Genomic DNA, 54,246 nt, shown 5'->3' on the forward strand with positions numbered 1-54,246 from the left:
GGGGACATCACCGCGACCGCCGCACCATCCGTCGTGGGATGGTGTCCGAGCGTGACGTCGTACGCAGGTTGCATGACAGCGGAGACGGGCTGCTGGAGCGGCCGGTCGCCGACATCATGAGCCGGAAGGTCACCAGCTGCGCGCCTGGCGACGCGGTGGACGACATCATGCGGGTCATGACGGACCGGCGGATCCGGCACGTGCCGGTGGTCGAGGACGGCCACCTGATCGGCATCGTCAGCATCGGCGACATCGTGAAGAGCCGGATCGGTGAGCTGGAGGAGCACCGCTCGCATCTGGAGGCCTACATCGCGAGCGGCGGCTGACCTGCCTCCTGCCTTGCCCTCGACGAATCGGGGCAAGGCAAGGATGGGGAAGTTGTTACTGAAGTGGTCAATGATTGTTTGCGTGACAATTGTTCTCATGCGCTGCGCGATTTTTCGTGCGTACAACTCACATTCGGTGCGGATAATTTGCTTCGACGCCAGGGGTGGATGATTGACTAGGCTCAATGTGTGACGCGTTGCTTCCTTCGTTTTCACGTGCCGAACGGGTGTGCTGCACCGCGATGGCCGGTGAACCGTGGTTGAATGGGACTTCGAATCACAACGGTGTGATTTACCGATGCCCCTTCCGTCCATGCCCTTGAGCTGGGGATACGACGGACCGCTGGAGAACACGTCGACGAAGACGAGGAGCGAGATGGACGCCGCGGTCAACAGGCTGCCTGCCGAGCTCAGCGCCCCCGAACAAGCCGCCGAGCCCGCTCCCGCTGCGAAGCCGGCGGCCGGGCCTGACCCGGAAGCCAACGACGACTGTGGGTTGACCCGCCGCGAGCGCGAGGTCCTCGCCTTCGAACGCAAGTGGTGGCAGTACGCCGGCGCCAAGGAGCAGGCGATCCGTGACCTGTTCACGATGTCCGGAACCCGCTACTACCAGGTGCTGAACGCGCTCATCGACCGTCCCGAGGCGCTCGCGTACGACCCGATGCTGGTCAAACACTGCGCCGGCTCCGGGCCGCCCGCCAACGGGCTCGCTCCGCTCGCCGCCTCGGCATCGAGCTGTAGCCCCTCGTCCGCAATGCCCCGTTGCTTGCGCCAGCCGCAAGGAACGGGGCCGTTGCGTTGCGGACGTCTCCCGGGATCCGGTGGCCAGGTTCGGACGTCGTCGCCGGAGGTCTTTTCGAAACGGCAAATTCCGGCCCCGCACCGGGCAGGGCCGACTGTAGGCTCCGGCTTGCCCTTCGGGGCACCACCGTTTCGTGAGCTTCCGGAAGGGGCGGCCGTGCGGCGCCACTGGAGATTCCTCGTGCCGCTCGCGGCAGTCCTCGCGAGCCTGCTGGCGCTGACCCTCTCGCCGGTCGCGACCTTCGCCGCGCCCGGCGTGTTGCCGTACGTGCACGGCACGTCGACCGAACCGGTGTATTCGTACCAGAACGCCATCCGGGAGAGCGTCTGGGTTCAGACGCCGAACGACAGCGACAAGGACGGCAAGCCCGACCGGGTACGGGTGGACATCGTCCGGCCCCGCGAGGCGGCTAGCACCGGCGTCAAGGTGCCGGTCATCCTGGAGGCCTCGCCGTATTACAGCTGCTGTGGCCGGGGCAACGAAAGCCAGCTCAAGGGCTATGCGGCGGACGGCACGGTCAACGCCATGCCGCTTTACTACGACAACTACTTCGTGCCGCGTGGGTACGCCTTCGCCGCGGTCGACCTGAGCGGCACCAACAAGTCGCAGGGCTGCCCGGACGTGGGCGGACCGGCCGAGGTCGGCAGCGCCAAGGCGGTGGTCGACTGGCTGAATGGCCGCGCGCTTGGCTTCAACGCCGACGGCAGCCCGGCCAAAGCGACCTGGACCACCGGCAAGACCGGCATGATCGGCAAGTCGTGGGACGGCAGCATCGCCAACGGGGTCGCCGCCACCGGTGTGCCGGGCCTGGAGACGATCGTGCCGATCTCGTCGATCTCCAGCTGGTACGACTACCAGCGGTTCGGCGGGGGGTGCTGCGCGCTCCCGGCTATGTCACGTACCTGGGCGGCCTGGTCAACGGCCGTGCGCAGGGCGTCTGTGAGCCGCAGATCGACGCCGCGCAGGCGGCCAGCGACGACAGTACGGGCAACTACAACGCGTATTGGGCGGCCCGGGACTACCGGTCGACCGTCAACAAGGTGCACGCGAGCGTCTTCGTCGTCCACGGCATCAACGACCTGAACGTGACCACCTCGCAGTTCGGTCGCTGGTGGCAGGACCTCGCCGCGCGGGGCGTGCCGCGCAAGATCTGGATCTCCCAGCAGGGCCACGTCGACCCGTTCGACATCCGTCGTACGCAGTGGGTGGACACCCTGCACCAGTGGTTCGACTACTGGCTGCAGGGCCTGCACAACGGTGTCATGTCACAGCCGATGGCCTCCATCGAGCGGCCGTCCGGCGAGTGGACCACCGCGTCCACCTGGCCAGCGATTGGCGCGGTCGACAAGCCGGTCTTCCTCGGCGACGGCGATGGCACCACCGGCACCCTCGGTGGGTTCCCGTCAGGAGCCGTACGCACCTTCACCGATGACCCGAACCTGCTGGAAGGCGCCGCGGTCGCCAACCCGAACCAGCCGCTGGCGTCCCGGGCGGTGTTCCTGTCCGGCAAGCTCACCCAGCCGCTGCGGATCTCCGGCATCCCGAGCGTCACGCTGCGGGTCAAGGTCAACAAGCCGACCACCGAGCTGACCGCGCGGCTGGTCGACTACGGCGCCCAGCACCGGGTCGACTACCTGTCGGACGGGTCCGGCATCCACACGCTGGCCACCAAGTCCTGTTACGGCGAGTCCACCGCGACCGACAGCGCCTGCTATCTGGACACCGCGGTCGACTACACGGACAGCAACGTGGATGTGCTGACCCGTGGCTGGAAGGACGCGGCGCACTCCGTCAGCCTGAAGACCGTCACGCCGCTGCAGCCGAACCGCTGGTACACCGTCACAGTGCCGATGGACGCGTACGACACGGTCGTCCAGCCGGGTCACTCGCTCGGTTTGGTGGTGGTCGGGAGTGACACCGACAGCACCTCGCCGACGACCACTGGGGCCACCGTGCAGGTCTCGCTGGCCGGCAGTTACCTGCTGCTTCCGAGCATCGGCAACCTGCCGTTCGTACGGACCGCCCCGCAGATCGGTACGACGACGCTCAAGGCGCAGGCGTTGCGGCGGCCGGAACGCAACGGCGACTTCCGCTAAAGAGGGCGCGTAATGGGCCGCCGAGTGCGCTCGGCGGCCCATTTGCGCGTCAGTACGCTGACGGGATGGACAGGATCGTACGGCCGGCCACGCGCGCGGATGTGGCGGAGTTGTCCGAGGTGCTGGGACGCGCTTTCTATGACGATCCGCCGTTCGTGTGGGTGCTGCCAGACGACGACGTACGGCGGCGCAAGCTTGCCGGCCTGTTCCGGTTGTTGCTGACCAGCGTGCACCTGGCCAGGGGCGGCTGCGAGGTGTGCGTACGGGACGGCCGGATCACCGCCGGCACGATGTGGGACCCGCCGGATGACTGGCAGACGTCGACCGTCACCGAGTTGATGCAGCTCCCCAGCCTGATGGTGCTGCTCGGCCGGCATTTCTTCGCCGGCATCCGGGGCCTGAGCGCCCTCAACCTGCTCGCCGACGTACACCCACACGAGCCGCACTGGTATCTGGGTGTGATCGGCACCGACCCGGCCGCTCAGGGTGGCGGCTTCGGGCGCGCACTCATGGAGTCGCGGCTGTCCCGGTGCGACGAGACCGGTATCCCGGCTTATCTGGAGTCATCCAAGGAAAGCAACATCCCGTACTACGAACGTTTTGGCTTCGAGGTACGGGACAAGGTCACGCTGCCGCGCGGCGGCCCCAGCATCTATCCGATGTGGCGCGATCCGGCCGGGTGAATTCTGGCTGGGGATAATGACAAAAGGGTTTTCCAACGTGGAACATTCGGGCCGGGTAATGCCAGGTCGGGAAATAACGCGTTTTGTTTTGGCGAACCGCTTCCGCGCCGGTGAATCTCAGGGTATGACATTCATTGACCGGCTAGCGGGTCGGACGGCAACAAATCTCCACGTCGTGCGGATCCACGACACGAGATGACTGGGCGAGCAGGAGTGACCCGCGGATCTCACGGTGTCTGAAATCCACGTCTTCTTGAGGGAGAAGCATGTCCACAATCCTGCGCCGCAGCCTGCACCTCGCCATCCTCACCGCCTCCGCCGCAGCCGTTATCGCAGCTGGAAGCCCCGCTTCGGCGTCGGCGCTGGCGGCCGGCGCGCACGTACCAGCCACCATCGCCGCCCCGGCGGCCTGCTCGATTCCCGCCAACGCCAACGACGGCGTACTTAAGACCCTGAAGACCGTCGGCGACAGCCGGCACGTCACCGCCAAGGTCCGGCTCGCGATGTTCGAAACCGCGTGGGTCGAGTCGCACGCGAACAACCTGGGCTGCGGCACCGGCGACTCGGTCGGCGTCTTCCAGCAGTCGCCCAGCAACGGCTGGGGCACCAAAGCCCAGTGCATGAACGTCACGCACGCGGCCGGCAAGTTCCTCGACCAGGCCATCCCGAACTCCGCCAACCACCCCAGCTGGACCGCCGGCCACGTCGCCCAGAGCGTCCAGCGCTCGGCCTACCCGGACCGCTATGACGCCGCCCAGACCAAGGCCAACGCCCTGATCGCCCGCTCCAGGACTCTCTAGCCCGCTCGCGAGGGTGACGTTCTGGGGTCGAAATGCTGCGTTTTGGCACCCCAGAACGTCACCCTCGCGAGGGTTCACCTCAGCGGTTCCTCAGCAAGACGTCCGTACCTTTGTCGAGTGTCGACTCGACTGCGCCAGCTGCTGACCAGACGCCGGCTGGTGCCGGTCATCGTGGTCCTGGTCCTGGTGGCCGCGGCCATCACCTGGCTGGCGTGGCCGGCCGGTGGGGCATTCCACCGGGTGCCGGCGATGGTGGCGGTGCAGACCGGGCCGGGCGGGCGGCAGACCCGTCGAGCTGGACACCACGACGTACGTGCCGGACAAGGCCTCGGCTGGTACGCCGGTGCCAGCGGTGTTGCTGGCGCATGGCTTTGGCGGCTCAAAGCTGAGCGTGGCCGCCGATGCCGAAAAAAACTGGCTGGTCAGGGCTATCTGGTGGTGACGTGGAGTGCCGAGGGATTCGGGGCTTCCGGCGGGCGGATTCACCTGGACAGCCCGGATTACGAGGTGTCGGACGCGAGCCGGCTGATCGACCGGCTGGCCGCTCGTACGGACGTGATCCACGACCGGGGCGGCGACCCGCGGGTCGCGGTGGTCGGCGGTTCGTACGGCGGCGCCCTCGCGTTGCTGCTCGCCGCTGACGACCACCGGGTCGACGCGGTGGTCGCGCAGATCACCTGGAACGACCTCGGGAAGTCCTTCTTTCCCAACGCGGCCGGCGGTCCGGCCGCCAGCGGAGTCTTCAAGAAACTGTGGGCCGGGCTGTTTTTCAGCACCGGCATGACTCGCAGGGACAGCCGGCCGGCGCCGACCCGAGCGCGCCGCCGGTCACGCCGACGGTTGCCGATCCGCGCTGCGGCCGGTTCGCCGTGGATCTTTGTGACGCCTATCTGCAGGCGTCCACGACTGGGCAGCTCAGCCCGGCTTTGACGCAGTTGTTGGCAAAGTCGAGTCCGGCTTCGGTGCTGTCCAAGATCAGCGCGCCAACGCTGCTCGTACAGGGGCAGACCGACTCGCTTTTCCCGCTGTCGGAGGCAAACGCGAACGCGGCCGGCATCGCCGCCACTGGTACGCCGGTCAAGGTGACCTGGTTTCCGGGCGGCCATGACGGTGGCTCGCCGTCCGACGATGTCACCGTGCAACAGCAGACGCTGGGCTGGCTGAATCAGTACGCGGCCCGTGACGGCGTCACCAACGACGCCAGTTTTTTTCCTTCAGCAACAGCGGAGACCTGAACCTGCAGACCGGCCGGACCGCGACCACCGAGCTCGCCGCGGCCAGCTATCGGGGATTTTCGGCTCTGGAGCACCGGAACGGCTCACTCTCAGTGGCCGACCGCAGAATATTGCCGCGCCACCGAACGGAAATCCGGCGGCGATCTCCAGCCTGCCCGGCCTCGGCTCGGCCGGCGCGCTGGCGAGTCGTGCGCTTGGGGCCGGTGGCGACCTGCCCGGCCAGGTCGCCTTCTTCTCCACTCCGGTGCTGGCACAGGCTGTTTCACTGACAGGTTCGGCGCAGCTGCAACTGAAGGTCGCCGCTCCGAGCGGCTCGGCGGTTTTGTTCGTACGACTGGAAGACCTGTCGACCAGCGGCCGCCCGAGCCTGCCACAGGGACTGGTCGCGCCGGTCCGGCTGACCGGTCTCGCGGCCACCCTGGATCAGGCCAAACCGGTGACCATCACGTTGCCGGCGCTCGCGTACCGTTTCCAGGCGGGGCACCAGATCCGGGTCGCGGTGTCGACCACGGACCAGGCTTATGCGATGCCGGTGCAGCCGGCCAGCTACCAGATCGGATCGGCCTTGGCTCCGGGCAGCTGACCATCCCGCAGGTGACCACTGTCGGGACCGGCTCCGGGTGGTTCTGGCCGGGTGTGCTGGGCGTGCTGGTTTTGGTGCTGGTCCTCGCGGTCACCGCGATCGCGATGGTGGCCCGCTGGCGGCGCGGCCGCGCGGTGTCCACTGTGGACGAAGAGGTGGCCGACCGGCCGCTGGTGGTCCGCCAGCTCCGCAAGGCGTACGACGACGGGTTCGTCGCGGTCCGGGACGTGTCGTTTTCGGTACGCCGTCACCAGGTCGTCGGTTTGCTCGGCCCGAACGGCGCCGGCAAGACCACTGTCCTGCGTACGATGATGGGCCTGATTCAGCCCACCGCTGGGGAAATCCTGCTTTACGGGCATCGGGTGAAGCCGGGCGCGCCGGTGCTGTCCCGGATCGGCTCGCTGGTGGAGGGCACCGGATTCCTGCCGCATCTTTCCGGGCTGGACAACCTGAAACTCTACTGGCGGGCCACCGGCGGCCGCCGCGCACGACGCGAAAATGGACGAGGCGCTGGAGTTGGCGGACCTCGGCACGGCGGTCCACCGGGCGGTGCGGACGTACAGTCAGGGCATGCGGCAGCGGCTGGCGATCGCGCAGGCCATGCTCGGAATGCCGGATCTTTTGGTTCTCGATGAGCCAACGAATGGGCTGGATCCACCGCAGATAGCCCACATGCGGCGGATGATGCGCTCGTACGCGACCGATGGCCGCAGCGTGCTGGTGTCCAGTCATCTGCTGGCCGAAGTCGAGCAGACCTGTACGCATGTGGTGGTGATGAACCACGGCGAGGTGGTCGCGGACGGCACCGTCGACGAGGTGACCGGCGAGTCCACGTCGGTGCTGATCGGCGTCGACGATCCGGAGGCCGCGATGGCGTTGCTGCGACACGCGGACGAGGTGCTGACAGCCGAGCTGGCCAGTGGTGGCCTGGTCGTCGAGCTCAATCCGGCGCTGAATGGGCTGTCCCGCGGCGCGCGGTGGTGTCGCGGCTGGTGACGGGCGGCATCCGAGTGGACCGGGTGAGCCCGCGCCGGCACTTGGAGGACGTTTTCCTGCAGTTGGTGGGAGAGGACCGGAAATGACCGCCACGACAGGAAACGTGGCCGTTTCCGGGGCCGCGGCCGGCTATCGGCGCGGGGCGACGCTGTCGTTGATGACCGAGATCCGCCGGCAGTTGAGCCGCCGGCGCACCCAGTATGCACTGGGTTTTATGGTGCTGTTGCCGGTCATTCTGCTGATCGCGTTCCAGTTCGGCGGGCCGAGCTCGGCCAGCGCCACCCGCGGGGTGTCGCTGGTGGACCTAGCCACCTCCGGTGGGCCGAACTTCGCCGCCTTCGTTTTCTACGCGTCGGCCACTTTTCTGCTCGTCGTGGTGGTCGCGCTGTTCTGCGGGGACACCGTCGCCGGCGAGGCGTCATGGGGGAGTTTGCGCTACCTGCTGGCCGCGCCCGTGCCGCGAGCCCGCCTGTTGCTGCAAAAACTGGTGGTCGGATTTCTTTCCACCGCGGTCGCCGTCGTACTTCTGCTGGTATCCGCGGTCATCGGCGGGACCCTGGTCTATGGCTGGCATCCCTTGGAGACCCCGACCGGCGCGCAGATCGGCGCCGGGCAGTCGATGCTGTTGTTGCTGGCAGCAGCCGCATTCATCCTCGTACACCTGTTGATGGTGGGATCGCTGGGATTTCTGCTCTCCGTACGTACGGACCAGCCGCTGCTCGCCGTCGGTGGCGCGGTGATGCTCTACATCATCTCGAACATCCTGGATCTGGTGCCGGCGCTGGAAAACATCCGGCCAGTGCTGCCGACCGCCTACAACCTGGCCTGGCTCGGACTTTTCGCCTCGCCCGTACAACTGGACGACATGGCCAAAGGCGCGATCTCCGCGCTGCTCTATTCGACCGTTTTCCTCGCGCTGGCCTGGCGATCATTCCAGCGCAAGGACATCGTCAGCTGACCCTGCTCCTACTCATAGGCCCAGTTGCTTGATCGTACGCATCACCGGGGCCGACTCGATGTGCCGGATGTCCTCCAGAGCACCCAGGGTTTCGCTGAGATAGCGGTAAAAGTCCGCGCCATCCCGGCAGATCGCCACCGCCAGCAGGTTGGACGTGCCGGTGGTGGCGGCGGCGAAGGCGATCTCCCGGTGGGCTCCGACGGCCTTGCCGACGGCTGCGAGCGCGGACGGCGCGACGGTCAGCCAGAGCATCGCGGAAATCTGGAATCCGAGTGACTTGGGGTCGAACTCGGTGTCGAAAAAAAACAGCACCCCGGTGCCGCGGAGCAATTCTACCCGGCGTTTCGCGCTCGACTCGGACACTCCCACCGCGATCGCCAGCTCGCGGTAGCTGAGCCGGCCGTCCCGCCGCAGCTCGGTCAGCAGCAGCTTGTCGGTCGAGTCCAGCTCGGTGCGCTCGTCGGTCACCGCCGACGCCGGCTGCAGCGCAATGGACTGCTCCGCGCTCAGCGCGTCGGGAGCGCGCCCCCCCCAAGCGAGGCGGCCGCCGTAGAAAATGTGCAGCAAGTTGTGTGCGCTGACCGAGACGATCCGGGGTGTACGCGGAACCTTGTGCAGGAGCAACGCATCGAGCTCGTCGGCGTTGGGGGCGTGCACGATGAAGGCGATCTCGGTGCCGCCGGAGGTGAGCTTCACGTACGACGTGTCCGACCGGCGGGCGATCGAGGCCGCGATCGCCATCGAGGCGTCCGGAGTGCAGCGCAGCCGGATGAACCACACGGTCTGGCCGACCAGCTCCGGCTGCACCCGCCCGAGCACCCGGACACCGGACTCGCGCAGCCGCCGGTAGCGCCGGGCGACGGTCTGGTCGGAGACGCCGAGCACCTCGGCGATCGCGCTGAAGCCGGCCCGCCCGTCGATCAGCAGGGCGTGAAGGACTTGTTCGTCCAGCTCGTCGTACGCGTCGGATTTCATCTGTCCCCGTGATCTGCTGTCGAGAACCGCTGTAGCCGGCCCAGTGGATGGCGGCGAATCCAGTGTGACTGACCGAGAGTGGGTCCGGTCAAGGCGAAATCGAAAAGGACACATAATGCGTAAATGGGGACCGCTGCTCGCGGTCTGTCTCGGCACCACGATGTTGTTGCTGGACGTGACGATCGTGACCGTCGCGCTGCCGGCGATGGCGGCCGGGTTGGGCGTACGGCTGTCCGGGCTGCAGTGGGTCATCGACGTGTACGCGCTGGCGCTGGCCGCTTTCCTGTTGTCCGCCGGATCGTTGGCGGACCTGCTCGGTCGGCGCCGGCTTTTCCTTGCCGGCATGGTGATTTTCGCGGTCGGCTCGCTGGCCTGCGGGCTGGCGCCGACCGCGGGCCTGCTGATCACCGCGCGCGCGGTCCAGGGCGTCGGCGGGGCGGCGATGTTCGCGACCGCGCTTTCCTTGCTGGGCAGCACATATCAGGGCCGGGACCGGGGGACCGCGCTGGGCGTCTGGGGCGCGGTCTCCGGCGCGGCCGCGGCGGCCGGCCCGATCGTGGGCGGTGTGCTCACCGAGTCGCTGGGCTGGCGCTGGATCTTCCTGGTCAACCTGCCGATCTCGGTGGTCGCGGCGGCGCTGACCTGGTTCGTCGTACGGGAAAGCCGTGGCCCGCGCGATCGCCGGATCGACTTCGCCGGCATGGTGACGCTCACCGTGGCGGCTTCGGCGACCACGTACGGCATCATCACCGGCGACGCGAACGGCTGGCTTTCGGCTCGTACCCTCGGAGTCTTCGCGCTGGCGGTGGTCGGCCTGGTTGCTTTCGTGGTGGTGGAACGGAAAATCCAACACCCGATGCTGGATCTGCGGCTGTTTGGCCGGCCCGCGTTCGTCGGGGTGATGCTGGCCGGGTTCGCTTTCCAGGTGGCGTCGTTCAGCGTGCAGCGTGCTCGCGTACGCGTCGATCTGGATGCAGTCGCTGCTGGGATATTCGGCCTTGCGGACCGGGCTGATCCAGGCTCCGCTCAGCGCCGCGTCTTTCGTGGCCTCCCTCCCTACTGGTCGGGCGCCGGCTGCACACCACCTCCCCGCGATACGTCATTGCCGGCGCATTGCTGGTTATCGCGGTCGGGGACTGGGCACAGGTGGTGTTGTCGGGATCGTCCTCCGGATGGGTGTTGATTCCCGGAATGGTGGTCGTCGGCATCGGCGTCGGGGTGATGGCGCCGGCGATTTCCGGAGCCGCGTTGGGCGCGGTCGGGCCCGAACGCGCCGGCATGGCCGGTGGCGCGTTGAACACCGCCCGGCAGCTCGGACTAGCGCTCGGGGTCGCGATTTTTGGCGCGGTCGCGGTGAACGCGGCGCAACACGTACTGGCCGGCCGGGTCGGCGACGCGCACGCGACCGCGCAGGGATTGCTCGGCGGTGCTGGCCAGACGCTGCTTCAGGCAGCACCGGCCTCCTCGCGTGCTGGCCTGGAGGTGGTGCTGCGCGGCGCTTTCGCGAATGGCCTGAATTCCGCGATGCTCGGAGCCGGCCTGGTCGCCTTCCTCGCGGCGGTGGCGGCTTTCGTGTTGATGCGAGCGAAAAAACCTAGTCCGGAAACTTCATCCGGTAGCGATATTCCGGAACTTCGGTCATCGGTGGCCGTTCCTGGGCGCTGACCACCGAATCGACGGCCCGTAGTTCGCCGTCCTCGCGCTGGAACTGGGTGAGCGCCGGCCACAGTGGATGGTCCGGCATCACCCGGGCGGCCACCGTGGACAGGATGGTGGCCGCCATCCGGCCCAGCGCCGCGGTGTCCTGGTGGCCGTGCGTACGCTCACCGAGGTCCACTTGGGCGATCGCGCCGAGTCCGTTTTTTTCCCAGCGTGTCAATCAAAAGCCCGGTCTCCACGCCGTAGCCGGGGGCGAACGGCAGCGACTCCAGCAGGGACCGGCGGGCCGCGTACTCGCCGGCCAGCGGCTGGACCACCCCGGCCAGCTCCGGAAAGAAAGCGCACAGCAGCGGCCGGGCCATCAACTCGGTGACCCGGCCGCCACCGGTCAGTGACACGTCCAGCAGCGGCCGGTCGTAAAAAGCCTTGACCAGCAACGTTTCCGGGTCGGTCAACAGCGGTCCGAGCAGGCCAGTGATGTAATGCTCGCCGAAATCCAGCAAATCCGCGTCGACGTAAACAATTACGTCGCCATGCGTGACATACAAGGCTTTCCAGAGCGCCTCGCCCTTACCGGGCCGCGAGCCGTGGTCGGCGAGCACGTCGTCGCGGTGGAAAACGCTCGCACCGGCCTGCCGGGCCACTTCGGCCGTACGATCGGTGGAACCGGAGTCGAGCACCACGATCTCGTCCACCAGGCTGGTCCGCTCGGCGAGCTTCCCAATGCCCTCGACGATCGTGCCAATGGTGCGTTCCTCGTTCAGCGCCGGCAGCACCACACTGACCACCGTCAGGTCTTTCGCGGCGCGCAACCTCTCGACCGGCCAGTCGCCGGCCGCCGTGGTCTGCTGGGCGAACCAGCGCCGGGCGCGGGGATGCATGGCAACAGTGTGCCGGGTCTGGCCGGCCCCGATAGCGCCCGGTCCCGGCCGTACGCACGGTAACCCGCTGATCGTGCTGGGTGTCCGGCCGGCTGTGACCGGAGTCGCAGCGGATCCGCCGGTTGGCACCGATCGTTGCCCAAGAAGGCAGCGATGAGGGAATAGTGCCCTTCCCGGGCTGGATTTCCGGGTGGCTCGCAGGGTATTCGCCTGTTATGTTCCGGCCGGGTTCTTGGTGCCCGCGTGCCAGCATGGCCGCAGGCCTTCCGCCGGCGATTCCCGCCCACCCTGTTCATCCGAGGAGTTCACGTGTCCGCGATATCCGCGGACCGCGGGCACCGTCCACATCGGTCTACGCACCGCCAGCCATTCACGTCTTACCTTGAGGGAGAGAGATCAATGAACATCCGTCGTGTCGCCCTGGCCGCTGGAGCATTCGCGCTCGGCGTGGGAATGCTGACCGGGTGCGGTCTGACGCCCAAGACCGCCGCGACGCCGTCCCCGTCGGCGCCAGCCGCGGCGGACAGCTCGCCGACCGCGTCGGCGGCCGGATTCCCGTCCGTGTGTGACATGTTCACCGACGCCGACATGTCAGCGCTCACCCAAGGAACCATCGCGAGCCACAAGCCGGACGGCAAGTCGACGCCGGCCGCACCTGCCTGCGACTGGCTCAGCGCCGATGGCGGCATCACGGTGACGGCTTCTCTCCGCACCACCACGAAATCCGATTTCGACAGCTCCGCGGACGGCTATACCCCGGTCAGCGGTGTCGGTGACAAAGCGACCGAGTTGCACGGGATTCTGACCGTGTTTCACGCACCCACGACCGAGATCGGCATCATCTTCGGCGGCGGTGGCGACCCGGACGTCGCTATCCAGAAGGCCATCGCGCTCAAAATCATCGAAAAGCTCGACGGTGGCGCGTCCCCCTCGCCGAGTGCCTCCGCTTCGGCCTCCGCGTCGGAGTAGTTCTCCTTTCTGGAAGGAAAAGCCGAAATGAAGAGCCATCGTCTCCTGGTTGCGGCCACGATCGCGGCCGTGGTGCTCGCCGGCACCGGCGGCTGCGGTTTGTTGCAGAAGAAGGACAACCCGCCGGCCAGTCAGGCGGCAGGTCCGGCCGGCACCGCCGCACCGGTCCCGACCGTGTCGAGCAACCTGCCCGATGTCTGTACGTTGATCACCGACGACCAGATGTCCCAGTTCACCGGCAACAAGATCGTCAGCCACGGGCCGGACAAGTCGACTACCGGCAAGGACGCGATCGGCTGCACCTGGTCGGACGCCAACAACCAGGTGATGTCCGTCGACATCGGCAATGCGACGAAGGCGCAGTTCGACAACGACGCCAACGGCAATCCCTCGGTCACCGGCGTCGGCGACGAGGCGTACTCGGTCGCCGGCCAGCTCCTGTACGTCCTCGACGGCAACTACCAGTTCTCCGCGAGCGGGGTGGCCGGCTCGTCCGGGGAGCCGGCTCGGGTCGCCGCCATCAAGCAGGCGATCCAGTCGCTGAGCGGCGCGTCGGCCTCGCCGAGCCCGTCCGCCTCTTCCTGAGCGCAAGCCGCTCGTACGAGCAACGCCACACCCGTCAACAACCCGGCGGTGTGGCGTTGCTCGCATGCGTACGAGCTGATTTCGGTTTCGAATACCGCCAGCCGACCGCGTATGCTCCTAGTCATAACTGAATATGTGCCCTCATCCAGAGGGGCAGAGGGAACCGGCCCGTTGAAGCCCCGGCAACCACCTCGCGCGTGAGTCTCAAGACCATCTACCCGCGGGACAGGTGCCAACTCCGGCCCGTCAGAGCAGAGCGCTCGGACGGGGAAGATGAGCGAGGAGGCTCTTGTCTTGACTGTTGAATCGCCTGCCAGCTGTCTGCGCTGTCGGAACTGCGGTGCGCAATTCCCGCTGATCGCCGTGCACGCCTGCGCCGAGTGTTTCGGCCCGCTGGAAGTGGGCTATGACCAGGAAAAACTCAACGCGGTGACCCGTGCGCAAATCGAGGCGGGGCCGCAGAACATCTGGCGGTACGCGCCGCTGCTGCCGGTCGGTCAGGACCCGGAAACCCGCGCGACGCTGAACCCGGGCATGACCAAGCTCGTTCGCGCCGACCGGCTCGGCGCCGAACTGGGCTTCACCGCGCCGCTGTGGGTCAAGGACGACAGCGGCAACCCCACCCACGCCTTCAAGGACCGGGTCGTGTCGCTGGCGCTGACGGCCGCGAAGGGCCTCGGCTTCACCTCGGTGGCCTGCGCGTCCACCGGCAACCTGGCCAACTCGGTGGCCGCGCACGCGGCCCGGATCGGCTGGCCGGCGACCGTGTTCATCCCGGCGGACCTGGAACCGAGCAAGATCATCGCGAGCGCCGTGTACGCGCCGCGGCTGGTCGCGGTGGACGGCTCGTACGACGACGTCAACCGGCTGACCAGCGAGCTCGGCGAGACCGATGAGTTCGAAAGCACCGCGTTCGTCAACCAGAACGTCCGGCCGTACTACGCGGAAAGGTTCCAAGACCCTCGGCTACGAGGTCGCCGAGCAACTCGGCTGGAAGATCCCCGCGCAGGTGGTCATCCCGATCGCGTCCGGCTCGCTGCTGACCAAGATCGACAAGGCGTTCGCCGAGCTGGCCAAGATCGGCCTGGTGCCGAACACTCCGTGGAAGGTCTTCGGGGCACAGTCGCTGGGCTGCTCGCCGGTCGCCGAGGCGTTCCACGCCGGCCACGACGTGGTGCAGCCGGTCCGCCCGACCGGCATCGCGAAGAGCCTGAACATCGGCAACCCAGCGGACGGCCCGTACGTGCTGGACGCGGTTCGGCGGACCGGCGGCTCGATCGCGGTCGCCGATGACGACGACATCCGCGAGGGCATCTCGCTGCTGGCCCGTACGACCGGCATCTTCGCCGAGACCGCCGGCGGAGTGACCGTCTCGTGCCTCGCGAAACTGGTCAAGGACGGCCTGATCGACACCTCCCAGGAGACCGTCATCTACAACACCGGCGAAGGTCTCAAAACCGCCGACGTGTTGGACGTACATCCCACCCACCGCATCAAGCCCACCCTCAAATCCGCCACCGAAGCCGGTTTGTTGAGCTGAGTGGTCATGGCAGGCACCGCGGCTAGCGGGTGTTGGCGGGGGTGGCGGCGGGCGCGGGGGTACGGGCGAGCGGCGTGGGGCGGGCGGTGAAGAGGTTGGCGGCGGCGACGGCCAGCGCGATCGCGCCGAAGGTGAGGACGACGGCGGCCGGGCCGGCGCCGGCCAGCAGCAGGCCGCCGGCGGCGGTGCCGAGCGAGTTGCCGAGGTAGAGCGCGGACGAGTTCAGCGACATGGCGACCGGGCCGTCGTCCGTACGCAGCGCCAGGATCCGGTGCTGCTGCGGGGTGGTCTGTGACCACCCGACCGCGCCCCAGATCACCAGCAGCACGGCGATCCCGGCCGGGCCGCGGGCCACCGCCGGCAGCGATACCAGCAGGACGCCGAGAACGCCGACGATGACGGTCACCAGCAGCCGGGTGTTCGGCCAGCGGTCCACCAGGGTGCCGATCGCGAAGCTGCCGGCCAGCCCGCCGAGGCCCCACAGCCACAGATAGCCGGACAGGTCGGTGACGCCGGCGGTGCTGGCGAGCAACGGCCCGAGATAGGTGTACGAGCCGATGCTGGCGCCGGCGGCCAGCGCGGTGACGGCCAAAATCGGCAGCACCCGCCGGTCGGTGAGCACCCGCAGCCGGTCCCGTACGGGCACCCGCCGGGCCGGTTGTACGGTCCCGCCGCGCAACGCCAGCAGAACGCCGGCCATCGCGACCACGCCGAGGCCGGTGACCATCCACAGCGTCGCCCGCCAGCCGACGTGGTGCGCCAGCAACAGACCGAGCGGGACACCGAGCACCACGCCGGTGGTCATCCCGCCGATGATCAGCGACAGGGCCCGGCCGCGCCGTCGCGCCGGCACCAGGGCGGCCGCGCTGACCGCGGACATCGGCGCGTAGATTCCGGCGCCCAGGCCCGCGATCACCCGTGCCAGCAACAACAACGGCAGGCTGGTGGCGACGGCGGTCAGCACGTTTCCGAGGCTGAACACCACCAACGCGATGAGCAGCACGGTTCGCATCGGGCGGCCGGCGAAAAAAAACGCCGCCGCGAACGGGGACAGCAATGCGTACGACAGGGTGAACGCGGTGACCAGTTGTCCCAGCGCGGCCACCGAATAGTGCAGGTTCATCGCCATCACCGGGAGCAGGCCGGCGACCACGTACGCATCCAGCCCCAGCGCCAGGGACCCGATCGCCAACAGCAACACCCGTCGCATCAAACCTCCATTTAGTGCGGGCAGTCCGGAAAGAATGCGGATAGATTACCGCAATCCGTACATCGTCATCTCCACGACTTCGAGCAGTGGCCGCTCGTCGGCGGTCGTACGACCCAATTCCCAGAGTCCTTCGACGACGGTGAACAAGTAGCGGGCGACGACAGTGTTGTTCTGTGGGACCGAAAGCAGGCCCTGAATTCTGGCCCGGTCCAGTGCGCCGGCCAGTTCGCGCTGGATCTCGCGCTGGGTGTGATCCACGATCTGAGCCACTTCTTCGTTGCCAGGCAACAACTCCAGCGCGGTGTTCGCCAGCAGGCAGCCGCGCTGGCCGGCGGCATTTCGGGATATTCGCTGCAAGTAATGTCCGATGCCGAGAATCGGCGGCTTCGGCGCCCGCAGGTCGGTGGCCGCCGCGGTCGTCCGTTGCTGCGCGTAACGTTGGAGAATGGTCAAGAAAAGTTGGTGTTTGTCGCCGAACGCCCCATAGAGGCTGCCCTTGTGTAATTTCGTAACACGTAACAGATCGGACATAGCGGTCGCGTGGTATCCGTGTGTGTAAAACTCGGCCATTACCGCATCTAGCACTGCATTCTCGTCGAATTGCCGGGGTCTGCCGAGCTTTCCGGCGGCTGTCGCCATGGCCTCTACTTTATGACCGTACGGTCAAGAAAAACAAGGCTCGATAGGCGCCGAAAATGTGGGGTCCGACGACAGTGCGGTGGCGGTCGGCGAGTGGACCCCGGGCACTGCCTTCACGCGCTGTAATCGGCGGCCCGAGACAGTGCCGATCACCTGCGGTAATCGCCGGTTTGTCGGCCGGAACAACGGAGAATATTTCCGGCACAGAGGGCATCCCCAGGGGGCCAGATCTCGTGTAGCGTTTCGGTCGGTCGTAGTTCTAACCAGATCGTGCGCAACCTGCCGGGCGGGTCTCCCACGGCTATACGGACGAAGACCCGGGTCTCGCAGTAGGGCGCGACCTGTCGCACCAGCAGTAGAGGATGGCTCCAGTGGCACAGGGAACCGTTAAGTGGTTCAACGCTGAAAAGGGCTACGGCTTTATCGCCGTCGATGGCGGCCAGGACGTTTTCGTCCACTTCTCCGCCATTCAGATGGACGGTTACAAGTCGCTCGAGGACGGCCAGCGGGTCGAATTCGAGGTCACCCAGGGCCAGAAGGGTCCGCAGGCCGAAGGCGTCCTCGTCGTCGGCTGAGTTCTCGGTTGAGAAGGCGAATCCAGCGAACAGGGCTCGTTCCACCTTGGTGGGACGGGCCTTGTTTGCTCTGGTAGTGGCCATCTTGGCGTTTTACCGAGCGCTGGAGTGTGGGTTGCCACTAGGTTCTCTCATGTTCTTGCCCGTACCAGAACAGGATTGGTGCGGGCGCCTGAAAACATGGGGGGAACCATCGTGACCGAACAGCCACCGTCGGGTGCGCAGCCGGAATATCCCGGTGAGCCATCGCAACCAACTCCGGACGCGTACGCCGGCTATCCAGGCGCTCGCAACCTGGATCCGAATGACCCGCTGGTAGCCGCGGATTACGGCGGCTGGTGGGCCCGCGGCACGGCTTTGGCTCGTAAAACGTGGAAACATGTGCTGATCCTGCAGATCGCTTTCGTTGTCCTGGAGCTGATTCTGATCACTCCGGTGCACATCTGGCAGGCCTCCCTGGCGGTGGTTCCGGGCTCGATTGCACCGGGACAGAACCCCAATGATGTGCTGCTGGCCCAGTCGCTGGGGCGCCAGGTCGGGCCCATCCTGCTTTCGCTGGTGGCCGGGGTTCTCACCCAGGTGATCGCCGCGATTATCGGACTCGTCGTGGTGCACCTGATGGTGATGGCCGCGACCAACGAGCAACTCGACATCGGGGTAGCGTTCCAGCGGGCCAGTCGGCGGCTCGGGATCATCGTCCTCTGGAGCGTGATCTTTGGCTTGCTGGCTACGATCGGTTTTGTGCTCTGCGTCCTGCCTGGCTTCTATGTGGCCCTGGTTGGCATGCTGCTCGCACCGGTGGTGGCGTTCGAGCGTGGGAACCCGCTGGGCCAAGCGTTCACGTTGTACAACCGGAACTTCGGTCTCGCCTTGGGACTCACCCTCACCGTCGTCGCCTGCGGCCTGGTCGCCGGCATCGTCGCCGGCTGTTTTGGTGGTGCGCTGACCATTGGCTCGGCGGTTACCGGGAGCACCGGTGCGTACATCCTCAGTGCGGTCATCACGGTGCTGATCTCCGCTGTTCTCACCGCCGCCGTCCAGTTGCTGACATATCCGCTGACAACCGTCGCGTACGCGACCTTGCGGGCCCGCTTGGAGCCGTTGTCCACCGCGCAGCTGGCCACCGAGATCGCCCGGTAGCCCGTCCGGGCAGCCGCCGGCGTGACCGGCGGTTGCCCGGCGGGACTATGTTGCGCTAAAAGCAAGACGCTGCGCGACGGGGAGGCACCCATGGCCACTGGCGGACCACCTGGATATGAGGTTCCTGGTCAGGGCAGAGTCAGGGGCAGAGGCAACCCGGCTACGGCCAGCCGTCGTACGACCATCCGGTCACTGGCCAGCCTGGATACGGCCAGCCGGCGTACGGGCAACCCGGTTATGGGCAACCTGGTTATGGGCAGCCGAACCCGGCGAACCCGACGACTGGTTATCCAGGTCCGTACGGCGGCTATCCCGGTGGGCCGCCGCCGGTCGACCCGAACGACCCGGTTGGTCAGTGCCAACTATGCCGGCTGGTGGTCGCGCGCTGTCGCGCTGGCCAAGCAGACCTGGCAGCAGCTCGCGCTGTTGCAACTGGCGACGGTCGCGGTCAACCTCCTCGTGGTGCTTCCGGGCAGCCTGCTCAGGCTCTGGTTGGTCAGCGGTGGCGTGCGTGGGAGCACGGCGATCGTGGGTGTCGGCCTGGTCGGCAACGGTCTGCAGCTGCTGGCCGGGGTGATCCAGATCGCGGTCAGCGCGATCATCGGGCTGGCCGCCGTGCACCTGGTCACCGGGGCGGCCACCGGCCAGCCGGTGACCGCCGTGTCGGCGGCCCAGCAGGCGATGCCGCGGTTCTGGCCGATGGTTGGCTGGTCAGTGCTCTTCGCGTTGATGATCGCCTTCGGTCTGGTGGCGTGCATCGTCCCCGGCCTCTATCTCGCCATGCCGTTCATGGTGCTGGCGCCGGTGATCGCGTACGAGCGAGTGAACGCTTTCGCCCGGTCGTTCGACCTCGTACACCGCGACTTCGGCGGCGCGGCGATCGGGGTGTTGGCGACCATCATCGGTGTCTACGCGGTCGCCTTGGTCCTCAACTTCGTGATCGCCGGGGTGTTCTCGGCAGTCGCCATCGCGGTCCTCGGATCGGCCGGGACGTATGTCGCGATGGTCCTCTCGAGCATTATCGGCAGCGTCGTCTCGCTCGTCATCGCCGTGTTCCTCTATCCGCTGCAGACCACCGCGTACGCGCATCTGCGGGCTCGCCGGGAGCCGCTGTCCACTGGTCAACTGGCCGCCGAGCTGGCCCGCTAGCGGGTCCGGTCTTCTTGCACTCTCCGGCCGAGAGTGCTAAACCTTGGACTGGCACTCGGTGCCTACGAGTGCCAGTAAGCAGGTCGGGGCGGTGAGGTTCCGTCGCTCTAGCAGCGACCGGATCCGTCCGTCGCGGGCATCGAGCCCGGCCAGCGGAAACCGAATCCAGCACGCGCGGCCGAGCGATACGAGCGGCCCGCCGAAAACAGCGGAGGAAACCACCGCATGGCCAAGTTGATCGCGTTCGACGAGGAGGCGCGCCGCGGTCTCGAGCGGGGCATGAACATCCTCGCCGACGCCGTCAAGGTGACGCTCGGCCCCAAGGGCCGCAACGTGGTACTCGAGAAGAAGTGGGGAGCGCCCACCATCACCAACGATGGTGTGAGCATCGCCAAGGAGATCGAGCTCGACGAGCCGTACGAGAAGATCGGCGCCGAGCTCGTCAAAGAGGTAGCCAAGAAGACCGACGACGTGGCTGGTGACGGCACCACCACGGCGACTGTGCTGGCCCAGGCGCTGGTCCGCGAGGGCCTGCGTAACGTGGCCGCGGGTGCGAACCCGCTCGGCCTCAAGCGTGGCATCGAGAAGGCCGTCGAGTCGGTCATCGAGCAGCTCGCGCTGGCCTCGCGTGAGGTTGAGACCAAGGAGCAGATCGGTCACACCGCTTCGGTGTCGGCCGGTGGCGACACCAACGTCGGCGAGATCATCGCCGAGGCGCTGGACAAGGTCGGCAAGGAAGGCGTTGTCACCGTCGAGGAGAGCAACACCTTCGGTCTTGAGCTTGAGCTCACCGAGGGCATGCGCTTCGACAAGGGCTACATCTCGCCGTACTTCGTGACCGACGCGGACCGCCAGGAAGCCGTCCTGGACGACCCGTACATCCTGATCGTCGAGTCCAAGATCGCGACCGTCAAGGACCTGCTCCCGCTGCTGGAGAAGGTCATGCAGTCGGGCAAGCCGCTGGCGATCATCTCCGAGGACGTCGAGGGCGAAGCCCTTGCCACCCTGGTCGTCAACAAGATCCGTGGCACCTTCAAGTCGGTTGCCGTCAAGGCCCCCGGCTTCGGTGACCGTCGGAAGGCCATCCTGACCGACATCGCCATCCTGACCGGTGGTGAGGTCATCTCCGAGACCGTTGGTCTCAAGCTGGAGAACGCCGGCATCGAGCTGCTCGGCCGGGCTCGCAAGGTCGTTCGTCACCAAGGACGAGACGACCATCGTCGAGGGTTCGGGCGACACCGACCAGATCACCGGTCGGGTCAACCTGATCCGCGCCGAGATCGAGAAGAGCGACTCCGACTACGACCGTGAGAAGCTGCAGGAGCGGCTGGCCAAGCTGGCCGGTGGCGTTGCGGTCATCAAGGTCGGCGCGGCCACCGAGGTCGAGCTCAAGGAGCGCAAGCACCGCATTGAGGACGCCGTTCGCGCCGCCAAGGCGTCGGTTGAAGAGGGCATCGTCGCCGGTGGCGGCGTGGCTCTTCTGCAGGCCGGCGACAAGGCGTTCGAGAAGCTGGACCTCGAAGGCGACGAGGCCACTGGCGCGCAGATCGTGAGGATCGCGCTGGAGGCCCCGCTCAAGCAGATCGCCGTCAACGCCGGCCTCGAAGGCGGCGTCGTGGTGGAGAAGGTCAAGGGCCTGCCCAAGGGTCACGGCCTGAACGCCGCCACTGGCGTGTACGAGGACCTGCTCGCCGCCGGTGTTCCGGACCCGACGAAGGTCGTGCGCTCTGCCCTGCAGAACGCCGCGTCCATCGCCGCGCTGTTCCTGACCACCGAGGCCGTCATCGCCGACAAGCCGGAGAAGTCTCCGGCCCCGGCCGGTGGCCCCGGCGGCGGCATGGGTGACATGGACTTCTAGGAGTCCTGCTCTTCAGTACGACCGCAGAGGCGGGTCTGGCTCACGCCAGGCCCGCCTTTTCGTGTCTTGACGAGTATGCGTACATGTATAAGTATAGACGTGTGCCCAACAAGACGATCTACGTGTCGGACGGTGATCTGCCGGTGTTCCAGCGGGCCCAGGAGTTGGCCGGCGGAAGCCTCTCCGCGGCGATCACTCAGGCGCTGCATGGGTTCGTGACGGCCAAGGAGGCTCAGATGCAGGGACTTTCCGAGATCAAAGTGCGGGTCGGCAGCGGTGACGTGCCGCGCTACCAGCGATTCCGTGGCGCGCTGGTGGCGCGCTGGCAGCACCAACTCGGCACCGGCGCCCAGGTCGAGGACTTCACCGTTTACCGTACGGCCAAACAGGCCCTCGCCGTGCACCGCAGGGTGCACCCGGACTGGAAGCGTTGGAGCGACCCCAAACGCTGGGCGAGTGGGGAGAACTCGGTGTGGTCGCAGGACTGGGACGTCGACTGGCATGTCGGATGGAACGGCGAGTCCGCCAGCGGCTCGTCCGACTGGTCCGGCTCCGGCGGCACCGGCGCGCTGGAGGTGTACGACTCCGTCGCCGCCCTCCGCGACGAACTGCCGGCCGAGCTCGCTGACCTGGTCGAGCAGAACCTCGCTACCCCCGAGGTCGAGGACCTGGACATCTGACCGTTCCGGACAGGAGGGGCACAATGGCGGGCACAATGGCGGGCATGGTGGGTGTGAGGCAGGCGAGCATGGTGCCACGGCCGCGGTGGCTGGTGTTCTGGTCGGTGGTGTGGACCGTCGCGTACGGCTGGACGTACGTGGTGACCGCAACGGGCGGGCTGGGCGGTGCGCCGGCCGGTTGGTATGTGGGTTTGCTGGTGATCGGTGGCCTCGCGCTGGTGGCCGCGCTGCCGGGCAGGGTCTGGCGGGTGCCGCTGGTGGCCGGGGCGCTCGCGCTGCTTGCCGCGATGCTGATAGCTATTGGCTCGCTCGGCTGGTTTTTTTGTTGCCAGCGGTGGTTTTCGCCGCCTTCGCGGCCGGGATGAAGTCGCCGTGGCGACTCGCTCAGGAGCAGGAACAGGAGTCCGGCCAGGACTGATGCCAGACCGCCAGTGGCGGCCTGGCAGCAGCGAGAGCTCAGCCGACGCCAGAGGTGGACAGCAGGCCTGGCACTGTTTTCGCGGTGTTGTGGCGGAAAATGTTCACCGCGCCGACCACCTCGTCGGACTCGTCCCGGATCGGGAACACGTTGACCAGCGCCAGCAGCCGGAATCCGTCCGGCTGCTCGCAAATCACGTCGGCGTTACGTACGGTGCCGCCGTTGTTGATGACAACCGCCGGCGGCGGCGCCTGGTCGTGCGGCATGACCTCACCGGAGGGGTAACGCAGCCGGAAGGCGCCGCAGTATTTCTCGCTCGTACCAAGCTCCGGGCTCCGGCCCCAGGCCGCGATCGCGGTCTTGTTGCACGCGATCAGGGTGCCGTCTTTTTCCAGCACGTACATGCCAACCTCGATGCCGTCCATCGCGGCCTGGTCGCTGAGCAGCCCGCCGGGCACTAGATGGCCGTCCGCACCTCGCCCTGGAAAGTCACGTCCTCCAGGTCTCCGGTGGCGATTTTCTCGCTGATTCCCATTCGATTTCCCCTCACGATGACGGTGGATAACCCTTGGCCACGAGGCTCCGCCGATGGCGCTACTCAGCGTCGCGATCCGCAAGCTACCGGTCGTTTCTCAGAGTTCTCCGATCAACCGCGGCGATGAGGCAGGATCGGGGGCATGACGTCGAGCCGGATCACCGACCTGCTAAGCCGCCACCCGCTGGTGGACGGGCACAACGACCTGCTCTGGGAGCTGCGAGAGCTGGCCAACTACGACCTGGACGCGGTCGATCTGACCCGTCCGGTGGCCGACACCCAGACTGACCTGCCGCGGTTGCGCGCCGGCGGGGGGGGGGGCCCAGTTCTGGTCGGTGTGGGTGCCCTGCGACCTGCCGCCGGAGCAGGCGGTCACGGCGACTCTGGAGCAGATCGACGCGGGACATGCGCTGATTGCGCGGCACAGTACCGAGCTTGGCTTCGCGCCGACCGCCGACGAGCTGGAAAAGGTGTTTGCGAGCGGCCGGATCGCGTCGGTTTTCGGTGCCGAAGGCGGCCATTCGATCGGGAACTCGCTGGCGACGCTGCGCACGCTTTACACGTTGGGTGTGCGATATATGACGCTCACCCACGAGAAGAACACGGACTGGGCGGACGCGTCCACCGACGAACCCGCATACGACGGACTGACCGCTTTCGGGGTCGAAGTGGTACGGGAAATGAACCGGATGGGTATGTTTGGTCGATCTCTCGCACGTGGCTCCCTCCACAATGGACGATGCGCTGGATGCCACCGAGTCGCCGGTGATTTTCAGCCATTCGTCGGCCCGGGCTTTGTGTGACCACGTACGAAACGTGCCGGACTCGGTGCTTTCCCGGATGTCCACCAACGGTGGCGTGGTGATGGTGACCTTCGTGCCGCCTTTCCTTACAGATGAAGCGAAACAGTGGGGAATCGAGTATTCCGACGAGCGGACCCGCCGTGGCGTGGACCTGTCGTTGCCGGGCGTACGAGCGATGGCCGACTGGCTGTCCGCGCACCCGAGCCCGCCGGTTACTGCCTCGACGATCGCCGATCACGTGGAGCACGTAAGGGAAGTGGCCGGGATCGCGCATGTCGGCCTCGGCGGCGACTACGACGGCTACCCGCTTTTTCCGGACGATATGGGCGATGTTTCGACGTACCCGTTGCTTTTCGCCGAGCTGGCCGACCGCGGTTGGTCCGACCCGGACCTGGCGGCCCTCGCCGGCGGCAACGTCATCCGTACGCTCCGGGACGCGGAAACCGTCGCCCGTTCCCTGCAGGCCACCCGCTCCCCGTCCCGGGCCCGGATCCAAGACCTCGACACCTAACCGCGAATGTAACGAAACAGGTCACAAAACCGAGCTGTTTCGTTACATTCGCGGGAAAATGCGGGCAGCGGTGACGGCAGCGGCGGCGTCGACCAGGCCGGCGCCGGTGCTGTTCGGGCCGGCGCAGGTGGCGGAGCGGACCGATTTCGCGGTCGTACGCAACAAAGTCGTGGTGTCGGCGATGTCCCCGCGCAGGCGTGGATTCGCCGACCACATCAGCGCCACCACGCCGGCCACGTGCGGGGTGGCCATCGAGGTGCCGGACAACGTCCCGTACGTGTTGCCCGGCAGCGCGGACAGGACGTTGACGCCCGGCGCGACCACGTCGGGCTTGCCGGCTACCCCGGAAACCGGGCCACGGCTGGAAAAGTCCGCGACCGCGCCGGTTCGGTCGACGGCGCCGACGGTGAGTACGTCCGGACTGTTCGCCAGCGGGTCCACAATGGACCCGCAGTCCGGGCCGGTGTTCCCGGCCGCGAAAACCGGATAGATGCCGGCGATGCTCAGCGCGTGCGCGGCGGCCGCCAACGTGTCGGATCGGCAGCCTTCCAGCGTCGAGCAGCCCCAGGAGTTGGTGAGGACGTCCGCGCCACGGTTGGGATTGCCGTGAAAAGCGTCGCCACCATGCGGAAAAGGCGCAAACATGAACTGCAGGCAGTCCAGGTAGTAGCCGGGATTCGCGACCCCGCGGGCAAGATCCGCGCAGCCGATCCACTGAGCATCCGGCGCCACCCCGACGCCACCGCGGCCGACCGCGGTGGCGGTCGTGTGGGTGCCGTGGCCGTCCAGGTCGCGCGGCACCGCCGTGCCAAACCACGGGTCGTACCAACTGTCGGCGCCGCCTCGAAAACCGGCCGCGATCACCGGATGGGTGGCGTCGACGCCGGGAGTCCGAGACGCCGACTACCACGCCCTGGCCGCGGGCGCCGGCCGCCCAGGCCTGGTCGGCGTGGATCGCGGTGATGTTCCACTGTGGACCGTCAGGCTTCTTTTCGTTGCCGTGCAAGCCTTCCGGGCGACCCGGGATGGGGCGAAGCAGGGGTGCGTCAGTGACCGAGACAACGCCCGGCTGGCCACTGAGCCACAGCCGGGTGACCGGGTCGTCGGCGTCCACCTCGATGGCGTTTATTAAGTAGTACGGTCGAAAAGTCAGTCCGCGGCTGGTCAGCGCGGCCCGCAGTGGGCGCTGGCTGGCGGTCGCGTACGCCGTCAGTTGGCGATAGACCTCTCGCCGTCGGGCCGCCGGATCCGCGATCGAGGCGCTGATTTTGGTCTGTTCCAGAGTCACGAAAAGCGCGTTGCCGTGAAATCCGGGCTGGTGGCTCAAACCGACGCCGACCAGCGCCACGAGACAAGCGGTCACGGCCACCGCGGCGATCCACGGCTTGAGCCAGTTTCGCCTGCGTACGAGGAAAGTCACCGCACCGACGGCGATCGCGACCAGCCAGCTGATGCCGGCCGCCAGAATCGCGTACCAGCTGACCTCGCCCAGGCCGAGAACGACGGCCAGCTGGCTGGCGTCGACGTACGCGTACGGCCCGACCAACGCGAGTCCTAGAGCGACCGCCGCGGCCCACCGGCCGCCGACGGCGGCGACCGCGAATGCCAGCGCCGGTAACGAAATCATCAGCAGAATGCTCAGCCCGCTGGGGGCCGCGGTGGCGGCCACCGTCGCGTACCCGACGCCCAACACCAGCGGATGTGTGGGCGGCCCCGGCAGCATCGCGAGCAGCGCGGCCACCGCGGCGGCGGCCAGCACCGCGAGCAGCGTCGTCCACGCCGACCCGAGTGCGCCGAAGGCCACCCACGGCAGCAATGCGACGCCACCCACCGCGGCCGCCAGAGCAGCCGGCACCAAACGGCCGCGATGAGGCATCGTGGCCGAAAACGGCGAAGGAGGATGAGCGCGACGGCGAGCAGAGCTGCCAGCGCGACTGTGGAGCCGAGAGCGAAGGTGTTGCGGGCGGCGATGTCGTGTCCGTACGGGACGAACCGGGTCAGCCCCAGCACCGCGGCGCAGCCGGCCGCGAGTGCCCAGAACCGCAGCGTCGCCCGGATCCACGGCCGCTGGACGTACGGCAGCAGACCCAGCGCGGGCAGCCCGGCGAGCAGCGTCGCGCCGATCGCGAGGACTGGCGCCAACCAAGCGCTTGGCCTGCTCTCGAATAGGATTGACGCCTGCTCGACCAGCCACTCGCCGGCCGCGCCGCCGAAGCTGACGCCCACCGTCCACAGGCCAACCAGCACCACTCCAAGGACCGCTGGCCAGCGGCGCTCACTCTCCGCCATGAACGGGAACCCTACGGCCCGTGCTGGTCATTTCGATGGACCGCGGCCAAGAACGCAGTGGGCTGGGCGGCACGTACCCGAACGGGAGGCTAACGTGGCTTCGTCGTGCCTCGAGACAGCGCAGTGTCCCCGGTTCGCCGCCAGCCACCTCGGCCCCGAGCAGCGCAAACGCGCGGTCGAGCGGATGCGGTCGGAAACCTTCGACGTGGTCGTCATCGGCGGCGGGGTGACCGGCGCGGGAGTGGCGCTGGACGCCGCCTCCCGTGGTCTGTCGGTCGCCCTGGTGGAGGCGCGCGACTTCGCCGCCGGCACGTCCAGCCGGTCCAGCAAGCTGATTCACGGCGGCCTGCGCTACCTCGAACAGCTCAACTTCACGCTGGTCAGGGAGGCGCTCAAGGAGCGCGGTCTGCTGCTGACCAAGCTCGCGCCGCACCTCGTACGACCGGTGCCGTTCCTGATCCCGCTGAAGCACCACGTGTGGGAGCGCGGCTATATCGGCGCCGGTGTGCTGCTCTACGACTTCCTCGGCAGCATCTTCGGCACCTCCCGCGGGTTGCCGATCCACAAGCACTACAGCAAAACCGGCGCTCGCCGGCTGTTCCCGGGCCTGCGCGACGACGCGCTGATCGGCTCGATCCGCTATTTCGACGGCCAGATCGACGACGCCCGGCACACCGTGACGGTCGCTCGTACGGCCGCGTCCCTCGGCGCCGCGATCGTCACCAGCACTCGGGTCATCGACGTGCTGCGCAGCGCCCGCGAGGTGGTGGGCGTGCGGGTACGGGACATGGAGTGCAACGAGGAGTTCGACATCAAGGCCCGGACCGTGGTGGCCGCCACCGGGGTCTGGAGCGATGACATTTCCGAGATGCTCGGCGGCCGCCCTGGCCTGCGCGTACGCGCCAGCAAGGGAGTCCACCTGCTGGTCCCGCGCAGCGCGATCACCGGCGATGCCGGGCTGATCCTGCGGACCGAGAAGTCGGTGCTGTTCGTCATCCCGTGGGGCGGGCACTGGCTGATCGGTACGACCGATACCGACTGGAACCTGGACCGCGCGCACCCAGCCGCGTCCAGTGTCGATATCGACTACATCCTGGAACAACGTCAATCGGGTGCTGGAGCGGCCGCTCACGCATGCCGACATCGAAGGCGTTTACGCTGGCCTGCGGCCATTGCTGGCAGGCGAGATCGAGGCGACCAGCAAGCTGTCCCGCGAGCACGCCGTGGTGGAGCCGATGCTCGGGCTGGTGCTGATCGCTGGCGGCAAATACACGACGTACCGAGTGATGGCGAAGGACGCCGTCGACGCGGCCGCGCGGCGGCTGCGCAACGTGCCGCCCAGCAAGACGACCGAGGTGCCGCTGCTCGGCGCGGACGGCTACGGCTCCGCCTGGTCAGCGCGCGCGTCCACCGCGCGTCGGCACGGCATCAGCGTCGGCGTGATGGAACACCTGTTGGAGCGCTACGGCACGCTGACCGGCGAGCTGCTGACACTCATCGACACCAACCCGGCGCTCGGCCGACCGCTCCCTGGCGCACCCGAATACGTCCGCGCCGAAGTCGCGTACGCGACCCGGATCGAAGGCGCGCTGCACCTGGACGACGTGCTCACCCGGCGTACGAGAGTGTCCATCGAGACCGTGCACCGCGGCCTGGAGAGCATGGACGACGTGGCCGAGTTGATGGCCGCCGAGCTGGGCTGGGACGCCGCCACCCGGCGCCGTGAAGTCGAGCACTACCGGGCCCGGGTCGCCGCCGAACACGAGTCGCAGCGCATGCCCGACGACCTCACCGCCGACGCGGCCCGCCACGGCGCCCCCGACGTACGCGGCTACGCCGTGGACGCAGGAGCCACCCACGCATAACGTTCCGTAGCGCTGGTAAGGCCGCGGCGGCCGATGCGATCGCGCCGGCTATTCCGCGTCGTGTTTCGTGAGGGGGATTTTGGCGGGGGTTTCGGTGGTGTACGTGGTGCGGCGGTCGACGTAGGACGCGCGCGGCAGGAGTGACAGTGACCCGCCCAGCGGCACCTCCACCTGCCAGCTGGCCTCCACCGACTCGCCCGGCTCGACGGTGCCGAAGGAGGTCTGACCGAGCGGGCTGACCAGGCCACCGGCCGGTGCCGGCAGTGACACCCGGACCTTGGTGCGTGGCCGGACCGGGTCGTGGTTCGTGAACCGTACGGTCACCGCCACCGCGGCTCCCGCTCGTACCGGCTGCTCGACCGGCAGCAGCCGGACGGCTCCCTGACCGGGCTCGGACGAGATGTCGTTCAGGATCCGCCGGACCATCGCGTACGTGTCGCCGCGCGGCCGCGCCGGATACGTCTCGGTGCGGGTCGTCCACTCCTGGCTGATCGCCTGCCAGTCCGCCGGGGCGCTGCTCGGCGGCCGCCCGCTGCCCACCGACCTGGCGAGGTCCGCGAAGAACCGAGCCCACCGCGGCTTGTAGTAGTCAGCGACCATCCCATGCCAGTCGCGGTTGCCGTAGTCGTGCAGCCCGCCAAACGCCTGCGGGGTCCAGACGCTGACGATCGTACGAGCGTCGGCCTCCAGGATTTCCCGCTCGTCCGGCGTCCGCCCCCAGCTGCGGGCGGCTGCTGCCAGCGCCCGAAGAGCCAGTGCTCACCGGTCCCGAGCAGGTCGTTGGTCAGGTCCATGTAGTGCAGGAACCGTTTGCTCAGCAGCGCGAGCCTGCGCCGGTCCTGGCAGTGGTAGGCGGCCCGGATGTCGGCGAGCAGCAGCCGGGCCCGGTTGGCCAGGAACTGCCGGGTGACGTCCAGGAGGTCGTATTGGTACGTCGGCAGCCCGCGCAGCGCCGGGTGCACGGCCGCGAGCTCCACCACCACCGGTACGAACCGCTCCAGGTCGTAGCGGGGCTCGGCCGGCCCGTACGGGGACGCATTCGCCACTTCCAGGCTGGGGATCGCCGCGAAGGGCGACTCATAGGGCCCCTCGCCGCTGCGGTGGCCGCTGGCCCGGAAGGAGTACGCGGTGGTCAGCAGCACGTTCCAGGCCGCTGCCGCGCGCGGGTCGTCCCGGCCGTACCGGCGGACCGCGTAGTCCCGGATCCAGCCGGCCGGGTCGACCGGGGTGGCCCGCCAGGTGGTCTCGCTCCACAGGTCGCCGATGACCGGGTTGTGGTGGTGGCCCTCCGGCATGAACGCGGTGCCGACCAGCCTGCCCCGGGTGCTCGGCGGTTGGCTGCGGACCGCCGGCAGGGTCTGCATCGGCTCGTGCAGGCTGCCGAACATCCCCAGCCGGCCACCGAAGTTGCCGACGCTGCCCCACGCCCACGGGGCGCCCCAGAACGCGTTTGTACGGTTCCACCGCGGGCCGTCGTCGGAGTCCAGGTCCACCACCAGCGTGCGGTCCCGGTCGATCGCGGTCATCAGTTCCTGGCGCGGATTGTCCTGCCACGACTGCAGAACCCAGGTCGCGCCTGGGGTGGCCTCGGTCATCGCCCGTTGGACGGCCCGACCGGCGGCGGCCAGCGGCACGTCGCCGAGCGTGCCACCCTCGTGCACGAGGTCGGCGGAGAAATGTGTGGTGGCGCCGAAACTCTCTCGCTGGCAGCGGTAGAACCGGGCCGCCAGCCGGTCGTAGAGCGGGTCGGTGCTGGCCAGCCAGTCCGGCCGTGGCTGGCCGCCGTAGTCGCCCTGCGCCAGCACGGTGGCGCCTGGGTGGGCGGCCGCGAAGGTGTCGTTAGGTACGTGGCCGACGAAGCCGGGGAAGACCGGCGTGATGCCCAGGTCGCGCATCCGGTCGGCGATCCGCCGGCCGAGCTGGGCCCGCCGGCGCAGGTAGTCCAGGGTCACGCCGGTGCGGCCGGCCGTTGTTCGGGTGCCGGCCGAGATCGAGCCGTACCACTGCCAGGGCGCGTGCGCCGGGCCGGGAATCCAGCTCAGCACCTGCTCCGGTGTCAGCCCGAAGTCGGTCAGCGTGTCGTACCAGACGATTTCCTGCCCGACCAACGCGAGCGCGCGGTTGGTGCCGGAGGCGGCCAGGTAGTCCAGCTCGCGTTGCCATTCCGGCCAGGACCAGTACGGGGTGGTGTAGCCGAAGGTGCAGAAGTTGTACGCGTACCGGTCGGTGAGCTGGGTGGTCTTCACGATCGGCCGCCCGGGGGCGGGCAGCAGCCGGGGGAGCAGCAGCCGGTCGCCGTTCCATGAGATGTGACCGCGGCCGACATATTTCAACCACCAGTGAAAAGCCGAGACGACGGCGACGGTGGACGTGCCTTCCAAGGTGACCGCGCCGGTGGCGCCGCTGATCCGGAAGGCGTCCGCGGTGCCCGCCGGGGTCGGCATCGGGCGCAGTCGGAACTGCAGGGCGCGGGCCACGTCGCCGCCGAGCAGCCGGGTGATCGAGGCGCGGGCCTGATGCAGGTCGAGGGGATGGTGCGGGCAGCTAGTGGGGCCGCCGACCGCTGGACTGGTCGGTGCCGCGGCGTTTCTTGCGGGAAGTGCAAAGGTATGCCTGGTAACGTTCTCATTCAGTTGTTCCTGAGGTTTTCTTACCGGAGTCAACGGTTCCCTCCCTCGCCAGTGATCCGGTTGTCGCGCAGGTCTTTCCCAGGTTGTGCGCTGTTTCGGTCTGGTTGAGAAACGGTATGTACCGGTCGGCCGGCCTCTTTCCGGTCGGCCGATGTTGCGGTAAACCACTTTACCGGGGTGGTGATCCGGTAGAACGGAACCAGCGAGCTGGCCATGGGGACTCCTGTGGTGTCGCGCCCGCGAGGTCACCACGGCTGGCCGCACCGGCGAGCCGCATGCCTCCTTCGGATGCGCCCGGCCCCACCACGGTCGCAGGTATTATTCTGCGCATACTGCTGCAACGTTGTAAATATCCTGTGTACCGATTCACCCACGCAAAGTGGTGTATTCGCGGGTATGGAAGCGCATTGTTACCGGTCGGAAATATCGTCAGCCCGGGATTTCGAAAACTTTTCCAGGATTGAGAATCCCGGCCGGGTCCAATGCGGCTTTGATGGCCCGGTGCGTACGCAGTCCGATTGGCCCGATTTCGGTGGCCAGCCAGCCCTTCTTCAACGTACCGACGCCATGCTCACCCGTACATGTGCCGCCGAGGTCCAGTCCGAGCTGCATGATTGCGTCGAAGGCCAGCATGCAGCGCCGGTGGGAGTCGGGGTCGTCCCGGTCGACGATCAGGTTCGGATGCATGTTCCCGTCCCCGGCATGCCCAACCATCGCCACCCTGACCTGGTATTTCTCGCCAATCCGCTGAGTGGAGTCAAGGAGCTCCGCCAGCGCCGACCGGGGCACCGCGATGTCGTCGACGATGATTTTCCCGAGCCGCTCCATCGCCGGATGCGCCAGCCGGCGGGCGGCCAGCAGCATCTCGCCCTCGACCGGATCGCTGGCCACGTGCACCTCGCTCGCGCCGGCCGCCGTACACAACTGCGCGATCCGCTCCAGCTGCGCCGACGAACCGTCGTCCACGGCGGCCAGCAGCAGCGCGGCCGCGTCCACCGGCAGATCCATCGGCCGGTACGCCTCGATGGCCCGGATCAGCGTGTTGTCCATGATTTCCAGCAGGCTGGGCGTACGTCCGTCGGCGACGATCGCGGAAACCGCCCCCCGCGCGCTGACCGTGTCCTCGAAGACCGCCGCGAGGCTGAGCACGCCCTCGCTGACCGGCCGCAGCGCGAGGGTGATCTCGGTGATCACCCCGAGGGTGCCCTCGCTGCCCACGAACAGCTTGGTCAGGTCGTAGCCGGCCACGCCCTTGGCCGTCCGCCGGCCCGTCCGCAGCACCTCGCCGTCCGCCAGCACGACCTCCAGACCGAGCACATATTCGCTGGTCACGCCGTACTTCACGCAGCACATGCCGCCGGCGTTGGTGGACACGTTGCCGCCGATCGTGGAGCTCTCCCACGACCCCGGGTCCGGCGGATAGCGCAGGCCCAGCTCGCCGGCCGCGGTGCTGACCGCTTTGTTGATCACTCCCGGCTGGACGACCGCGATCCGGTTGATCCGGTCGATCTCAAGGATCCTGTCCATCCGGCGCAGCGACAGCGCGATGCAGCCGTCGACCGCGTTGGCGGCGCCGGCCAGCCCGGTCAGCGCTCCCTGCGGGGACAACCGGGATGCCGTACTGGCCAGCCACCCGCACCACGTGCCGCACGTCTTCGGTCGACCGGGCGTGCACGACACAGCCGGGTTGCCCGTGCTCGACCAGGTCCGCCTCATCGTGCGCGTACGCCGCCATCACGTCGACATCGGTGACCACGGCGTCACCCAGCCGCTCGCGGAGCTGGTCGAGTGCTGCTGTCGCGATCCCAGTCATAGGGTCAATCCTAAGCATGGTGTTCTTCGCTCCAGGAGGACAATGGACGAGTGACAGTGCTCATCGACCCTCCACGCTGGCCCGGTCATGGCCGGCTCTGGTCACACCTGGTCAGCGATCTGTCGTACGAGGAACTGCACGCCTTCGCGAATCGCCTCGGCATCCCCGAACGAGCCTTCCACCGCGACCACTACGACGTACCAGCCCGCTTCTACGACCAAGCGATCGCCGCCGCGCCGAACCCACCACCAGCCGCGACATCGTCGCCCGCCTCACCACTGCTGGCCGCCGCCGCCGCTGAACTGAGTTGTTGGCCGCAGTTCTGCTGCGGCGGCGCATCCGGTTCGCGTCGCCGGGGCGCCCAAAAAGCGGGCACCCCACCGCCACGAACCTGGGCGGCCTCCGGCCGCCGCGCGGGCGGGGTTGGGTTAGCGGCGGTGGCTGTGTTGTTGGCCGCAGTTCCTGCGGCGGCGCATCCGGTTCGCGTCGCCGGGGCGCCCAAAAAGCGGGCACCCCACCGCCACGAACCTGGGCGGCCTCCGGCCGCGCGCGCGGGCGGGGTTGAGCTGTTGGCCGCAGTTCGGCGGCGCGTCCGGTTCGGTCGCCGCGCGGGGCGGGAGGGGTCAGAGTTTGCGGACGAGGGTTACTCCGTCTCGTACGGGCAGCATTACCGACTCGACCCGGTCGTCGGCCGCGATCAGGTCGTTGACCTGCCGGATCGCGACCACCGCAGGGCGTTGCGCGGCAGGGTCGACGACGCGGCCGCCTTGCAGGACATTGTCCAGTACGAGGAGGCCACCGGGCCGCAGTCGAACAATTAGCTCCTGATAGTAAAGCGGATAGTTTTCCTTGTCCGCATCAATAAAGCGAAGTCGAGCGCGGGGTCGAAGGGGAGTGCGCGCAGGGTGTCCAGCGCCGGCGCGATCCGCAGGTCGATCCGTTCGGCGACCTCGGCCCGCTCCCAATAGCGGCGAGCCACCCCGGTCCACTCCTGGCTCACGTCGCACGCCAGCAGCCGGCCGTCCTTTGGTAGGCCGCGCGCTATGCAGATCGCCGAGTAGCCGGTGAAAACACCGACCTCGACGGCCTGCCGCGCGCCGGTTAGCCGTACGAGCATGGTCAACAGTTCGCCCTCGTCGTGCGAAATCTGCATGCCCGCCGCGCCCCCGAAAGTTGTTCGCGTCTCGGCGGCAAGGTCCAGAAGAACCTGGTCGGCGGGAGTGCAATGCGCCAACAGGTAATCGCTGACGGCCGGAGTGAGAATGTCTGTCATACCTGAAAGCGTCCACTAATCTCGCCGCTTTGACAAGGGCTTGTCGAAGTAACGAAATTCCTAGATGCTTGTTCGATGCCCGATCCGCTGGTGCTCCGTGATCCCGCCCAGTTCAAGGCATTGGGACATCCGCTGCGGCACCGGCTGCTGACCGTGCTCCGGCAGCGTCCGGCCACCCTCGCGCAGCTCGCGACCGCGCTCGGTTCCACCAAGGGCACGGTCGGCTATCACGTCAATGTGCTGACCGACGCCGGGCTGTTGGAGGTGGCCACCACTCGGCAGGTGCGTGGGGGCACCGAGCGTTACTACCGGCTCGTCAGCCAGAACCTGCGGCTTGCCCGAGATGCCCCGGTCGGCGCGGAGTTTCTGGTCAAAGCGGCGCTGGATGAAATGCTGCCAGCGACCCAGGATTCACCAGAACAGACGTTGTTGCGGCACGTACGCTTGACGCCTGAAAGGGTCAGTGCGCTGGCTGCGGAGCTGGAGCGGTTCGCCGATCCCGATCATCTGCCGGACGGTCCAGAGGGCGAGCCCTACGGACTGCTGGTCAGTCTTTTTCGCGCCAATGTTCCGTTGCTGCCGCCGGAAAGCTAGTGGTCTGTCTTTGATTTGGGATGGTGGATCCGGTGATCCAGAAGTCGTAGCCGCCGTGCCAAATCAAAGACAGACCACTAGTACGAGTCCAGTTCGGCGATCAGGTTGGCGCGGGCTGCGTCCTCGCATTTTGCCGGCATCAGAAGGAAAATCCTTGGCAGTTGGAGAATTCCGCGCAGCACGTCACTGCGGCCGGCGACGAAGTCCGGCTCTGGTACGTGCGAGTATTCCTTTCGTACGGCCATAACGTAGGTCGCGTAAAGGTCCGGCGGGCTGGCCAGGATCAGCAGGTCAGGTCTGCGTCGCAGAGCAGAGCGCCGTTCGCATCGTCCGGCTCGGCCGCGTGCCCGCGGGTCAGCAGGATCAACCGGCGGATTTCGGCGAGCCGTTGCGGCGCGATTCCTTGCTGGGAAAGGGTTTCGGCGGGCGAGTGTCGCGCTCGCTTCCTCGTTGTCGTTGCGCTGCGGTAAATAGACGGCGTCGTGGAACCACGCTGCCAGCCGGACCGCCTCCGGATCGCTGGCCGCTGGCGCGTACCGGTCGACGGTGTCCAGGACGGCGGCGAGGTGGTCGACCGTGTGATAACGCCGGTGCGGCTCCCGCCAGCGGTCGAGCAGGTGCCGGCCGAGGCGCTCGTCCAGCGGCCAGCGGGCCAGCAGGTCGTCGCGTACGTCGGTGGTCAGCTCATCCGATCCGGTCACGATGACGTATTCTGGTGGCAGCACAGGGACCAGCGCACGCCAGGGGCAGGGATGGCGTGCCCTTGGTGATACCTGGAGCACTCCTTGCAAGCCCTTCTGGCGTACAAACGCCTGCCCGCCCTCGCCGGTGCGGGGTTCCTACCGATCGCTTTCCTGGCCCGGCTGCCGCTCGCAATGGCGCAGCTGGGCACCCTCCTGCTGGTGGTGTCGGTCACTGGCAGCTACGCCGCCGGTGGCCTTGCGGCCGGTCTGGTGGCGGTCGGGATGGCCGTGGGCGGGCCGGTCGTCAGCCTGCTCGCGGACCGGCACGGCCAGCGGCCGGTCGCGTTGCTCACCACACCGGTTAACGCCCTGGTCACGGTCGCTCTGGTGATCGCCGTCAACACACATGCCGGGATGGTTGCCGTCGGTTTGCTGGCGCTGGGTACGGGCCTGTCGACGACCCAGATCGGCGCGTTGGCCCGATCCCGGTGGATCGGTCTCGCGGCCGGACGGTCGTCCGATCTGGCGCCGGCGATGTCGTACGAGTCGGCCGCGGACGAAACGTCGTTCGCGCTCGGGCCGGCGCTGATTGGCTTGCTGGCGGCCGTTTTCTCGCCGTCGACCGGGTTGCTGCTCGGCGCCGCGACCATGCTGGTCTTCGGCCCGCTCTTCGCCCTGCACCCGACCGCGGCGGCCGCCGGAAAGTCGTCCGCCGGCCGTACGCAGGGCCGCGTCAAGGTCCCCGAGCTGGCGATCCTGGTGGGCGCGATGTTCCTGCTGGGATGTTTCTTCGGCGGCGTCGGCGCCGGTGTCACCGCGCTTTCCACGGCGGTCGGCGCGGCTTCGGCGGCCGGCGGGGTGATCGCGGTGATGGGGCTGACGAGCGCGGCCGCGGGCCTGGCCACCCCGCTGTTGCCCGAACGCCTCGGCCACCCGCGCCGGCTGCTGATTTTCGCGGTAGGGCTGGCAATTCTGTCGCCGCTGCTGTTGGCGGTTAGTACGGTCGCCGGCGCTGTGGTGGTCGTAGTGGCTGTCGGCTGCTGCATCGCACCGTACATGATCAGCGTCTATTCGCTCGGTGAGCGGCTCGGCGGCACTGGCCGTACGGCTGCGGTGATGACGCTGCTTTCCAGCGGAGTGGCGGTCGGTTACGCGGCCGGCTCGACCGGTGCCGGCGCGCTCGCCGACCTCGGCGGGTTCCGGCTGGCGATGGCCGCGCCGGCGGTCGCGATGGCGGTCGCGGCCGTGCTGGTCTTCGCGGCCCGTGGACGTTTGTCAGGCCTAGAAACGAAAACTGGCGACACGATGCCCGTACGAATCTCGTCACCGTCGAGCGTGTAAGGCCATTTTCAGCCGCGCGGCACCTCGGCGGTGATCGCGGTGCCCTGGCCGGGCGCGGAGTGGATAGTGAGCACTCCGCCGGCGGCCAGTAGGCGCTCGGTCATGCCGCGAAGGCCGTGCCCGGGTGGCACCACAGCGGGGTCGAAGCCGGCGCCGTCGTCGGCGACTGTCAGGGTGGCGGTGGCCAGCCCACCGCGGACCATCACGGCGACCATCTGGGCGGAGGCGTGCTGCGCCACATTCGTCAGCGCTGCGACCGCGATTGGGAACAGTGTTCGCATGCTTTTTCCGTCCAGGTCTTCGATTCTCAGCTCGACCTCGACACCGGATTGCGCTGCCCAGCCGTCCACCCACGCACGGAAATCGGTGCTCGGCGCCGCGGCTGGCTGCTGAGCGGCCACCAAGCATGCCGAATTGGCGTTGGAGGTTGGCGACCGCCTCGGCGGCTCGATCAAGGTGTGCCGGTACGGCCGAGGGCGCCGCCGTCTGCGCTTTTCGTAGCTCGGCGGCGGCCAGGAATGCCTGCTGCTTAACGGTTTCGTGCACCTCGCTGGTCACTCGCAGCCGATCCACTTCGGCGGTCGAGGTGGCCAGCTCGCGGGCCAGCTGGGTCTGGTAGATCGCTACCACCACGCTGACTCCGGCCAGTGCGGTCAGCGCCGCGACCGACGCCGCGGTGTCGGCCGGCGCCCTGAGCAGGATCGAGGTCACTGCCCCGATGGCGGTGGCGAGGCACGTACCGGCCAGCGCCGCGCTCGCCGGCAGCGTGAAGCCGGCCGCCGCGGCGAGCCACAGGGTGCCGCCGAGCCAGCGCACGCCGGCCGCGAAAGGCAGCAGGATCGCCACGGCGGCGATCAGTACGAGCGGCAGCTGCGCCGACCGTGGCTGGCCGGCCCGTGCGGTCCTTATGGCGGCCACCACGTACGCACCGGCGCGCTGGCAGCGGTCGCCGCCAACGCAGGCACCCACCCAACGTCCGCCGGCCGTGCCCGGATCAGCTGGATCAGCGGATATGCCAACGGCAGCAACCAGAAGAGCGCGACAACGACCAGGACTGGACTGGTCCGCGGCGGTGGTCCGGCTGCCTCCATCCGGTCAGCATGGCCGGGCAGCCGGCCGTACTGCAACGGCCCTACCAGTCAGGGCCCCCCCGGCCAGGCCACCGATTGCTGCTCTTTTCGCCCCCAAGCGACCATTTGGGGAGGCCAACGCCCCTTTGGTGAGATGCCGGCCGGTCTCCAAGGGGGCTGGTAGCCAAAAAGCTAGCCGGTTGCTAAACGACCGAACTCCTTGGCGGGAGGCCGCTGATCGCCGGAACTGTCGGTGCCGCCGAGGACCCTCGATTCGGGGGCGGCTCATTTCGGTGGGGACGTGACCTGGTCGGCGAGCTGTCGCAGGTAGGTGGCGAAGCGTTGCTGGTCAGCGGGGTCCCAGTCGGCGACCAGCTGTTCGTACGCGTGCTGCTGGAAGTCGTGTGCCGCAGCCAGAAACGCCTGCCCAGCGGCGGTCAGGGTGAGGTTGGCGCGGCGGGCGTCAGCGCTCGACGAGCCGCGGTCGACGTGCCCGGAGCGGATCGCCTCGCCGACCATCCGGCTTGCCACCGACCGGTCCAGCCCCAGCTGGAAGGCCACGTCGGCGACGGTGACCTCGCGGCCGCTGGCGGCGATCGCCTCCACCACCTGGACCTGCTGGACGTGCTGGGTGTCGCCGGGCGCGTGGGGGCGGCGGCGGTCGGCGCCCAGCGGCGGGACCAGAAGCGTACGAGCCGGAAAAGTGCCGGGCCGGCGCCGGCCGTGCTGGCTGTCATCTGCCCATCATCGCACTTGATGCATGCAATGCGCACATGTAACGTGTGCAATATGCACGTACTTGAGCGGCCGCGTACGGCCGGACGGAACCTGACCTTCGTGGCCGCGTTGCTCGGCCTCCTGATGGCGCAACTCGACGGAGCCGTGGTGATCGCCGCGCTGCCGTCTATCCAGCACGACTTGCACGGCACCGCGATCGCCGGCGTCACCGCCGTCTATGGCCTCGCCGTCACGGTTGCCACGCCGTTGCATGGCCGGCTGGGTGACATGTACGGCCGGCGGGTCACTTTCTCTTTGTCCATCGCGATTTTCGCGCTCGGCTCGGTGGCTTGCGCGCTCGCGCCGAGCCTTGTCTTTCTGGTCGGCGCAAGGGCGATCCAAGGTCTTGGAGGCAGCGGGCTCATCGTGGCCGCGGTCAGTGTGTTGGCTGAGATGTTCGACAAGGAGGAACTGCTGCGCCGGCAGGGATGGATGACTGCGGTGGCCGCTATCGCCTTCGTCGGCGGCCCGCCGATCGGTGGGCTGATCGCCGGCCAGTTCGGCTGGCAGTGGATTTTCGGGTTGAACCTCCCGATCTGCGCGGTCGCGCTCGCGATCGGATTCGCCGGCTTGCCGCATCGCAATTCCAGCAATGCCAAAGGTGGCTTTGATTTCCCTGGCGCGGGTCTGGTGGTTGTCGGTGGGGCGAGTCTGGTCGCGTTGGGGAGCAGCGAAAACGTCGCCACTAACCCCTTGGTGGCGGTCCCGCTGCTCATCGTTGCCGTCGTCTCGACGATTTTGCTCGTACGGGTGGAAAAGAGTGCCGCCAGTCCGTTGATCTCGCCGAGGCTTTTCGTCGTACCAGCGGTGGCCCGCTCTGTCCTTGCCAGCGGCCTTTCCGGCGTGACGCTTTTCGGCACCTTCACCTTCATGTCGTTGGCGATCGTCGCCACTGTCCATAGTGGACCGACTGGGACCGGCCTTCTGCTCGTACCGATGACCGCTGGTCAGCTGCTCCTGACAACCACGTTTTCGCTGCTGGCGCGGAAATTCCCGCAGCTGACGGCGGGGTCGGTGGGGCTGGGGCTGGCGCTGGGAGTGGCCGGCCTTTCGTTGATAGCGCTGGCGATCGTGTTCTCGCAGCCGTATGCATTGATCTGCGGTCTCGTGCTCAGCGGTGCCGCACTCGGGCTGTCGATGCAGGTCTACACCCTTTTGGTGCAGTCTTTCGCGCCGAAGGAGTCGATCGGCGCGGCGATGGGCACGCTGTCTTTCTCCCGTCAGATTGGCAATGTGCTGGGCACCGCGATCTTTGGTTGGGTGGCCGCGCTCCTGGCCAACCCGAGCGGTGGGCTGGTCGCGATCTTCGCGCTCGCCGCCGCGGTGACCGTCGTCGCGTTGGTCACTTCACCAGGTCAGCCGGCCGGATCGTGATGTCGTAAGGCTTTTCCACGGCCAGCTCGGCTGAACCGGCCGCCTGGCCCACCTCGAAATAGTGGTCGTCCCGCAGCTCCAGCACCGTAGTCGACGGCTGATCGGGGTCGACTATCCAGTACGACGCGATGCCGGCCTGCTCGTACACCCGACGTTTGGCGACCAGGTCGTGCCGGCGGTTCGACGGCGACAGAATCTCGATCACCAGCACCGGCCGCGGCACCTCTTGGCCTAGCTCGACGGCAGGGACAATGAGCACGTCGGGCTGAACCCGCCGACGGAACCCGAGGTCGACATCGAACGGTGCGACCAGAACCTCAAGCTGCTCGGGCACGGATGTACGGAGGGCGAAGACCAGTTCGACAACGGCACGTTGGTGCGCGTGGACCGGCGCTGGGCTCATGACGATGATCCCGTCGATGAGCTCGTGCCGCCATCCGTCGTCCTCGATGGCTTCCAGGTCGGCGACATCAAAGCCACCGTCCCGGCTGAGATAGACGGTGTCCTCCACGATGCGCACATGCGCGTCGTCGGGGTAGCGGCGAAGTTGCTCGACGGTCACCACCCCGAGCCCACCTGGCGTCTCTGCGGTCATAGCAGTCATCTTGGCTCCCCGTGTTCGGCATCTGTCAAGCCTGCCAGACGGTAAACCCCCTCCCGCAGTTATCCACATCCGCATTTTTATCCACAACAACGCCCCGCGCTGGTCGATTTTTTTCTCGCGCGCGCGTCCTCTCAAACCCACCCCCCACCCGATCACTGGGGGGGGGCAAGAAAACAGTATGGGTACGACATTTTCGCGCCGTTGCGACTGCGGTTTTAGTGCACTATGGGCCTATGACGATGTCGAGGTTGTTGCGATCGGGCGGTCGGACGGAGTTGACCGTTGATCCGTCTAAGTTGCGGTGGATCTTGTCCGCCCGGGAGTCCACCGACCGTGAGGAACAGGTGGTTAACCAGCTTACTGACCTGCGGAAATTCGTGAAAGGGATTGGTGGGGAGATCCTTCGCGAGGTGCCGGAGAACGCTGTGTCGGCGACGAAGAAGACCCGCAAGTTGCTCCCGGATGGCACGTACGGGTTGGAGGTGAAGCGTCCAAAGTGGGACGCGATCTTGACGGATCTGCGGCGCGGCACGGCGAACGCTCTCGCGGTGACCGATGGTGACCGGGCGGTTCCGCGATCCTCGGATGCTGGAAGACCTGATCGACGTGGTCGAGTACTACGGCGTGCATGTGGCGTCGATGACGGGGAACATCGATCTGACCTCCGATGACGGGATTTCGGCGGCGCGGCGGTTGGTGGATCAGCGCAACAGCGAGTCCCGGAACACCTCCCGCCGGGTGACCGATGGGAAGCGGCACGCGGCGTGGAAGGGCGGCAAGCACGGCGGGATGCGTGCGTTCGGGTGGCGCAAGGATCAGCTCCGGCTGCGCAAACGTGAGGCGAAGATTCTGCAAGCGGAGCTGGAGCGGATCAAGTCAGGCGTGTCCGCGTTGACGTTGGCCAAGGAGTGGAACGCCAAGGGGATCCTGACCGCGACCGGGAAGACATGGCGCGCGTCCACGGTGAAGGCGATGTACTTGGCGCCCCGGATGTGTGGGCGGGTGAAGTACCGGGGCGCGGTGCTGCGCAACGAGGACGGCAGCTACGTACGCGGCGCGTGGGAACCGATGATGAGCGATGAGGACTACGACGAGATCGTGCGACTGTGGCGCCCGGAGACCACCACCGAGCAGGACACCGACGCCGACAGCGACCCCGCCAAGGCGCCCCGACGCCCGGCGACGCGGTCCCGGTTGGGCGCCAAGGGGCGCGGGTACCGCACCATTTATCTGCTGTCGCCGTTCATCCGGTGTGGGAAGTGTCAGGCGCGGGTCATCGGTTCGACCCGCCGCCGCGCCGATGGCGTGTTGGTGTCGATCTACCGGTGCCCGGCCAGCGGTCAGGGTGGCTGTGGTGGGGTGTCCCGCAAGGCTGAGGACATCGACAAATTCGTTACGGCGGCGGTGATCGCTGACCACCGACGCAACGCGATGCGGCAGATGAAGGATCTGCCGCCGTGGCCGCGCGCGGGTGAGTTGAAAGCGTTGCAGGGCCGGATCAAGGAAGCCACCCGCCGGTATGAGGCTGGCGAGTACCGCGACGCTTCTCGTTACTTTTCTTCGTTGGACCGCATGGAAATCGATGAAGCAGAGTTGAAAAACGGAGCTGCGGGCGTACTCCCGTGAACAGGACGCCCGCCGGTCGATCGTGGCTGATCTGGAGACCCGGTGGGACACCCCGGAATTCACCATGGAGGAAAAGCAGGCCGCTGTCTCCCAGAGCATCACCACGGTCATCCTGCTGGCCGCCAACAAGGGCGTGCCGTTCCACCACGACCAGATCAAGTTGATCTGGCGGCAAGCCGACGACTCATAATCAGCCGGTTGGCGTAGGTTTGTGCCGGCTCTTACGGGGAGGCTGGTGCCGACGACGGGGGGCGTCGGCACCAGCACGAGCCAGCGTAGTACCGGGGTGGCTCCGCGAGCGGGGGATGCGCTCGCGGAGCCGCCGGAGTCAGTCAGGCGTCAAGGCCCGCTGATGTCGTTCTTAGTTCCCGTCTCACTGTCGGTGTCCTCGTCGAGGGTGAGGCCGTAGATACGGGCGACCCGGCGGGCCCATTCCACGGAGCGCGGGGGGGGCGTTTTTGACTTGTTCCTCGGCCCATTCCTGCGGTGTCAGCAGGGGCCGTGGCGGTGGATGGGGTGTTGGCGTTCGTGCGGGGCGGGTGCGTGTTCGCTGGCGGGGTATACGCGGTGCCGGGCGCTGGGTTCGCTGGGTCGGCCCGTCCATGGTGTCGGGGCCATCGGGTTCGCTGCTACTGGGTTCGGTGCTGCTGGGGGTGGCAGGATCGGGATCGTCGTTGGTAGTGGTCTCCGGTGCCTCCTGGGTGGGTCGGGATCGGTGGGGGGCGTGGTGTCACCTCCTGTGGTTGGTCCGGTGGGTGTTCTGGTTGGCCTGGTCGCGGGCGGCGGCGGTGCGTGCGTCGTGGTGCAGGCGGCGTACGTAGTTCAGGACGTGCCGTCCGGTGCGGAGCCGGTAGCCGATGCCCTGGCAGGGCCGGCATTCGCGGGTGCTGAGTCCGAACGCCGAGCGGACGCGGCCGGTGCCGGCGCAGCGCCGGCAGTGGGTACGGTCGCGACCAACACAGGTGGGCGTAACGGAGCGTGAGAACCGTGGGGATGAGGATCGCGGTTAGCACGAGGAACAGAGGTAGGGTCATTTTCACCTCCAGGCGGGGTTTCGAGAGTTGGGCTTGAACATGCTGCTAGCTGTGATAGGGCAGGTCAGTGGCGGTGTTGGGTGCTAAGGGTGGTGCTATGCCTAGCAGTGGGGGCTGCTAGGCATAGCGCCCGATTCCGTGTTGTCGTGGGGTTTACTGGTTCTTGTTCTGGTCACGGCGGGTGATGGCGGCCTGGATGATGTCCTGGTAGGAGGGGCCGCGCCGGTTGATGAACTTCCCGTCCACCTGCCGGCCGATCTGCCCGACCGGCACCCCGAGGGGCTTGAGCATGGTGGTGAGCTGTTCGGGCTTCCACCCGGTGTAGATGTCGGGCCGAAGGTCGGTCAGCAGCGGGATGAGGGTTTCGTTCCAGACCCGGTCCTCACCGGCTGGCCAGACGGCGGCCAGGTCGTCGTGCAGCAGATCGAACGCGGGCGTCGTGTCCCGTTCGATGGGCGTGGCCGGCAGGGTGCCGGCGGCCCGGCGGTAGGCGATCGCGCGGGCCACGATCTGCGCCTGGAGCGCCGCGTTGATTTTTCGTAGGCGTGGGCGGTGCCGGGCTTGCCGAACCCGACTGTGATACCCCACCCGGCGTCCTTGTCCGGCTCGAACGCGGTAGCCCGGTACCCCTGCCGGTACATCGACGTTCCCAGGATCATGTCGTTGGCTATCTGGTCACCGACCGCGAGACAGAACCGGGTGTTGACGTTGCGGGTGATGCCCGGCGGCAGGCTGCCCTTGTCCGGGATCTGGGTGCCGATCAGCAGCGTCACGCCCAGCGCGCGGCACAGCTTGATGATCTTTTCCAGGAGTTCCCCGGCCTTCTTTCCGTGTGCGGGGTGGGTGATGAGTTCCTGAATTTCGTCGATGAACACCAGCAGCGGATGCAGCCCGGATCCCTTCAAGGAGGCCAATTCCGCGGTGACCTTGTTCTCAGGTGCCATGCCCTTGGCGTGGTAGAAGTCGATCCGCTTGGACCGGCGCTGGCATTCGGCGTACAGCCACACCAGCATCTGCGCGCAGGCGGCGATGGTGTCGTCGTCGAAACCGTTCCCGTACTCGGACAGGATCGGTTCCAGGACCTTGAAATCTCCCACGCCCTTGAGTTCGTACCCACGGATTTCCACTCGAGGGTCCAGCCCGGCGGCGAACACCGGGACCCGCATCGCGCCGGTCTTGCCGGACCCCGGCCGGCCGCCGAACAGCCACGACCGCGCGATCAGCTGACCGTCCACGTTGCGCAGCCGGGGATCGTTGGCGAACGGGAACGGCGCAAACACGTCAACCTTGGGGCCGTGCGCGAGCGGCCACGCCGGCTGAGCCATCGCGGACGCGGGTTCGTCGCCCACCCATAGCCGGAGCCGGCCGGTGTGTGCCCGGTCGGGTTCGGGCCACACCTGGTCCAGCGGCAGCCGCAGCGCGGACGCCAACCGGCCCCGCCGGGCGATCACGTCGCCGGCCTCCACTCCGAACGGCAGGTCCACCACCGCCAGGTGACCCGGGCCGTCTCGATGGATTTCCAACGGGAAGGAGATCGCCGCCGGGTCCTTGCCCACCGCCTGGTTGATGCCGGCCAGCTGGATACTGGTCAGCCCGCGTCGCACCAGTTCGGCGGTCAGCTTGCGGTACTTGGGTGCCTGCGAGACGCGGTCCAGGATCGGCTTGTCCGCCGGACGCCCAGAACGGGCGAACGCGAGGGCCATCACGGCGTAGAACGCCCACCGCGCGAGGTCCGGGATCGGGACGTACAGGAACACGATCCCGCCGACCACCGCCGCCAGCGCGCCGGTCACCACCACAATCCACCGGAACCGGGACTGGTCCACCCGCCGCCGGTCCAGGTTGAGCCAGGTGACCGGGTCGTTGTGGTCCGCTGCCCACTGCCGCAACGGCGCGTTGCCTTCCTGCGCGCTCGCCCAGCGCAGCAACCGCGCCAGAGCACGGGTCGCGCCCAGTGGCGCGTACACGGTGGTCTTGGCGACGTATTTGGGGAGCCGGACCGCGTGATATCCCCACCACGTACAGGGGTGTCCTTGACCGCCCACCGCACCCGCCGCCGCCAGATCGGCGCGAGAGCGCAGCCACGCCGGGATGATCGGCGGACGCGACCGCCGCACCGCCATCGCCGATGCGGACGACCGGCCGCGCCACCGCGACCCAGCCCCACCGGGACCCCAGATTCGGGCGCTCGTCCGGCGGGTCCACCGGGCCCCCCCCCACACCACCGGGCCGACCAGCACCGACTCACGATCCACCACCGCACCATCAGAGCTGTCCAGGTCGGGATCGTCGTCGGGATCGTCGGTGTCGTCGGGGTCGCGCTGCGCGGGGATGCGCGGCGGTTCCTTGGTCATGTTGGCGGACCACGCCGCCTCCAGGTCGGCGATGTGCAGGTAGCCGTTTTTTCGTCGCGTCGTCGTCGCCGTGCTGGCTGTCGTGTCGTGGGTGTCGTCGTCGTACGGGTCGTGGGGTTCGTTGTCGTCAAAAGGCGGTCGGTTGGCCATCATCAGCACCACCCCCCGTCAACAGCTCCGGTCCCGTACGGGTCGTCGTGTCCGTGATCGTCTGGGTCGGGGTCGTCGCGGTCCGGGTCGATGCCGAAGCGGTAGTCCGTGAAATAGGTGTCCGGGTAGGCCGGTGGCCAGTTGTCGGCCAGCGGGTGTCCCTGGGGGTGGGTGCGGCAGTTCGTCGACCAGGTAGGCCAGTGGGTGGGGTTCGCGGTCCAGATCTGCGCCGATGGTGGCGTATCCGGCGGCGACGAGGTTTGCGTACGCCTGACGCAAAAGCCAGTACGCGACCTGCATTCCGGTGTCAGGTGCTGTGTCGGTGGAATGGGTGCCCTGAGGGCTGTTGTGGGTGTGGTCGGGGGTCATGGGGTGCTCCTTTCGGTTGGTGGTCAGTGCGCCTGCCTTTCCGCCCTGGTGCGGGGCTCGCCGGGAACGGGACGTGGACCCGTTGCCGGTCTCGGTGATGGATGCCGTGCTGTTGTCGTTGCTAGGACTGGGAATACTTGTGTGGTCGTGCGGGGAAATGGGGTATCGCCTCCAAAGAGTTGTGGCTATCCAATGGCTTTCGTCCTTCCTGCCCCGTGTCACGGGAGCGCGTGGTGAATGTTTCGCCTTTGCGGTAAACGGAAAAATGGGATCGATGGTGGGTGTCGGGTCGAATTCTTAGCGTCGGTTGATTTCGTGGACGAGCCCGGCCAGGATCGAGCCGACGACCGGCGCGACCGCCGGCCAGGACGCGATAGCGAATCCGAGCAGCACCACGACAGCGGCGTGCCACCATTTCAGGCCGCCCTTCCAACAGAGCACGCCGACAATGGCCAACAGCACGATGACAATCGGGATAGTCACCAACACTTTTTCTCACCTCCCTTCGTTGTCCTTGCGGGGCCTGCGAAACGCTGGCCGCGAGCGCGGCCTGTGATGTTCTCTCAATGCCAGGTCTGGGTGCGGCGTATCGATTGCGCAGCGGCCCACTGGCGGTACCGGATGATGGCGGCGATCAGTGGAGTCATCCGGGCCTGCCGTTGACGAGCACTGCGCGAACGGGTCGCGGTCATCGATGAGTGCTCCCTTCTGCTGTCGGATCGGTGGTCGGGTTGCGGGCAACGTCTGCGCCCGGCTGCGGCGGCTCCCGGTCCGGCGCCGTGGGGTGGTGTCGGTGGGCGCCGATGGACAGCAGTGCCAGCCCTGCCACGACCATCAATCCATCAACCGCCAAGGGCCCGATATGCGAGCTGAGCCAGTCCTCCCCGTACGCGGTCAACAGCCCGGCCATATGCCGGTAGGAGACGATCGCGGCCACCACTGCCACGACGGTCACGCCGCCGTACCGGGCGGTCGCCCACCACGGACCGGTCTGCCACCGAACGCGGGTCAGGACTTCCACGGCGAGAAACAGGGCCAGCGGCCACCAGGCGGCGGCCAGTACCGCGCCGAGGGCCGGGTGCCACTGTGCCGCCGCCGTTGCCGCGAGTCCCTCTGGTGGCAGGAACGAATGCGCGATGTTCGCCGCCACCGACACCACCACGCCGGCCGTCAACCCGGCGACCGCTGACGCGGTCGCTCCCGGACGCTGCGCCCAACCAGATCCGGGCACCCCGGTTCCGGCGGCATAGTCGACGGCACGGTCGATGGCACGGGCAGTGGCAGGGCCGGCTACCTCCGGCGCCCCCGCTGGTTCCGTCGCGGTGTGCGACGTCCGCTCCGGCAGCTTCGGCGTTGTCGTGGTGTGGTTGGCGGCACCGGTCACATCGGTTGGCGCGGTCGTGAGGTCGGCTTTTGCGGCCTTGATCTGCGCACGGCCCCACCGTCCGGACCGGCCGCACATTTTGCCCAGCTCCTCACCGGTCAACGGCCGGCCCGCCGTTACTGACTCTCGGTAGACACGCCGCGCCCGTACGGACGTTGGCTCCTGGGGTCCTGCCACGTCCTGCGGCACCGGACCGGTGACGGCGGCATGCCGCGCGGACGTCCGCTCGGCCGTGTTACCGCCGCCGGGATGGCTGCCGCGCGTGCCGGTTGCCGCTGCCGTCTCGTGGACCGGCAGCGGGCCTGCCGGTAGAGGGTCCGCCGGTGGCCGGGGAGCCGGAGTCGGACCGGTAGTGGTGGCTGGGGTCATGATGCGGCCCCAAGGTGCGGGTCGGCGCCGGCCGCGGCGAACAGAGCGCACACCTGGGTGTACTCGTCCGGTGGCATGCCGAAACGGCAGTCAAAGGTGTGCAGGCGCCGCTGCTCGTCCGCCCACTGCCGCCAGTGCGCCGCCAGCTGCACAACGGTCAGAGCAGCGCTGTCGGCGACCGCGTGGACTGCGGCTCCGGCCAGCAAAGCGCGGTGAATCGTGACCGGCGACCACCGCCACATCCACCGGCCCAACGCCGTCATCACGGCGAGCTTTTCCAATTCAGCCAGACCGGTGGCGTGCCGTCCGGTACCAACGTCCAGCGGCGGTAGATGAAACGACGTGCCAGCTCGAACGGCGACACGTCCTCCAAGTCCGCCGGCCGCGTCACCGGCCACACCGGCTGAGCCGTGCTCCGGCCCTTCCCGTTCTGCTTAGGCCCGTTCCGGTCAGGCCCGTTCTGGTTGTTGTTGGTCATCGGTAGTCCTCTCTGTGTGCGTGGGTTCTGGGTCCGCTGTGGTGTCGTCTCCACCGGGCGGCGTTGCGGCACTTACCGCACTCACCGCGTCCGGCATCGGGTAGTGCGCCGCAGATGCACGGCACCGCCTCCGGCCCGCTGGGCACCCAGCTGACCCGCCGACAGCGGCCCGTCTGACTCTTGCGACTGCTCACGTCATCCCCCTCTCACCAGCACCAACGTTGACCTTGCATCACTCCTTACGTCACTGATCTAATCAGTACCATCACCACTATGCCTCTAGACAAGACGAACGTCAAGGGGTTATGGTTCCACTGATTCAATCAGTGATGCGCAGTGTAGAGCAGACCACTGACAGTTGAGGCGCAGCGACAACCGCAGGCATGACTGTGACAAGCAACGTGACAACGAGCGACACGATCACACACACACACACACCGACTGCGTAACGACACACACGAGAGTGACAAGCGAACAGGGCGCGGACGAGCACGGCGACCAAAACGGGCCGGTCCGCGCGGGGAGGCAAACGAGTGCATCATGGCCACGAACAGTGAGAACACCACCAAATACGCGCGACTGGCCAGCGTCCTACGCGAACGCATCGAGGACGGCGTATACCCACCCGGCAGCCCACTGCCGAGCGAAAACCAGCTAACCGCCGAGTACGGCGAAAGCAGAGCCACCGCCCGCAACGCCGTCCAGGCGCTCGCCGCCGAAGGACTCGTCACCGTCCTGCACGGCAAAGGGGCGTTCGTCCGTCCGCCGCCGCCCCACCGACCGCCCCAACCAGACGCACACCCGGGACCCGGACGTCACCATCAAGCGCGACGCCGACGCCGGCCAAGATGGCGGCTCTGATGCCGGCGCGGTCGCGGTGATCGATACCGACGCCGACGCGTTCGGATGGCGTGAGGTCGAACCGCCGCCCAAACTGCACACCGAAGCACGAGCGGAGATCGCGCTCACGCTCGGACAGCCAGAACACGCGCCCGTACTGGAATATCCCCGGCTACTGACCGACCGCGCCGGGCGAAGGCTCAGCCACAAGACCGTGATCCCGTTCGCCGTCCTCGTCGAGATCCCCGCGCTCGAGGCCGCACTGGACAGCGAAGGATTCCCCACTGGCGGGCAGCTCTACGCCATCCTGGCCGCCGCCGGACACACGCTGGCCTACACCGACGACATCCGCGCCCGGATGCCCACACCCGACGACTCGACCGCACTACGCATCCCCGGCGGCACCCCGATGTTCACCACCCACCGCGCCATCAGCGACGCCACCACCGGCCGCGTCCTCGCGTACGAAGAAACCCGGCGGTCCGCCGATGACACCCAACTCCGATACCACCTCACCACCGCAGACACCACCGCCGCAAACCGCTAAACCGAACGGGCGCAACGCCAGGACCGACCGGCGTACACCACCCGCCCAACGCCTACCTGAACCAAAAACGGGGGAAGACATGGGAAAACGCATCATCACCGCGATTGCCGCCGCCAGCATCGCCGCCGTGCTGATATCTGGCTGCGAAACTGACAACGCACTACACCCGGCAGCGCCCGGCCCGGTCATAGACGGGCACCCGACCTGCGGATACGTCGTGTCGCGGGACGAATGCAAGGACTCCGGCGTGCCGCCGCAGTACTGGTACCAACTCCCCGCCAACGCGCCAACCGGATACCGAGACACCAATACCGACCTGATCAGTCAGCTGTTCCTGTGGCACCTGATCTACCAGCAGCTGTGGTACTCCCAGCCCGTCTACCGCGACACCTACGTACCCAGCGCGTACCGCTCCACCTACGACCAGAAATACAGTAGCCCGTTCAACAGCCGGTACTCATCCCTGATCACTCTGCGGCAAGCCCGCGCACGTTTCGTTGACAAGACAAACAAACCTGTACCAGCCAGTCAGCTCAACACCCGTCGCGTCAACGGTTGCGCCGCCTATCAGCAGTTAGACACACGAGGCGGCGGAAGTGGCGGCGGCACCGGAGGCAGCGGCCACGGCACTAGCGGCAGCACAGGACGCGGCGGCAGCGGGACAACAGGCAAGACGAGCGGCAAAACGAACACCAAAACCGGCACCAACCCACGGAGTTACTGCTGATCGGCAGGCGACTTACATGCCCGATGGTGGATTAGCTCACGGCGACCAGCGCCGATGACCGGGCCGGACAGCCGGCAGCGCGACCTTGACGCCAGGATGGCCCAAGGTCGCGCCTGGTGTCCCAAGCATGCGCTGCTGGACGGATGGCAGCGCTGACCCGGACGGCGCGCAGGCCCTTCGCAGCCCCTCCAGCACACCAATGTTGATCACCGTCCGCGTCACGTACGACAGCATGAGCGGTCAGACCCTGGCGCTGGAGCAGATCCGCCGTTCGGCCGACGACGTGCAGCTCATGTACTGGCTCGCAGCGTTCCCTTCGGCAGACAGTGAGCCTGTCGAATAGATTCTTCATGGTGTCCCTCGTCATGATCGGAGTCGTGATCAGCGCCGCCGATTGCCGGGATGGCGTAACGGGAAAGATGCCTTTTCATGCATTCCCGACTCACGCGACGCCCGAGAGGCTACCGTTAGTTACATGGCCGATGCATCTGGTAACTTACCTGGCAATGTGGCTTGGAGTGAGCTGCGTCCGTACATTTCGCTAGTAGTGCTGGAATGCACCACTCCTGATCCCGTAGTGGCATTTGATTGGCTGATCAACTTCCTTCAGAACGAGGCGGTGAAAGGGGTACATCAAGGCGTTGACATCGTCGCGTACGGAGCCGAAATTCACGACAAATCGCCAATATCACTGCAACTATCAGCGGTTGAGGTAGATCAAGCCTTCACTTTCGTTACGCGAACAATCGACTCGGTAGGCTGGATTCAAAACGACATTCAATTTCTTGATACAAGCCATCTCCTGACGCTCGCCATTCGAAAGAATCGACTTGTCGGTATCCACGCATTTGACTCATTGAGGCACCGTCTGCAGCTGAGGCTGGATCGAGAACCAATTCCACCCGTAAGGCGAATCTCACCGACTACCCTTGAGAATGCATTCCTTCGGGGTGAAGCGAAGCATTTTTGGTTGCGAGGCACACATCCGAGACGCGCAACTCGACCTGATAGCAAGAACATTGGCGGCCTGCGCTTACAAGAAGCAATCAACCCCATAGAAGACAGTACATTCGCCTTAGGTTCGGCGCGCGCCGCACTAGACGAGCAGTCTGTACATGATGGCGCGACCGTACTTGTCGGCACAACGATGCATAAATCGTCCGTCTGGGTCAAGCCGTCTACTACTTTTCAAGAGTATCTTGCAGTCTCTGTGCAGCTCTTCGGTCTACTCGAAGAAGTGTTATCAGTCGATCTGCCTCCTGAGCGACTGTTTCCCTTGTTTGCCTATGAGACGACCGACATCACGGAAGTGCGTGGCGCATTTGACATCTCGGTTCTGACTCCGGAGGAGCTGATTTCTAACCGTGAAAGAGAGTCAACGGTTGCTGATGTAGCTGAACTTCTTCGTGACGCTATTATTGAAATTCGCGGCGACTTGGCATCGTCGAGGTTTAAGATCGACGTTGGATATGAGGGTTGCATAGGTGGCACCATCTCCGTTCGCCTGGAGCGGATTGGTGAGGTTACGAAGCTTCACTTTGGCATCCACGGCCAACCGAGCAACGAGCCTCCAGTGTCCGCAATACGCCGAGGTCTTGAAATGGCCTATAGAGATCTCGTCTCAGTTCACTATCGTTCAGGGCATACTTACGTTGCGGGAAGAATCTGGCATCGCCAAATGCAAATCGCACGCTTCCCACAGTGGCGATTTGAGGACTTTAGCGGCTACGATATCGACAGAGAGAAGCCGTTAGTCGACAAAGGCGTTAAGGCGGAAAACTTCGAGACGATTCACGAAAGAATTGGCAAGGATGGAGATCGCTCGCTATTTGCTTGGGTGTTGGATCATTATTCGACCGGCTGGCTGACCTGCGATGACGGCTCTGGCGAAATCGCAGATTTTATCCATATCTCCCTAGCCGGGGTGCTCAGCCTCATTCACGTAAAAGGAGCTGATAGCGCGTCGACGCTGCGGAGAATCTCCGTAGGGGCCTACGAGGTGGTTGCAAGCCAAGCGTCAAAGAATACCATCTACACCGACCCTATTAGACTCAAAGAAAAGCTGGAGCGAGGGAGTCTCCGCAGACAGGCATCATGGACAGATGGCGTTCGAGTAGACAGTCGGTCGGATCTCATTGAATATCTTGGGTATCCAGATCTTATTACTGAGACACAGGTCATTGTCATACAACCGCATCTTGTCGAAAGTAGGTACAGAGAATTACGGAATGTCGCTGACGGCAAGCCAAGCGACGATCGACTTCGCCTTCAGCTACTTGAGACACTCTTGAACTCCGTCAGAACAACCGTAGTGGGCTCAGGGGCAGAGCTCTATGTTGTTGCCTCCAATGCATAGCGTCGCTCGCCACCTGCTACTACGTTTTAGCACAAGCCCCAGAAGCAGCAGCCCTAGACAGCGTCTACGACGCGTCCCGCCTTCTGGTTGTGTGCTCCGCGAGGAAATTACCGCCATCGCGAACAATATACTGAGCAACCCCTGAACCTGCGCTCACGTGACGCTCCACGAGAAATTACATCGGTGCCCACGTCCACGGTCGGGGACCACGGCGACCTTGCAAACATGCGATTCGAAGAGATGCCTCCCCTTTGGCGTCCTTGTGGTCACTCGCCAGTTGGGCGACATAGCAGGTCATACGCATTTCCCGAATATCTCGAAAGATGTCATAGTGGGGCCAGGCCAGAACATCTTGCCCGTATCCCTCGACAAAACTTCCGTATTCGGAATCGCTAATCCAACCCGCGGAATCGTATTCGACGGCGCTAGAGACTAGGTCCCATTCGGGTGGACCTATCGCCGCTCGCTCGAAGTCGAGAAACAACACGGTGCCGTCCTCAGTGCTTACGATGTTTCCACTGTGAGCGTCACCGTGGACAACGCACGTCCGCAACGACGATATTTCCTCGGCGTGGCGGGTGCGTAAATGGTCGAGATGGCCGACAAGCCATTCCCGCTCATCCGGGCTAATCGTTGGCATCGCGTCAATCCGGCCGATGAGTCCTACAAATGGATCGAGGTCCGGAAGTACAAAATTTTCGGGTTGCGGAAGGCAATGGAGGACCCTTAGCGCCTGCGCTACTTGCAATAGCGTGCCCTCGTGGTGGGGTGGCAGTTCGCGCCAGAATGTGACTGCGCGGTCAGCGACGAATACTGGCTGCTCGATATCCGGCAAGGCTATGACGGTCGGAATACTATTGCGCTCAAGCCAACGCGCCACCGCTACTTCTTTTGCAGCTGCCGCGCTTCGGCCCGGCCGAGAGACACGCGCGACGACACCGCCGGCGAGCCGGTAAATTGCATTGTCTCCAATGCGTATTGGCTCGGCGCCGTTGGTGGAGATGTGGAGTTTTTTTTCGGCGGCAGCAAGCATTGCGTCAAAGTGATCCGGGGCGGGCACTTAAGTATGGGCTCCTCAATACATTAGCTGGCA

62 protein-coding genes, 7 pseudogenes and 1 riboswitch are annotated in these 54,246 nt (G+C 66.7%); of the genes and pseudogenes, 42 read left to right on the forward strand and 27 right to left on the reverse strand.

Features of this window, described 5'->3' with window-relative positions:
- From GNX96_RS37220 to GNX96_RS37255, 13 genes and pseudogenes are all read left to right on the forward strand, one after another.
- Positions 1-326: CBS domain-containing protein (locus GNX96_RS37220; RefSeq protein WP_163572474.1), on the forward strand; the 326-nt coding region annotated here is incomplete at its 5' end.
- A gap of 376 nt (positions 327-702) precedes the next feature.
- Positions 703-1,067 (forward strand): annotated as a pseudogene (locus GNX96_RS37225) (DUF3263 domain-containing protein).
- Between the two features lie 13 nt (positions 1,068-1,080).
- Positions 1,081-2,211 carry a CocE/NonD family hydrolase gene (locus GNX96_RS37230; RefSeq protein ID WP_163572475.1) on the forward strand — a complete coding sequence of 377 codons (1,131 nt, stop codon included), beginning with the start codon at positions 1,081-1,083 and terminating at the stop codon, positions 2,209-2,211.
- Positions 2,124-2,312: pseudogene (locus tag GNX96_RS58095) on the forward strand (CocE/NonD family hydrolase); the annotation flags it as partial. The gene GNX96_RS37230 and the pseudogene GNX96_RS58095, both read left to right, overlap by 88 nt.
- Positions 2,313-2,390: 78 nt before the next feature.
- Positions 2,391-3,224 carry a CocE/NonD family hydrolase C-terminal non-catalytic domain-containing protein gene (locus GNX96_RS37235; RefSeq protein ID WP_279582495.1) on the forward strand — a complete coding sequence of 278 codons (834 nt, stop codon included), beginning with the start codon at positions 2,391-2,393 and terminating at the stop codon, positions 3,222-3,224.
- A 65-nt stretch (positions 3,225-3,289) separates the two neighbouring features.
- Positions 3,290-3,907 (forward strand): GNAT family N-acetyltransferase, encoded by a 618-nt coding sequence (locus GNX96_RS37240; RefSeq protein ID WP_163572477.1) that lies wholly within the window; start codon positions 3,290-3,292, stop codon positions 3,905-3,907.
- Between the two features lie 266 nt (positions 3,908-4,173).
- On the forward strand, positions 4,174-4,707 hold the full coding sequence (locus tag GNX96_RS37245; protein WP_163572478.1) for a hypothetical protein: 534 nt from the start codon (positions 4,174-4,176) through the stop codon (positions 4,705-4,707).
- Positions 4,708-4,824: 117 nt separating this feature from the next.
- Complete coding sequence (locus GNX96_RS58100; RefSeq protein WP_279582462.1) at positions 4,825-5,637, forward strand: alpha/beta fold hydrolase; 813 nt, start codon at positions 4,825-4,827, stop codon at positions 5,635-5,637.
- Between the two features lie 5 nt (positions 5,638-5,642).
- Complete coding sequence (locus GNX96_RS58105) at positions 5,643-5,942, forward strand: alpha/beta hydrolase family protein (RefSeq protein ID WP_279582463.1); 300 nt, start codon at positions 5,643-5,645, stop codon at positions 5,940-5,942.
- Complete coding sequence (locus tag GNX96_RS58110; protein ID WP_279582464.1) at positions 5,887-6,525, forward strand: CocE/NonD family hydrolase C-terminal non-catalytic domain-containing protein; 639 nt, start codon at positions 5,887-5,889, stop codon at positions 6,523-6,525. The genes GNX96_RS58105 and GNX96_RS58110 overlap by 56 nt, the downstream gene beginning before the upstream one ends.
- 11 nt (positions 6,526-6,536) lie before the next feature.
- Positions 6,537-7,160 carry an ATP-binding cassette domain-containing protein gene (locus GNX96_RS58115; protein WP_279582465.1) on the forward strand — a complete coding sequence of 208 codons (624 nt, stop codon included), beginning with the start codon at positions 6,537-6,539 and terminating at the stop codon, positions 7,158-7,160.
- On the forward strand, positions 7,042-7,521 hold the full coding sequence (locus GNX96_RS58120; protein ID WP_390624240.1) for an ATP-binding cassette domain-containing protein: 480 nt from the start codon (positions 7,042-7,044) through the stop codon (positions 7,519-7,521). Before GNX96_RS58115 ends, GNX96_RS58120 begins: the two co-directional genes overlap by 119 nt.
- Before the next feature lie 82 nt (positions 7,522-7,603).
- Positions 7,604-8,479 (forward strand): ABC transporter permease, encoded by an 876-nt coding sequence (locus GNX96_RS37255; RefSeq protein ID WP_163572479.1) that lies wholly within the window; start codon positions 7,604-7,606, stop codon positions 8,477-8,479.
- A 12-nt stretch (positions 8,480-8,491) separates the two neighbouring features.
- Here the strand turns inward: GNX96_RS37255 and GNX96_RS37260 are convergent, their stop codons facing one another.
- The gene (locus GNX96_RS37260) at positions 8,492-9,454 is read right to left on the reverse strand and encodes an Lrp/AsnC family transcriptional regulator (protein WP_163572480.1); all 963 of its coding nucleotides are present in this window, start codon (positions 9,452-9,454) and stop codon (positions 8,492-8,494) included.
- Positions 9,455-9,569: 115 nt separating this feature from the next.
- Here GNX96_RS37260 and GNX96_RS37265 point away from each other — a divergent pair, with 115 nt between their 5' ends.
- The gene (locus GNX96_RS37265; protein ID WP_279582467.1) at positions 9,570-10,637 is read left to right on the forward strand and encodes an MFS transporter; all 1,068 of its coding nucleotides are present in this window, start codon (positions 9,570-9,572) and stop codon (positions 10,635-10,637) included.
- The gene (locus GNX96_RS58125) at positions 10,634-11,119 is read left to right on the forward strand and encodes an MFS transporter (protein ID WP_279582468.1); all 486 of its coding nucleotides are present in this window, start codon (positions 10,634-10,636) and stop codon (positions 11,117-11,119) included. Before GNX96_RS37265 ends, GNX96_RS58125 begins: the two co-directional genes overlap by 4 nt.
- On the opposite strand, the gene GNX96_RS58130 is transcribed toward GNX96_RS58125, so the two are convergent.
- A complete protein-coding gene (locus tag GNX96_RS58130) occupies positions 11,049-11,291 on the reverse strand; it encodes a glycosyltransferase family protein (RefSeq protein ID WP_279582469.1) in 243 nt (80 codons plus the stop codon). The two genes, GNX96_RS58125 and GNX96_RS58130, sit on opposite strands and share 71 nt — an antisense overlap.
- Entirely contained in the window at positions 11,278-11,994 is a 717-nt protein-coding gene (locus GNX96_RS37270; protein WP_279582470.1) for a glucosyl-3-phosphoglycerate synthase, read from the reverse strand. The genes GNX96_RS58130 and GNX96_RS37270 overlap by 14 nt, the downstream gene beginning before the upstream one ends.
- 399 nt (positions 11,995-12,393) lie before the next feature.
- On the opposite strand from GNX96_RS37270, the gene GNX96_RS37275 reads away from it, so the two are divergent.
- The 4 genes and pseudogenes from GNX96_RS37275 (at position 12,394) to GNX96_RS58140 (ending at position 15,088) form a co-directional block, all read left to right on the forward strand.
- Complete coding sequence (locus GNX96_RS37275) at positions 12,394-12,963, forward strand: DUF3558 family protein (protein ID WP_163572481.1); 570 nt, start codon at positions 12,394-12,396, stop codon at positions 12,961-12,963.
- 27 nt (positions 12,964-12,990) lie between these two features.
- Positions 12,991-13,548, forward strand: coding sequence for a DUF3558 family protein (locus GNX96_RS37280; protein ID WP_163572482.1), 558 nt, complete (start codon positions 12,991-12,993; stop codon positions 13,546-13,548).
- Between the two features lie 138 nt (positions 13,549-13,686).
- Positions 13,687-13,828: riboswitch (SAM riboswitch) on the forward strand.
- A 254-nt stretch (positions 13,829-14,082) separates the two neighbouring features.
- Positions 14,083-14,478 (forward strand): annotated as a pseudogene (locus tag GNX96_RS58135) (pyridoxal-phosphate dependent enzyme); the annotation flags it as partial.
- Entirely contained in the window at positions 14,441-15,088 is a 648-nt protein-coding gene (locus tag GNX96_RS58140; RefSeq protein WP_279582471.1) for a pyridoxal-phosphate dependent enzyme, read from the forward strand. The pseudogene GNX96_RS58135 and the gene GNX96_RS58140, both read left to right, overlap by 38 nt.
- Before the next feature lie 22 nt (positions 15,089-15,110).
- Here GNX96_RS58140 and GNX96_RS37290 read toward each other — a convergent pair whose 3' ends face one another.
- Positions 15,111-16,298, reverse strand: coding sequence for an MFS transporter (locus tag GNX96_RS37290; RefSeq protein ID WP_163572483.1), 1,188 nt, complete (start codon positions 16,296-16,298; stop codon positions 15,111-15,113).
- A 45-nt stretch (positions 16,299-16,343) separates the two neighbouring features.
- Positions 16,344-16,937, reverse strand: a complete 594-nt coding sequence (locus GNX96_RS37295; RefSeq protein ID WP_313885874.1) for a TetR/AcrR family transcriptional regulator — start codon at positions 16,935-16,937, stop codon at positions 16,344-16,346.
- 371 nt (positions 16,938-17,308) lie between these two features.
- On the opposite strand from GNX96_RS37295, the gene GNX96_RS37300 reads away from it, so the two are divergent.
- From GNX96_RS37300 to GNX96_RS37325, 6 genes and pseudogenes are all read left to right on the forward strand, one after another.
- Positions 17,309-17,512, forward strand: coding sequence for a cold-shock protein (locus GNX96_RS37300; protein ID WP_163572485.1), 204 nt, complete (start codon positions 17,309-17,311; stop codon positions 17,510-17,512).
- Between the two features lie 180 nt (positions 17,513-17,692).
- On the forward strand, positions 17,693-18,652 hold the full coding sequence (locus GNX96_RS37305; protein WP_279582472.1) for a hypothetical protein: 960 nt from the start codon (positions 17,693-17,695) through the stop codon (positions 18,650-18,652).
- A gap of 90 nt (positions 18,653-18,742) precedes the next feature.
- Positions 18,743-19,801: a hypothetical protein gene (locus GNX96_RS58145; protein WP_279582473.1), complete on the forward strand. Its 1,059-nt coding sequence runs from the start codon at positions 18,743-18,745 to the stop codon at positions 19,799-19,801.
- Between the two features lie 225 nt (positions 19,802-20,026).
- Positions 20,027-21,659: pseudogene (gene groL / locus GNX96_RS37315) on the forward strand (chaperonin GroEL).
- 101 nt (positions 21,660-21,760) lie between these two features.
- Positions 21,761-22,339, forward strand: a complete 579-nt coding sequence (locus GNX96_RS37320) for an EXLDI protein (RefSeq protein ID WP_163572487.1) — start codon at positions 21,761-21,763, stop codon at positions 22,337-22,339.
- A 23-nt stretch (positions 22,340-22,362) separates the two neighbouring features.
- Positions 22,363-22,704, forward strand: a complete 342-nt coding sequence (locus GNX96_RS37325; RefSeq protein WP_163572488.1) for a hypothetical protein — start codon at positions 22,363-22,365, stop codon at positions 22,702-22,704.
- 91 nt (positions 22,705-22,795) lie between these two features.
- Here GNX96_RS37325 and GNX96_RS37330 read toward each other — a convergent pair whose 3' ends face one another.
- Complete coding sequence (locus tag GNX96_RS37330; protein ID WP_279582474.1) at positions 22,796-23,215, reverse strand: PAS domain-containing protein; 420 nt, start codon at positions 23,213-23,215, stop codon at positions 22,796-22,798.
- Between the two features lie 418 nt (positions 23,216-23,633).
- Here GNX96_RS37330 and GNX96_RS58150 point away from each other — a divergent pair, with 418 nt between their 5' ends.
- Positions 23,634-24,095 (forward strand): dipeptidase, encoded by a 462-nt coding sequence (locus GNX96_RS58150; RefSeq protein WP_279582475.1) that lies wholly within the window; start codon positions 23,634-23,636, stop codon positions 24,093-24,095.
- Complete coding sequence (locus GNX96_RS58155) at positions 24,025-24,606, forward strand: dipeptidase (RefSeq protein WP_279582476.1); 582 nt, start codon at positions 24,025-24,027, stop codon at positions 24,604-24,606. The genes GNX96_RS58150 and GNX96_RS58155 overlap by 71 nt, the downstream gene beginning before the upstream one ends.
- 42 nt (positions 24,607-24,648) lie before the next feature.
- Here GNX96_RS58155 and GNX96_RS37340 read toward each other — a convergent pair whose 3' ends face one another.
- Positions 24,649-25,470, reverse strand: a complete 822-nt coding sequence (locus GNX96_RS37340) for a S8 family serine peptidase (protein WP_279582477.1) — start codon at positions 25,468-25,470, stop codon at positions 24,649-24,651.
- Positions 25,471-25,477: 7 nt separating this feature from the next.
- Here GNX96_RS37340 and GNX96_RS37345 point away from each other — a divergent pair, with 7 nt between their 5' ends.
- Positions 25,478-25,738, forward strand: a complete 261-nt coding sequence (locus tag GNX96_RS37345) for a hypothetical protein (protein ID WP_279582478.1) — start codon at positions 25,478-25,480, stop codon at positions 25,736-25,738.
- A 171-nt stretch (positions 25,739-25,909) separates the two neighbouring features.
- Complete coding sequence (locus tag GNX96_RS58160; protein ID WP_279582479.1) at positions 25,910-26,164, forward strand: hypothetical protein; 255 nt, start codon at positions 25,910-25,912, stop codon at positions 26,162-26,164.
- Positions 26,165-26,244: 80 nt separating this feature from the next.
- Here the strand turns inward: GNX96_RS58160 and GNX96_RS58165 are convergent, their stop codons facing one another.
- Positions 26,245-26,895 (reverse strand): hypothetical protein, encoded by a 651-nt coding sequence (locus tag GNX96_RS58165; protein ID WP_279582480.1) that lies wholly within the window; start codon positions 26,893-26,895, stop codon positions 26,245-26,247.
- A gap of 184 nt (positions 26,896-27,079) precedes the next feature.
- Here GNX96_RS58165 and GNX96_RS37355 point away from each other — a divergent pair.
- Positions 27,080-28,760: pseudogene (locus GNX96_RS37355) on the forward strand (glycerol-3-phosphate dehydrogenase/oxidase).
- A gap of 48 nt (positions 28,761-28,808) precedes the next feature.
- Here GNX96_RS37355 and GNX96_RS37360 read toward each other — a convergent pair.
- The 4 genes and pseudogenes from GNX96_RS37360 to GNX96_RS61715 all read right to left on the reverse strand — a co-directional run bounded on the left by GNX96_RS37360 (position 28,809) and on the right by GNX96_RS61715 (position 33,203).
- Entirely contained in the window at positions 28,809-29,186 is a 378-nt protein-coding gene (locus GNX96_RS37360) for an NEW3 domain-containing protein (RefSeq protein ID WP_163572492.1), read from the reverse strand.
- A gap of 42 nt (positions 29,187-29,228) precedes the next feature.
- A pseudogene (locus GNX96_RS37365) lies at positions 29,229-31,654 on the reverse strand (alpha-N-acetylglucosaminidase); the annotation flags it as partial.
- Positions 31,655-31,819: 165 nt separating this feature from the next.
- Complete coding sequence (locus GNX96_RS37370) at positions 31,820-32,998, reverse strand: FAD-binding oxidoreductase (RefSeq protein ID WP_313885875.1); 1,179 nt, start codon at positions 32,996-32,998, stop codon at positions 31,820-31,822.
- The gene (locus GNX96_RS61715; RefSeq protein ID WP_313885876.1) at positions 32,901-33,203 is read right to left on the reverse strand and encodes a hypothetical protein; all 303 of its coding nucleotides are present in this window, start codon (positions 33,201-33,203) and stop codon (positions 32,901-32,903) included. The genes GNX96_RS37370 and GNX96_RS61715 overlap by 98 nt, the downstream gene beginning before the upstream one ends.
- A gap of 56 nt (positions 33,204-33,259) precedes the next feature.
- Between GNX96_RS61715 and GNX96_RS65845 the strand changes: the two are divergent.
- Positions 33,260-33,424, forward strand: a pseudogene (locus GNX96_RS65845) (DUF4031 domain-containing protein); the annotation flags it as partial.
- Between the two features lie 402 nt (positions 33,425-33,826).
- Here GNX96_RS65845 and GNX96_RS65850 read toward each other — a convergent pair.
- Positions 33,827-34,066, reverse strand: a complete 240-nt coding sequence (locus tag GNX96_RS65850; RefSeq protein WP_390624241.1) for an O-methyltransferase — start codon at positions 34,064-34,066, stop codon at positions 33,827-33,829.
- On the reverse strand, positions 34,021-34,476 hold the full coding sequence (locus tag GNX96_RS37380) for an O-methyltransferase (RefSeq protein ID WP_279582482.1): 456 nt from the start codon (positions 34,474-34,476) through the stop codon (positions 34,021-34,023). Before GNX96_RS37380 ends, GNX96_RS65850 begins: the two co-directional genes overlap by 46 nt.
- Before the next feature lie 75 nt (positions 34,477-34,551).
- Here GNX96_RS37380 and GNX96_RS37385 point away from each other — a divergent pair, with 75 nt between their 5' ends.
- A complete protein-coding gene (locus GNX96_RS37385) occupies positions 34,552-35,070 on the forward strand; it encodes an ArsR/SmtB family transcription factor (RefSeq protein ID WP_163572494.1) in 519 nt (172 codons plus the stop codon).
- Between the two features lie 77 nt (positions 35,071-35,147).
- Here the strand turns inward: GNX96_RS37385 and GNX96_RS37390 are convergent, their stop codons facing one another.
- Positions 35,148-35,795: an HD domain-containing protein gene (locus tag GNX96_RS37390; RefSeq protein ID WP_279582483.1), complete on the reverse strand. Its 648-nt coding sequence runs from the start codon at positions 35,793-35,795 to the stop codon at positions 35,148-35,150.
- 60 nt (positions 35,796-35,855) lie between these two features.
- Between GNX96_RS37390 and GNX96_RS37395 the strand changes: the two genes are divergently transcribed.
- Positions 35,856-37,094 (forward strand): MFS transporter, encoded by a 1,239-nt coding sequence (locus tag GNX96_RS37395; RefSeq protein WP_163572495.1) that lies wholly within the window; start codon positions 35,856-35,858, stop codon positions 37,092-37,094.
- Between the two features lie 8 nt (positions 37,095-37,102).
- Here the strand turns inward: GNX96_RS37395 and GNX96_RS37400 are convergent, their stop codons facing one another.
- On the reverse strand, positions 37,103-37,495 hold the full coding sequence (locus tag GNX96_RS37400) for a sensor histidine kinase (protein WP_163572496.1): 393 nt from the start codon (positions 37,493-37,495) through the stop codon (positions 37,103-37,105).
- A gap of 139 nt (positions 37,496-37,634) precedes the next feature.
- Between GNX96_RS37400 and GNX96_RS37405 the strand changes: the two genes are divergently transcribed.
- The gene (locus tag GNX96_RS37405; protein WP_163572497.1) at positions 37,635-38,348 is read left to right on the forward strand and encodes a hypothetical protein; all 714 of its coding nucleotides are present in this window, start codon (positions 37,635-37,637) and stop codon (positions 38,346-38,348) included.
- Between the two features lie 101 nt (positions 38,349-38,449).
- Here the strand turns inward: GNX96_RS37405 and GNX96_RS37410 are convergent, their stop codons facing one another.
- Positions 38,450-38,773, reverse strand: coding sequence for a MarR family winged helix-turn-helix transcriptional regulator (locus GNX96_RS37410; protein WP_279582484.1), 324 nt, complete (start codon positions 38,771-38,773; stop codon positions 38,450-38,452).
- A 15-nt stretch (positions 38,774-38,788) separates the two neighbouring features.
- Here GNX96_RS37410 and GNX96_RS37415 point away from each other — a divergent pair, with 15 nt between their 5' ends.
- Complete coding sequence (locus GNX96_RS37415) at positions 38,789-40,315, forward strand: MFS transporter (RefSeq protein ID WP_279582485.1); 1,527 nt, start codon at positions 38,789-38,791, stop codon at positions 40,313-40,315.
- Here the strand turns inward: GNX96_RS37415 and GNX96_RS37420 are convergent.
- Positions 40,284-40,910, reverse strand: a complete 627-nt coding sequence (locus tag GNX96_RS37420) for a Uma2 family endonuclease (RefSeq protein ID WP_163572499.1) — start codon at positions 40,908-40,910, stop codon at positions 40,284-40,286. The two genes, GNX96_RS37415 and GNX96_RS37420, sit on opposite strands and share 32 nt — an antisense overlap.
- 564 nt (positions 40,911-41,474) lie before the next feature.
- Between GNX96_RS37420 and GNX96_RS37425 the strand changes: the two genes are divergently transcribed.
- From GNX96_RS37425 to GNX96_RS37435, 3 genes are all read left to right on the forward strand, one after another.
- Positions 41,475-42,545, forward strand: a complete 1,071-nt coding sequence (locus GNX96_RS37425) for a recombinase family protein (protein ID WP_279582486.1) — start codon at positions 41,475-41,477, stop codon at positions 42,543-42,545.
- 22 nt (positions 42,546-42,567) lie between these two features.
- Positions 42,568-42,735 (forward strand): hypothetical protein, encoded by a 168-nt coding sequence (locus GNX96_RS37430; protein ID WP_163572501.1) that lies wholly within the window; start codon positions 42,568-42,570, stop codon positions 42,733-42,735.
- A 561-nt stretch (positions 42,736-43,296) separates the two neighbouring features.
- A complete protein-coding gene (locus GNX96_RS37435; RefSeq protein ID WP_163572502.1) occupies positions 43,297-43,527 on the forward strand; it encodes a hypothetical protein in 231 nt (76 codons plus the stop codon).
- Positions 43,528-43,732: 205 nt separating this feature from the next.
- On the opposite strand, the gene GNX96_RS37440 is transcribed toward GNX96_RS37435, so the two are convergent.
- From GNX96_RS37440 to GNX96_RS37470, 7 genes are all read right to left on the reverse strand, one after another.
- Entirely contained in the window at positions 43,733-43,870 is a 138-nt protein-coding gene (locus GNX96_RS37440) for a hypothetical protein (RefSeq protein WP_163572503.1), read from the reverse strand.
- Between the two features lie 53 nt (positions 43,871-43,923).
- A complete protein-coding gene (locus GNX96_RS37445) occupies positions 43,924-46,086 on the reverse strand; it encodes a cell division protein FtsK (RefSeq protein WP_163572504.1) in 2,163 nt (720 codons plus the stop codon).
- A 15-nt stretch (positions 46,087-46,101) separates the two neighbouring features.
- Positions 46,102-46,452, reverse strand: coding sequence for a hypothetical protein (locus GNX96_RS37450; protein WP_163572505.1), 351 nt, complete (start codon positions 46,450-46,452; stop codon positions 46,102-46,104).
- Positions 46,453-46,749: 297 nt separating this feature from the next.
- A complete protein-coding gene (locus GNX96_RS37455; protein WP_279582487.1) occupies positions 46,750-46,941 on the reverse strand; it encodes a hypothetical protein in 192 nt (63 codons plus the stop codon).
- Between the two features lie 199 nt (positions 46,942-47,140).
- A complete protein-coding gene (locus GNX96_RS37460) occupies positions 47,141-48,205 on the reverse strand; it encodes a DUF2637 domain-containing protein (protein ID WP_163572507.1) in 1,065 nt (354 codons plus the stop codon).
- On the reverse strand, positions 48,202-48,468 hold the full coding sequence (locus tag GNX96_RS37465; protein ID WP_163572508.1) for a hypothetical protein: 267 nt from the start codon (positions 48,466-48,468) through the stop codon (positions 48,202-48,204). Before GNX96_RS37465 ends, GNX96_RS37460 begins: the two co-directional genes overlap by 4 nt.
- Complete coding sequence (locus GNX96_RS37470) at positions 48,468-48,683, reverse strand: hypothetical protein (protein ID WP_163572509.1); 216 nt, start codon at positions 48,681-48,683, stop codon at positions 48,468-48,470. Before GNX96_RS37470 ends, GNX96_RS37465 begins: the two co-directional genes overlap by 1 nt.
- Before the next feature lie 540 nt (positions 48,684-49,223).
- Between GNX96_RS37470 and GNX96_RS37475 the strand changes: the two genes are divergently transcribed.
- From GNX96_RS37475 to GNX96_RS37485, 3 genes are all read left to right on the forward strand, one after another.
- On the forward strand, positions 49,224-49,544 hold the full coding sequence (locus GNX96_RS37475; RefSeq protein WP_163572510.1) for a winged helix-turn-helix domain-containing protein: 321 nt from the start codon (positions 49,224-49,226) through the stop codon (positions 49,542-49,544).
- A gap of 16 nt (positions 49,545-49,560) precedes the next feature.
- Complete coding sequence (locus GNX96_RS37480) at positions 49,561-50,070, forward strand: UTRA domain-containing protein (protein WP_163572511.1); 510 nt, start codon at positions 49,561-49,563, stop codon at positions 50,068-50,070.
- A 79-nt stretch (positions 50,071-50,149) separates the two neighbouring features.
- Entirely contained in the window at positions 50,150-50,797 is a 648-nt protein-coding gene (locus GNX96_RS37485; RefSeq protein WP_163572512.1) for a hypothetical protein, read from the forward strand.
- A gap of 36 nt (positions 50,798-50,833) precedes the next feature.
- Here the strand turns inward: GNX96_RS37485 and GNX96_RS58175 are convergent, their stop codons facing one another.
- The gene (locus GNX96_RS58175) at positions 50,834-51,031 is read right to left on the reverse strand and encodes a hypothetical protein (protein ID WP_279582488.1); all 198 of its coding nucleotides are present in this window, start codon (positions 51,029-51,031) and stop codon (positions 50,834-50,836) included.
- A gap of 241 nt (positions 51,032-51,272) precedes the next feature.
- On the opposite strand from GNX96_RS58175, the gene GNX96_RS37495 reads away from it, so the two are divergent.
- Positions 51,273-53,153, forward strand: coding sequence for a hypothetical protein (locus GNX96_RS37495; protein WP_163572514.1), 1,881 nt, complete (start codon positions 51,273-51,275; stop codon positions 53,151-53,153).
- 175 nt (positions 53,154-53,328) lie between these two features.
- Here GNX96_RS37495 and GNX96_RS37500 read toward each other — a convergent pair whose 3' ends face one another.
- On the reverse strand, positions 53,329-54,213 hold the full coding sequence (locus tag GNX96_RS37500; RefSeq protein WP_279582489.1) for a phosphotransferase family protein: 885 nt from the start codon (positions 54,211-54,213) through the stop codon (positions 53,329-53,331).
- Positions 54,214-54,246 lie beyond the last annotated feature (33 nt).

Source organism: Fodinicola feengrottensis (assembly GCF_010993775.1).
Taxonomy (GTDB): domain Bacteria; phylum Actinomycetota; class Actinomycetes; order Mycobacteriales; family HKI-0501; genus Fodinicola; species Fodinicola feengrottensis.

Coding starts and splice junctions, on each gene's coding strand:
- GNX96_RS37230 (WP_163572475.1), top strand. CDS start 1,081: ATGCCCCGTTGCTTGCGCCAGCCGCAAGGAACGGGGCCGTTGCGTTGC.
- GNX96_RS37235 (WP_279582495.1), top strand. CDS start 2,391: ATGTCACAGCCGATGGCCTCCATCGAGCGGCCGTCCGGCGAGTGGACC.
- GNX96_RS37240 (WP_163572477.1), top strand. CDS start 3,290: ATGGACAGGATCGTACGGCCGGCCACGCGCGCGGATGTGGCGGAGTTG.
- GNX96_RS37245 (WP_163572478.1), top strand. CDS start 4,174: ATGTCCACAATCCTGCGCCGCAGCCTGCACCTCGCCATCCTCACCGCC.
- GNX96_RS37255 (WP_163572479.1), top strand. CDS start 7,604: ATGACCGCCACGACAGGAAACGTGGCCGTTTCCGGGGCCGCGGCCGGC.
- GNX96_RS37260 (WP_163572480.1), bottom strand. CDS start 9,454: ATGAAATCCGACGCGTACGACGAGCTGGACGAACAAGTCCTTCACGCC.
- GNX96_RS37265 (WP_279582467.1), top strand. CDS start 9,570: ATGCGTAAATGGGGACCGCTGCTCGCGGTCTGTCTCGGCACCACGATG.
- GNX96_RS37270 (WP_279582470.1), bottom strand. CDS start 11,994: ATGCATCCCCGCGCCCGGCGCTGGTTCGCCCAGCAGACCACGGCGGCC.
- GNX96_RS37275 (WP_163572481.1), top strand. CDS start 12,394: ATGAACATCCGTCGTGTCGCCCTGGCCGCTGGAGCATTCGCGCTCGGC.
- GNX96_RS37280 (WP_163572482.1), top strand. CDS start 12,991: ATGAAGAGCCATCGTCTCCTGGTTGCGGCCACGATCGCGGCCGTGGTG.
- GNX96_RS58140 (WP_279582471.1), top strand. CDS start 14,441: ATGAGTTCGAAAGCACCGCGTTCGTCAACCAGAACGTCCGGCCGTACT.
- GNX96_RS37290 (WP_163572483.1), bottom strand. CDS start 16,298: ATGCGACGGGTGTTGCTGTTGGCGATCGGGTCCCTGGCGCTGGGGCTG.
- GNX96_RS37295 (WP_313885874.1), bottom strand. CDS start 16,937: ATGGCGACAGCCGCCGGAAAGCTCGGCAGACCCCGGCAATTCGACGAG.
- GNX96_RS37305 (WP_279582472.1), top strand. CDS start 17,693: ATGGGGGGAACCATCGTGACCGAACAGCCACCGTCGGGTGCGCAGCCG.
- GNX96_RS58145 (WP_279582473.1), top strand. CDS start 18,743: ATGGCCACTGGCGGACCACCTGGATATGAGGTTCCTGGTCAGGGCAGA.
- GNX96_RS37325 (WP_163572488.1), top strand. CDS start 22,363: ATGGCGGGCACAATGGCGGGCATGGTGGGTGTGAGGCAGGCGAGCATG.
- GNX96_RS58155 (WP_279582476.1), top strand. CDS start 24,025: ATGGACGATGCGCTGGATGCCACCGAGTCGCCGGTGATTTTCAGCCAT.
- GNX96_RS58165 (WP_279582480.1), bottom strand. CDS start 26,895: ATGGCGGAGAGTGAGCGCCGCTGGCCAGCGGTCCTTGGAGTGGTGCTG.
- GNX96_RS37360 (WP_163572492.1), bottom strand. CDS start 29,186: ATGGTCCGGCGGATCCTGAACGACATCTCGTCCGAGCCCGGTCAGGGA.
- GNX96_RS61715 (WP_313885876.1), bottom strand. CDS start 33,203: ATGACTGGGATCGCGACAGCAGCACTCGACCAGCTCCGCGAGCGGCTG.
- GNX96_RS37380 (WP_279582482.1), bottom strand. CDS start 34,476: ATGACAGACATTCTCACTCCGGCCGTCAGCGATTACCTGTTGGCGCAT.
- GNX96_RS37385 (WP_163572494.1), top strand. CDS start 34,552: ATGCCCGATCCGCTGGTGCTCCGTGATCCCGCCCAGTTCAAGGCATTG.
- GNX96_RS37420 (WP_163572499.1), bottom strand. CDS start 40,910: ATGACCGCAGAGACGCCAGGTGGGCTCGGGGTGGTGACCGTCGAGCAA.
- GNX96_RS37425 (WP_279582486.1), top strand. CDS start 41,475: ATGGTGACCGGGCGGTTCCGCGATCCTCGGATGCTGGAAGACCTGATC.
- GNX96_RS37440 (WP_163572503.1), bottom strand. CDS start 43,870: ATGCTCAAGCCCCTCGGGGTGCCGGTCGGGCAGATCGGCCGGCAGGTG.
- GNX96_RS37445 (WP_163572504.1), bottom strand. CDS start 46,086: ATGATGGCCAACCGACCGCCTTTTGACGACAACGAACCCCACGACCCG.
- GNX96_RS37450 (WP_163572505.1), bottom strand. CDS start 46,452: ATGACCCCCGACCACACCCACAACAGCCCTCAGGGCACCCATTCCACC.
- GNX96_RS37460 (WP_163572507.1), bottom strand. CDS start 48,205: ATGACCCCAGCCACCACTACCGGTCCGACTCCGGCTCCCCGGCCACCG.
- GNX96_RS37465 (WP_163572508.1), bottom strand. CDS start 48,468: ATGACGGCGTTGGGCCGGTGGATGTGGCGGTGGTCGCCGGTCACGATT.
- GNX96_RS37470 (WP_163572509.1), bottom strand. CDS start 48,683: ATGACCAACAACAACCAGAACGGGCCTGACCGGAACGGGCCTAAGCAG.
- GNX96_RS37475 (WP_163572510.1), top strand. CDS start 49,224: ATGGCCACGAACAGTGAGAACACCACCAAATACGCGCGACTGGCCAGC.
- GNX96_RS37485 (WP_163572512.1), top strand. CDS start 50,150: ATGGGAAAACGCATCATCACCGCGATTGCCGCCGCCAGCATCGCCGCC.
- GNX96_RS58175 (WP_279582488.1), bottom strand. CDS start 51,031: ATGCTGTCGTACGTGACGCGGACGGTGATCAACATTGGTGTGCTGGAG.
- GNX96_RS37495 (WP_163572514.1), top strand. CDS start 51,273: ATGGCCGATGCATCTGGTAACTTACCTGGCAATGTGGCTTGGAGTGAG.